The following is a 56,330-nucleotide window of genomic DNA, read 5'->3' as shown; positions in this document are numbered from 1 at the left end:
CGGCCACAGGCTGTTCACCGACGCCGTCCACCCCTACGCGCGGGCGCTTGCCGCCGCGTTCCCCACGATCGGTGACCCGGCCTCGCGGCTTGCCCCACACGGGCTGCCCGGCGACCCGCCGGACCCCCGCGGGCTTCCGACCGGCTGCCCGTTCCACCCGCGCTGCGCCGCCGCCGTGGAGCGCTGCCGCACCGAGGACGTGCTGCTGCGCCCCGCCGCCCCGGACCGCTCGGCGGCGTGCGTCCACATAGGAACGGAGGCGGTTGCACCTTGAGTGAGGTTCTCGCGGCGGTGGATCTGCACGTCGGGTTCGGCGGCCGGCGCCGGCGCGGCGCGCCCCCGATCCGCGCCGTGGACGGTGTGGACCTGTCCGTGGCGAAGGGCGAGATCGTCGCGCTGGCCGGCGAGTCGGGCTGCGGCAAGACCACGCTCGCCCGCGCCCTGCTCGGGCTGGAGCGGCCGTGGCGCGGCGAGGTCCGCCACCAGGGGGTGCCGCTCGGGTACTCGTCCCGCGCGCTCAAGGCGTACCGCCGGCGGGTCCAGCTGGTCCTCCAGGACCCGACGGGCGCGCTGAATCCCCGGCACACCGTCTACGAGGCGGTCGCCGAGGGGTTGCGCATCCACCGGGTGCCGGGGGAGGAGAAGGAGCAGGTCGCCCGGGCGCTGTCGCTGGCGGGGCTGCGCCCGGCCGAGCGGTTCTTCCGCCGGTACCCGCACGAGCTGTCCGGCGGGCAGCGCCAGCGCGTGGTCATCGCGGGCGCCCTGGTGCTGAACCCGGACGTCATCGTCGCCGACGAGCCGGTGTCCTCATTGGACGCGTCGGTGCGCGGCGAGATCCTGGCGCTGCTGCTGTCGCTGCGCGCCGAGTTGGGCCTGTCGGTCCTGGTGGTCACCCATGACCTGGGCCTGGCCTGGAACATCGCCGATCGGCTGGCCGTCATGTACCTCGGCCGCATCGTGGAGGCGGGCCCGACCGAGAAGGTGCTCGGCGCGCCCCGGCACCCGTACACCGAGGCGTTGCTGTCGGTGCTGCCCGAGGCGCCGAACCGGGCGCCGGTCATCCTCGCGGGGGAGACGCCGGACCCGTCCCGCATCCCCGGCGGCTGCCGCTTCCACCCGCGCTGCCCGGCTCTCGCGATGGGCATCGCGGACCGCGCCGGCGTCGCGGGCAGGTGTGTCGGCGAGCCGCTGCCGGTCGTGGCCGCCGGACCGCAGACCTGGTCGGCGGCCTGCCACCTGCGCCCCGACGCGGGTGTTCCGGCGACCCGGGTGGAAGTTTCCGGTGTTGCCGCGCGGGAGCCTCAGAAGGGCTGAGCCGCCCGCAGCAGGCGCACGACCTCGTCCACCGGCAGGGCGTGTGACACGTTGCCGTCCCGGCCGGTGACCGTGGTCGCCTGGAGCAGGCTGTTGAGCACCGACTCCTCGGTGGCCTCCACCACGGCCGCGAACGCCGGGTCCAGGTCGCGCCCGACCAGCGGGCGACCGGCGGGGGCCCGCCCGCGCGGCGCGCGCAGCCCGGTCGCCAGGGCCAGGAAGATTTCGCCGCTGCCGTGGTGCGCGGTCGACCCGGTGCGGGCCAGTCCCAGCCCCGCACGGCGGGCCAGGCGCTCGCAGCCGGCGGCGTCGACCGGCGCGTCCGTGATGACGGTGACGATGCACGACCCGGCGCGCGGCGGCACCGGTTCGGCGGGCGGCGGCGGTGGCAGCAGCCGTCCCACCGGCACACCGGCGACCGTCAGCCGCTCCCGTTCCCCGAAGTTCGTCATCGCCAGCACGCCGAGCGTGTGACCGGTCGGCAGCGCGCGGCTCGCCGTACCGATGCCGCCCTTGAAGCCCAGGCAGCTCATCCCCGTACCCGACCCGACGGCGCCTTCGGCCGGCGGCGCGGCGGAGCCGGCGCTGGCCCGCGCGGCGGCGAGGGCGGCGGCCACGTCCTCGCGGGTCACCTGCATGCGCCGCGGGTCGCTGAGGAAGCTGTCGTCGCACTCGGCGACCAGCGGCAGCAGCACGTCGTCGACGCCGATCGCCGGCTCCTGCGCCATCAGCAGTTCGCAGGCCGCGTCGAACACCCGGCCGACCTGCATCGTGGCGGTCAGGAAGACGGGCGACTCGGCCTGCCCCCACTCCCGCACCGAGAGGAAGCCGGTGCACTCGCCGGCGCCGTTCAGCACCGCGCCGCCGGCCGGAACGGGGTTCAGGAACGGGTTGCCGCCGGGGTCGATGACGGTGACGCCGGTGCGGGCCACGCCGCGCCCGGCCGGGGGTAGTGCCTCGTCCCGGACGACCGTGGCGTGCCCGACGCCCACGCCGGGCACGTCCAGAATCGAGTTGGTGGGGCCGGGCGGCAGCAGCCCTATGCTGATTCCCAGTTCGGCGGCGCGCGGCATCGGCGCAGCGTAGCAGCGCGGGGTAGGGAGGGAGCGGGCGTGTTGGAGCTACCCGCCGTGTGGTCGCCCGAGTGCCTCACGCACGCACCGGAGGCCGAGATCTGGGTGGGCGTACGCACTCCCGGCACCGAGGTGCCGCAGCGCGCCACCGTGCTCCGCGACGCCGTCGCGGCGGCCGGCGCGCGGCTTGTCGCGGCCACGCGCCACCCGGACGACGCCCTCCGCGCGGTCCACGACGCCGGCCTGCTCGGCCACCTCGCGAGCGTCCACGACGACTGGGTGGCCGCGGGCTTCGACAAGGACCCGGGGCAGGACCGCGTCGTCCCGTATGTGTTCCCCACGCCGGCGATGCTCGACGGGCTTCCCGCCCGCGATCCCGCCGCCGTACACGCCCGCGCCGGCCGCTACTGCTACGACACGATGACGCTGGTCGGCCCCGGCACCTGGACCGCCGCCCGCGCCGCCGTGGACGCCGCCCTCACCGCCGCCGACCTGGTCGCCGCGGGCGGGCGGGCCGCCTACGCCATCTGCCGCCCGCCCGGCCACCACGCCACCCCGGCCGGCTACGGCGGCTCCTGCTACCTGAACAACGCCGCGGTCGCCGCCCAGGCGTTGCGTTTCTCCGGCGCAGCCCGGGTCGCCGTCATCGACATCGACGCCCATCACGGCAACGGCACCCAGGCCATCTTCTACGAGCGCGGCGACGTTACCTACGGCTCCGTCCACGTCGACCCGGGTGCCGGCTGGTTCCCCCACTACGCCGGCTTCGCCGACGAAACCGGCCGCGGCGCCGGGGCCGGCGCCAACCGCAACGTTCCCATCCCGCCGGGTACCGGCGACGCCGGCTGGCTGGAGGCGGTCACCGAGGTCTGCGTCGCCGCGGCGGCCCACCGCCCGGAGGCCGTGGTCCTCTCCCTGGGCGTGGACGCGGCGGCCGGCGACCCGGAGAGCCCGCTGCTCGTCACCAGGGAGGGGTACGCGGCGACCGGCGCGCTGATCCGGGACCTGGGCGTGCCGGTCGTGGCGGTGCACGAGGGCGGCTACCACCTGCCGACCCTCGGCGACCTGACGGTGGCCGTCCTCTCCGCCCTGTGACCGCCGATCTTTGCTGGCGGCCACCGGGTGGGAAATCTTGGTACCGGTCTGGCCAGAAAAGAGGCCAGAAAAGCGGTCGTGTCGTACCGGGATCTCGCCCCGTTCCGGCGGGCGCGGGGGCGGAGTTCCCAGGGGGTGCGTGGGGCGTTGACAAGGGTCGCCGGTGTCGCCTTGACTGAGTGGTCAGTCAGTCAAAGGGGAGCGACGGATGCGTCCGGAGGAACTGACCGCCGAGCAGCGGGCCGTGCTCAACCTGTGCCGCGAGTTCGGCCGGAAGCGGATCCGGCCGGTGGCGCGGGCGGTGGACGAGGCGGACGTCCGGACGCCCTGGGAGCTGTGGCGGGCGGCGGCCGAGGTGGGCATCACCGGATCTTCGCCACTGTGGACCCGGCCCTGCGGGCGCGCGCCGTGGATGGTGGCGGAGTTGCGGTGGCGCGGCTGCTGGCGGGGTACCGGGGCCGGCCGCCGCTCGCCGTGGGCGAACCGGTGGACCTGGTGGTGACCGTCTCGCGGCTGGCGGCGGCACACCCCCGAATCCTTGCGCTGGACCTGAATCCGGTGCTGGTGACCGCCGATGGCGTGCTGGCCCTCGATGCGCACTGGGAACCGTGATGGGAGCTGATCCGATGGGAGCTGGTGTGACGGGAGCTGGCGTGGCGGGAACCGGTGTGCCGGGGGCCGGCGCGGGCGGCCGGACCGCGGGTGAGCTGCTGGTCGCGGGGCTCGCGGTGCACGGCGTCGACCTGGTGTTCGGCATCCCCGGTACGCACAACCTGGAGATCTACCGGCACCTGGCCGCGTACGGGATCCGGCACGTCACGCCCCGGCACGAGCAGGGCGCGGGGTACGCGGCGGACGGCTATGCGCGGGCCACGGGGCGCCCCGGCGTGGCGTTGGTGACGACCGGCCCGGCGCTGCTCAACATCGCGGCGGCGGTGGGTCAGGCGTACTCCGACTCGGTGCCCGTGCTGGTGGTCTCGCCCGGGATGCCCTTGCGGCACCCGCAGCGCGGCACCGGCATGCTGCACGAGATGCGGGACCAACGCGCCGCGATGTCGGCGGTCGCGCGTCTCTCGCACCGGGTGACCACGCACGAGGAGTTGGCGGCGGCGGTGGCGCAGGCGTTCGCGGAGTTCGCCGTGGAGCGGCCGCGGCCCGTCCACCTGGAAATCCCCCTCGACCTGCTCGGCGAGACCGGAAAGGTTGAGCCGATCGGACCGATCGGCATACGTCGGCGGGTCGCCGCACCGGCAACGGTCACCGAGGCCGCCAGGGCGCTGGCCGCGGCCGAACGCCCCGGGATCCTCGCCGGTGGTGGCGCCCGGGCGGCGGCGGAGCCGCTGCGGACGCTCGCCGAACGGCTCGGCGCCGGCGTCCTCACCACGGCGAACGGGAAGGGGACGCTGCCCGAGGAGCACCCGCTGGCGGTCACCTCGGCGCTGCACCTGCCCGGCGCGGCCGAGTTCGTGGCGGACCGGGACGTGCTGCTCGCGGTCGGTACCGAAGTGGCGCCCACGGACTGGTGGTACGCGCCGATGCCGCGACCGCGGAAGCTCATCCGGATCGACCTGGAACCGGCGCAGCTGGCCGTCAACGCCCGCCCCGACATCGCGCTCGCCGGGGATGCCGCGGCGACGCTGTGGTCCATTTTGGAGGGTGTACCGGGGGCGGCACCGAGTGACGCCGCGCCGTGGCGGGCGAGGCTCCGGGCGCAGGCCCGGGTCGAAGCGGCGCGATGGCTGCCCTGGCTGGACGCGCTGGCCGCGAGCCTCGACCGCGATGCCACCGTCGTGGCGGACACCGCGATGGCCAGCTACTACGGCGCGCTCGGCGCGCTGCCGGCGCACGTACCGGGCGGGTTCCTGTACCCGACGGGCTTCGGCACGCTCGGGTACGCGGTGCCGGCCGCCATCGGCGTGAAGCTGGCCCGGCCCGAGCGCCAGGTGCTGGCGCTCAGCGGCGACGGCGGACTCATGTTCTCCGTCGCGGAACTGGCCACCGCCGCGGCCGAACGCGTCCCGCTGCCGGTGCTGGTCTTCGTCAACGGCGGCTACGGCGAGATCCGCGCCGAGATGCGGGATGCCGGGATCGCGCCGTTCGCCGTCGACCTGCCCGTGCCGGACCTGGCGGGCCTCGCCGCCGCGCTGGGCGGCCGGGGCGTGCCGCTCGCCGACCCGGCGGACCTGCCGGGCGCGCTCGCCGCGGCACTGGTCCACCCGGGCCCCACCCTGCTGATCGCGCCCGAGGAGGACTGATGCCGTACCTGGAGATCGTCTGGACCGACGAGGTGACCGGGCGCCGCGGCTTCCTGGTCATCGACCGCCTGGTCCGCGGCGCGGCCAGCGGCGGCCTGCGGATGCGTGCCGGCTGCACCCTCGACGAGGTGCGCGACCTGGCGCGCGGGATGACGCTGAAGGAGGCGGTCGTCTACTCGCCGGGCGACGCATACGTGCCGTTCGGCGGCGGCAAGGGCGGTATCGACTGCCCGCCGCAGGACCCGGACGCGCCCGGCGTGATGGCCCGCTACCTGACCGCGATGAAGCCGCTGCTGGAGACCTACTGGTCGACCGGGGAGGATTTCGGCGTCCGCCAGGAGACGCTGGACCGGGCCGCCGCCGACGTGGGGCTGCGCTCCACGATCGAGGCGGCGCTGCGCCTGCTGCCCGACCCCGAGCACGCCCTCGGTCTGGTCAAGGCCGGCTTCGCGGTGGACGTGGACGGGGTCGGCCTGGCCGACCTGGTCGGCGGGTACGGCGTGGCCGAGGCGGCGCTGGCGGCGGCGGCGCGGGCCGGCCTGCCGCTGCCCGGTGCGCGCGCCGCGATCCAGGGCTTCGGGTCGATGGGCGGCGCCACGGCCCGGTACCTGGCCCGCGCCGGGGTGCCGGTGGTCGCCATCTGCGACGTGGACGGCGTGGTCCACAACCCCGACGGCCTCGACGTGGAGGCGTTGCTGCTGACCCGGGACGGCTTCGGCCGGGTGGACCGCGCCGCGCTGCGCCCCGCCGACCGCGAACTGCCCCGCGACCGGTGGCTCGCGGTGCAGGCCGAGATCCTGGTGCCGGCCGCGATGTCGTACGTGCTGACGGCGTCCACGGTGGACCTCGTGCGGGCCCGGCTGGTCGTCGAGGCGGCGAACGTGCCGACCACGCCCGGGGCGGAGGCGGCGCTCGCCGCCCGGGGCGTCCCGGTGGTGCCCGACTTCGTGGCGAACGTCGCCACCAACGCCTGGTGGTGGTGGACCCTGTTCGGGGACATCGAGCCGACCGCGCCCGCCGCCTTCGGCAAGATCTCCACGGTGCTGCGCGGCCTGGTGGACGAGGTCTTCGACCGCCGGGAGCGGGACGGCGGCACGCCCCGGGACGCGGCGCTGGCGATGGCCAGCGAGCGCGCGGAGGCGATCGCCACCCGCTTCCGCTAGTCTGTGACCCGATAGGGAAGCGCTTTCCCAACGCGCGGCTCGCGGGCGGACCGGCGGGCGAGCCGTTGACGGAGCGCCAGCGAGGAGGGCATGTGGCAGTCACGCTGTCGGTCGGCGGCCGGGTCGTCGCCGAGTACGTCGTGGAGCCGGACCTGGACGCCAGGCACGGCCCCCGGCCGTACCTGCACCCGGTCCGCACGCTCGCCGGTACCCCGGTCACCGACGCGCTGCCCGAGGACCACGTCTGGCATCTGGGGGCCTCGCTGGCGGTGCAGGACGTCTCCGGTACCAACCTGTGGGGCGGCCGCACGTACGTCCGCGACGCCGGCTACACCTGGCTGGACGACCACGGCCGCATCGCCCACGTCGAGTGGCTCCACCGGGAACCGGACCGGCTCGTCCACCGCCTGCACTGGCTGGACCGCACCGGTGCCGTGCTGCTGACCGAGGTGCGGGAGGTCGGCGCCAGCGAGTCCGAGGTGGGCTGGGTGCTGGACTTCGCGTACACGCTGACGGGCCCCGCCGACCGGGAGATCGTGCTCGGCAGCCCCGCCACGAACGGGCGCCCGGGCGGTGCCGGCTACGGCGGGTTCTTCTGGCGCGCGGTCGCCGACGAACCGCCGGCGGTGCGCACCGCCGGCGCCGAGGGCGAGGAGTGCGTCAACGGGAGCACCGAGCCGTGGGTGCTGATGGCCGGCGCGGCCGGCGGGCGCCCGTACACGCTGATTTTCAGCGGCTTGGGGGAGGACGACCACTGGTTCGTCCGCTCGGGCATGTACCCCGGCGTCTGCGCGGCGTTCGCCTTCGAGAGGGTCCGCCGGGTGCCGCCGGGTGGGACCCTGGCCGGGCGGCACGCCGTCCTCGTCGCGGACGGGGTCATCGACCCATCACATTGACTTCTGTAATAATGACGCCCGTCTTTGTCGCGGATGGCGGGAGGCTTGGCATGCGGTGGATGTCCTTATCGGTGGTGGCGCTGATCCTGTTCGGCGGCGCGGCGTCCGCGGCCGCGCCCGCGACGGGGAAGGGCGGCCCGGGCAGTTGCCGCGACAGCAAGTTGCTGTTCTGCGAGGACTTCGAGCGCCAGCCCCTCGGCGGCGCCAGTAGCCTCGCGTGGGGCATCGACACCCGGCACGGTACGCTGACCATCGACCACGAGCCGCACCAGGGCCGGGTGCTGCGGGTGCACACCGAGGGCAACGGCTACGCCTTCCTGAAGGTGCAGGACTTCGCCGCGCCGGGGAACAGCTTCTACGGCCGGCTCCGGGTGCGGGTCAAGGCGTTCCCGACCGCGCCGGACTGGGCGCACTACACGCTCGTCGAGACCACCGGTAGCGGCTCCGCCGAGGTGGTGCGCCCGCTCGGCGGGCAGTACGTCCCGCCCCTGGGCAAGGACCTGTGGGGCGTCGGCGCCGACGGCGGGCCGACCGGCGACTGGACGAACTGGCGCGAGTCCGCGCCCAGCGTGGCGGGGCGCTGGCTCTGCGTCGAGTGGCGGCAGGAGGCGCCGAAGAACCGGATCAGCGTCTGGATCGACGGCGTGGCCAAGCCGGACCTGACCGTCAGCACCACCGACCACGGCGGCAACCCGGTCGACTTCGTGCTGCCCCGGGTGGACACCATCAAGATCGGCTGGCAGCTGTACCAGGGTGGCCCGAAGCCGGACCACTTCGACTTGACCTACGACGACATCGCCCTGTCGACCTCGCGCATCGGCTGCTGACGGCGCCGGCCGCCCTCAGGTGAGCTGGGCCGGTTCCAGGCCCAGTTCACGGGCGGTGGTCAGGCGCACCCACTCGGCCAGCTGGCGGCGCGTGATGACCCGCTCGTGCACCGCCACCTGCACCGCCAGCCCGTCCACCAGCGCGCTGATCCGCCATGCCGCGCCGCTCGGGTCGTCGCACCGGAAGGTGCCCTCCGCCACGCCGGCCGCGATCACCTCGGTGAACGCCTCCTTCCAGCGCAGGTCCAGCCGGCGGGAGACCTTCTCCAGTTCGGGCGTGCGCAGCGACTCGGACCACCCGTCGATCCACATTGCCCACGACTTGGAGCGGCCGGTCGGCGCGTACAGCTTGAGAATCTTCCTGAGCTTCTCCAGCGGCGCCACGGTCGAGGTGAGCACGCCGTCGAGGCGGCTCAGATCCTGCTCCGCCGCGTACGCGAACGCCTGCGCGAGCAGCCGCTCCTTCGTGGTGAAGTGGTAGAAGACGAGCGCCTGGCTGACCCCGGCGGCCTGCGCCACGTCCGCCGTTCGGGTGTTCGCCAGGCCCCGCCGAACGATCACGTCGCAGGCGGTGCGCAGCAGCGCGTCCAGCCGCACCTCGGCAGAGCGTCTCGTCACGCGGCATACGGTAACCGATCCGGGCGAGCCGCCCAGTCGGCTTAGCGGCACAGTTGACTGTGGGAACAGTCAAGAACCGCTCGGCCGGGTGGCCGGGTGGCAGCGGTTCAGGCGAGGTTGCGGCGGAGGCGCTGGTGCCAGGTGCGGGAGCCGACCAACGCGCCGTCCTCGGTCGCGGCGACCGTCACCGTGGTGTCGAACCCGTCCGCGTCCGCCCGGAACTCCACCGTGGCCTCGGCGCGGACGACCGGGTGGCCCGGCCACGCGATCTCGAACACCGCGCCGGACGTGGCGGTCTGCCCCCAGGTGCGGCGGTCGACGGTCACCGTGCCGGTGTACCGGTCGGTGCACGAACCCGGCCCGACGACCGGGTACGTCGACCCGTGGTCCACCGTGCATGAGGTGACCCGGGCGAGCACGTCGTCGCTGATCCGCCAGGTGATGGCCGCGGTCTCCGGCACCGGCGGTGGCGGCAGGTGCGGTAGCGCGGCGGGTGCCGGCTCCGCCTCATCGGCGGCGACCGGAAGGTGGAGCGTGCTCGCACCCGCGTCCAGGGTCAGCGTGACCGGCCGGGGCGGGGCGATGCTGTTCGGCCAGTCCACTCCGGTCACCGCGAGCCGTAGCCGGTGCCCGGGCCGGACCCGCCACGAGGTCGCCTCCAACTCGACCGTCGCGTCCACGAACTCGCCGGGAGTGAGCGGCACCGGCTCCTCGTGCCCCTCGCGGTGGGTCAGGTTGAGCAGCCCGCGAGTGATGAGCACCGAGGTGCCGTCCGGCGCCACGTCGCACAGGCGGGCCGCCAGGCTGGCGACGGGACGGTCGGCGGCGACCCGTGCCGCGAGCCGGGCGTGGCCGAGCAGTTCCAGTCCGTCCCCGTCGGCCGGCCACTCCCAGGTGAGGCAGGCCGCGTCCGCGTACCGCTGATCCGTGGGCTGGCCGTAGGGAAGTTGCCCGGCGCAACTGTTCCAGGCGGCGGTGCCGACATCCGGCCGTACACGGTGGACGATCGGGCTCGGCCGCTCCGCGCCGCCCGGCCCGCCGTCCAGCGGCCGTGCCCACTCGGCCACCCGCGGCGACGGCCACGCCCGCTCGGCCTGCCAGCGGCCGTTGACGACCACGGCGTCCGGCTCCGGCGCGGTGAACTCCCGTGCGAAGTAGACGATGGCCGGTTCGCCGCCCGGCTCGTCGGTACTGGCGCCGATGCCCGTGTCCCGCCCGCGCAGCCACCGGTCCCACCAGCGGACCATCTCCGCGGTCAGGTCGATGTGCGGACCGGGCAGCGCGGTCGCCGTCGACATGTGACTCCACGGCCCGGCCAGCAGGCGCACCGGAGTACCGGCCGCCGTCAGCGCCTGGTACGTGCGGAAGGTGTTGTTGCGGTACCCGTCCGCCCAGCCCGCCACGATCATCGTGGGGACCCGGACCGCCGCGTACTCCGGCCGCAGCGAGCCGTGCCGCCAGTACCCGCCGCCGGTCTGCTCCTCGGTCCAGCGCAGCAGCCACGGCGGGTTCTCGTCGATCCGGCGTTTCCACTCCTCGCGCCACCCGGCGCCGAACACCTCCGGCACGGGCGGCAGCGCGTTCATCGCCACCATGTACGTGGGGTAGTCGACCAGGTCCAGCAGCCGGCGGGCGCCGCCGAGGTAGTGCACGTCGTCGGTGTACCGGTCGTCCGTCGCGTAGACCGGCACGATGGCCTTCAGCGCGGGTGGCCGCCGCGCCGCCACCTGGATCGAGTTGAACCCGGAGTACGAGGTGCCGAACATGCCCACCCCGCCGTCGCACCACGGCTGGGCGGCCAGCCAGGCAATGACCGCGCAGAGGTCGTCCTGCTCGCGGGCCGGGTACTCGTCGGTGGCGGCACCCTCGCTGGAACCCGTGCCGCGCAGGTCCACCCGGCACACCGCGTACCCGTACTCGTCCCGCAGCCGCTCGTAGTCGGCCACGTAGGAGGCGGTCACGTCGTCCTTGCGGTAGGGGAGGGTCTCGAGCAGGCAGGGGACCGGCGCCCCGCCCGCCGGCAGGTACAGCGTGGCGGCCAGCCGCACGCCGTCATCCATCGGGATCCACATTGGTACGCCGCTCACCGGGCCGAGCCTACGACACTCCTTACTGAGTCACCAGTCAGCAAGCCGCGACCGTCACAGCGCCTTGAGAATGGCCTCGACCTGCTCCCGGGCGTCGCCGAACAGCATCCGGGTGTTCTCGCGGAAGAACAGCGGGTTCTGGACGCCGGCGTACCCGGTGCTCATCGACCGCTTGAACACGATCACCTTCTCCGCCTCCCACACCGCCAGCACCGGCATGCCGGCGATCGGGCTGCCGGGATCCTCCAGCGCGGCCGGGTTCACCGTGTCGTTGGCCCCGATGACCAGGACGACCGAGGTGTTCGCGAAGTCGTCGTTGATCTCGTCCATCTCCAGGACGATGTCGTAGGGGACCTTCGCCTCGGCGAGCAACACGTTCATGTGCCCCGGCAGGCGCCCGGCGACCGGGTGGATGCCGAAACGGACCTCCACCCCCTGATCGGTCAGCTTCCGGGTCAGCTCGGCGACGGCGCCCTGCGCGTGCGCCACGGCCATCCCGTACCCGGGCGTGATGATCACCGACTTGGCGGTGCGCAGCAGATCGGCGGCCTCCTCGGCGACGATCGGCGTGTGCTCGCCCTCCACCGCCGCGGCGACCACGGCGCCCTCGTTGCCGAAGCCCCCGGCGATGACGGAGATGAAGGACCGGTTCATCGCCCGGCACATGATGTACGACAGGTACGCACCGGAGGAGCCGACCAGGGCGCCGGTGAGGATCAGCAGGTTGTTGTCGAGCAGGAAGCCCGACGCCGCGGCGGCCCAGCCCGAGTAGCTGTTGAGCATCGACACCACGACCGGCATGTCGCCGCCACCGATCGAGGCGACCAGATGCCAGCCGAGGGCCAGCGCGAGCACCGTGACGGCGGCGAGCACACCCGGGCCCGGGCTCGCCACGAAGGCGACGGTCAGGCCGACGAACGCGGCCAGCGCCCCGACGTTGAGCCAGTTGCGGCCCGGCAGCGTCAGCGGGTTGCTGTTGATCCGGGCGGACAGCTTGAGGAACGCCACGATCGAACCGGTGAACGTCACCGCCCCGATGAAGACGCCGATGACCACCTCGGCCGAGTGGATGCCCAGCAACTCGGGTGCGACCTCGGTCTGCGCGGCGCCGCCGCGCTCGACCGACAGGTATCCGTTCCAGCCGACCAGCACCGCGGCCAGACCGACGAAGCTGTGCAGCAGCGCGATCAACTCGGGCATGCCGGTCATCTCGACCTTGGCGGCGCGCCAGAGGCCGATGCCGGCGCCGAGCGCCATCGCGACGACGATCAGCGCGATCGCGGACGCCTCGACGCTGCGGGAGGCCAGGCCGACGGTCGCCACGAGCGCGAGCGTCATGCCGGCGATGCCGTAGACGATGCCGGACCTGGCGGTCTCATGCTTGGACAGGCCGGCCAGGCTCAGGACGAACAGCAGGCCGGCGACGATGTAGGCCGCCGAGGCGGCGGAGACGGCGGTCATGGTCAGCCCCTCGTGAACATGCGGAGCATGCGGCGGGTCACGGCGAAGCCGCCGAAAACGTTGATGGAGGCCATCAGGATCGCGACGAACGCGAGGACCGTGACCAGCGCGCTGGTGTGGCCCAGCTGCAACAGGGCGCCGACCACGATGATTCCGGAGATCGCGTTGGTCACCGACATCAGCGGGGTGTGCAGCGCGTGGTGCACGTGCCCGATCACGTAGAACCCGACCACGATCGCCAGCGCGAACACGGTGAAGTTCTCGATCAGGCGATCCGGCGCGAAGGCGGTGACCAGAAAGAGCAGCGCCGCTGCGAGGCCCACGACGGCGAACGTCCGGGCGGGCGAGGCCGCCGGCTTCGCGGCCGGCGCCGGGGTGGCGGGGCGGGGCGCGGGAGCGGCGACCGGAGCCGCCGAGACCTGCACCGGCGGCGGGGGCCAGAGCTTCTCGCCGTTGCGGACGACGGTCATCGACCGCTGCACGACGTCGTCGAGGTCGAGCACGACCTGCCCGTCCTTGCCGGGGGTCAGCAGCTTCATGACGTTGACGAGGTTGGTGCCGAACAGCTGCGAGGCCTGAGCCGGCAGCCGCCCGGGCAGGTCGGTGTAGCCAATGATCGACACACCGTTGGCGGTGGTGACGACCCGGTCGGGCACCGAACCGGCCACGTTGCCGCCCTGGGCGGCGGCCATGTCGACGATCACGCTGCCCGGCCGCATGCTGGCGACCATCTCCTCGGTGATCAACCTCGGTGCGGTCCGGCCGGGGATCAACGCGGTGGTGATGATGATGTCGACGTCGCGGGCCTGCTCGGCGTAGAGCTCGGCGGCCCGGTGGTTGTAGTCCTCGGACATCTCCCGGGCGTAGCCGTCCGTGCTGACCTGCTGCTCGGCGGCCCGCACGGCGACGTACTCGCCCCCCAGCGAATGCACCTGCTCGGCGACCTCGGGCCGGACGTCGGTGGCCCGCACGATCGCGCCGAGGCTGCTCGCCGTGCCGATCGCGGCCAGCCCCGCCACGCCGGCGCCGACCACCAGCACCTTGGCCGGGGGCACCTTCCCGGCGGCGGTCACCTGGCCGGTGAAGAAGCGGCCGAACGCGTGCGCGGCCTCGACGACCGCGCGGTACCCGGCGATGTTGGCCATGGAGCTGAGCACGTCCAGCGACTGGGCCCGCGAGATCCTGGGGACGGCGTCCATCGCCAGCGCGGTGACCGGCCGGGCGGCGAGCGCCTCGACCAACTCCGGGTCCAGCGCCGGGCTCAGCAGGCTGACCAGCAGGGCACCGTCGCGCAGCCGGGCAACCTCCTCGGCGGTCGGCTTGGCCACGTGCAGCACCACATCGGCCGACCACGCCTCGGAAGCCGACCCGATCCGGGCGCCCGACTCGGCGTAGGACTCGTCCGGAAAGCTGCTGACCAGCCCGGCGCCGCTCTCGACGACCACCGCGTAACCGAGCCCGGTGAGTTGACGCACCGTCGCCGGCGTCGCCGCCACCCGCGTCTCCCCCGGTCGGCCCTCCCTGGGCACCCCGATCAGCACGTCTCCTCCAACTCTGGTTCCGGCTCGCGGCTGCGGTGATCCCTGCCGCTCGCTCTCGCCCGCCCGGCCGGCCGAACCCTTTCGCTGGCGGCGCCGCGGTCGCAGCCAGATGATCAAGTACTGACAGCCCGAACTGTATGGGAGACGACCCGTCCGCAGCTAGGCCGTTCGGCCCATGCTTTCGGCGCGGCGCGGCCTCAACTCCCACAAAAGCCAAGGTACGCGACCTCGGTGAGCAGGCCAGCCACCGAAATCCGCCGTGTGGGATACGACACGCCGGTGCGCGGCCCGCCGTCGCCGCCTTCCGCAGGGTGCGGGACGCGAGGCGCTCCCTGGGGGCGGGCCGGGCACTTCCGGTCTCCTCCGCGGCCCGGCGCGGAACGGTCCGCGCGGTCACGACGGGACCGGCCGGCAACCGAACGGGCGACTGCCAGCCGTGGACGCCTCCGGCAACAGCAGGGGCCGGGTCATCGGGCGGAACCGGGGGAGCTCTCGCCCGGCCACCCCAACCCGGGTTCGAGCGGGCCGAACCGTCCACGGTAGACCCGTCGGCCGCTCGGTAGACTCCGTAAGCGTGTCGATCGGCCCGCCTGATCCGGTGGGGGTGGACAGCCCCCTGGCGTTCGTGGCCCGGCTCCGGGCGGTCAAGGCGTGGGCCGGGAATCCATCGTTCGACCGGCTGGCCCGGCTGTCCGGGGTGCCGCGCAGCACGCTGGCGGACGCGCTGAGCGCGCACCGGTCCCGGCTGCTGGCGCTGGATGTGGTGCGGCGGTTCGTCGCCGCCTGCGGTGCGGACGCCGCGGCCGTCCAGCGGTGGGCGGACGCGTGCCGGCGCGTCCAGCAGGCCGATCTCGGCGATCCGCCCGGCGTGGCATCGACGGTTCACGCTTTCGCCCGACCGGTGCCGGCGCTGCTGCCCGCCGACGTCGCCGACTTCGTCGGGCGGGAGAAGGCGGTGGCGCAGCTGATCGAGCTGCTGACGCCCGGTGGCGACGCGACGGCGCCGGTGGTGTCGGCGACCTGTGGTTGTCGCGGGGTATCGCGCTGACGCACCAGGGGCGCGCCGGCGAGGCGGAGGCGTCCTACCTGCGGGCGCTGGAACTCACCGGCCGGTACGGGCTGCGGGTGCGGGAGGCGGTCACCCTACGGGCGCTCGCCGCGCTGTACCGAAAACAGGGCGCCCTGGACGCGGCGCAGGTACGCCTGCGGCAGGCTCTGTCCATTCTGGATGATGGTGAGCACGCCAGCGCGCTGGCGGCGACGCTGCTGACGCTCGGCCAGGTCCTCGCGGACCAGAGCCACCCGGAGGCGCGGCGGACGCTCGAATCCGCGCTGGTGGCCTGCCGCCGGCTCGGCGTCGGCTTCGGTCAGGCGCTGGCCCTCAAGGCCCTCGGCGACCTGTGCCTGAGGCAGGGGAGCCCCGAGCAGGCGGTGGCGCTGTGCACCGAGGTGCTGGCGATCGCGGAGGGGTTGGAGGGTCCGCCCCTGCGCGGACGGATCCTGCGCTCCCTCGGCGATGCCCACCACGCGGCCGGCACGCGGGCCGCCGCTCGGGATGCCTGGTCCCGTGCCCGGGCCGTGCACGCCGGTCTGGGCAATCGGGCGGAGGTCGAGGACCTTGACCGGCTGCTGTCGATGACGGGCGGCTGACCCCGGGAGCCGTCCTGCCGGCCATCCGGATTCATCCGGATCCGTCCGAGCCCGTTGTCCGCGCCGCCGGGCGGGGCCAGGCTCGTGACGAGCAGGCAGGTCGTCAGCGGAGGAGAGGTCTTGGGCTCGAACAAGGGTCACACCGGCGGCCGGCGGACCGGTCGGGCCCACGCCGCTGGACGCTGGACGGCGCGCGTGGCCGTCGCGATCGCCGCCGCGGTGGCCGCGCCCGCGCTGCCGGCGCCCGCGTCCGCCGACGCGGGGCCGAAGCCGCATCCGGGCCAGTGGTACCTGTCGGCGTGGAAGGTCCGCACCGACGTCTGGCCGATCTCGCAGGGCGCCGGCGTCACGGTGGCCATCGTGGACACCGGAGTGGACGAGGGGCGGCGCCTGCCCGAGATCCGCGGTGACGCCGTCCTGCCGGGCGTCGACCTGGGCGCCGACGAGGACGAGCGGGACGACAGCGACGGGCGCGGGGACTTCAACGGCCACGGCACGGCGATGGCCCTGCTGGTGGCGGCCCGGGGCAGCGACGGCGGCATGGTCGGCCTGGCGCCGAAGGCGACGATCCTGCCGGTCAGGGCCAGCACCGGCAACCAGCTCCACGCCGGCATCAGGTGGGCGGCCGACCATGGCGCGAAGGTCATCAACGTGTCGATGTCCGGGATCCAGATCCTCGACGCCTGCTCACCCCGGATGCAATCGGCGATCGACTACGCGATCGAGCGCGACGCCGTGATCGTGGCGGCCGCCGGCAACGACGGCAACGGGGAGAACCACACCGAGGAGCCGGCCAGTTGCCCGGGCGTGCTGGCCGTCGGGGGAGTCGATCGCTTCGACCGCGCGTGGCAGAAGACCCAACGCAAGCCGTACGTGGCCGTGGCCGCACCGGGCAAGGGCGTGACGAGCAAGAACATCGACGGCGAGATCGTCGACTCCAACGGCACGAGCGACTCCGCCGCGCTGGTGTCCGGCCTGGCGGCACTGGTCCGGGCCAGGTACCCGGACGCCTCGGCCCGCGAGGTGGTCCAGCGCATCATCGCCACGGCGCGCGACGTGGGCCCGCCGGGCCGCGACGACACCACCGGCTACGGGGTCATCGACCCGGCTCGGGCGCTGACCGCCCAGGTGCCCGCCGACGCGCCGAACCCGGTGTTCGCGGCGTACGACACCCAGCGCGGCGAACAGCGCAGCGCGCAGCGGCGCCACGACTTGGTCGGACTGTTGCCGTGGGCCGCCGGAGCACTGTGCCTCCTGGTGGCTGTCGCGATCGTCGTCCTGCTCCTTGTCTGGAGCATCCGGCGGGACCGGCCGGCACGCCCCACGGGCGGATGGAGCCGGACGTGACCGGGTACCCGCCGCCCCCGGCGTCCCGGTACGCGGCCAGCCGCACCGGTCCTACACCCGACTGATCCTCCTGCTCGACACCGGCGCGCTCGTCGCCTTTCGCACCGACCTTGGAACAGATGGCGGAGGTCATGGACCGGATGGTCGGAGTGCCTCCCCGGGGCGTCGGGGCGGCATAGACACCCTAGACGGAGCAAGGGCCGCTTCCGGTGCTCGGAAGCGGCCCTTGACCTGCGTGTGGGCGATACTGGGATCGAACCAGTGACCTCTTCCGTGTCAAGGAAGTGCGCTCCCGCTGCGCCAATCGCCCGAGTCTATGTAGTTGAGGTGGGGACGGGATTTGAACCCGCGTACACGGCTTTGCAGGCCGTTGCCTCGCCTCTCGGCCACCCCACCGAGGCTGAGGCCGGGGAGAATAGCCCGATGGCCTCTCCGAGCGGACGACGGGACTCGAACCCGCGACCCTCACCTTGGCAAGGTGATGCGCTACCAACTGCGCTACGTCCGCGTGTCTCCGGGCGTTCCCGGCGACGGATGTGAACTTTAGCCGAGTACGCGGCGTACTGCCAACTCGGGGGGCCCTGGGCGCGCCCCCGGCCGGCTCACCAGGCACTTGGGCTACTCCTGCCCCACCCGGGAACGGCCCCTACCGCAGGCCGCCGCAGGGCGCCGCCGTGGCCACGACCCGTTCGACCCGTGCTCGATCGGCGCCGTGTCGGTGGCCTTCCAGTGTCGCGGAGAGGGCGTCTCCGCTGCGGTCGGGTGCGGCGGGCCGGGCCCGCCATCGGGGGCGTGATTCTCGCCGGGTCTGGGTATGGCGCGTCTGCGCGACGTGATCAGGGAGGTCGGGATGGTGCTGGCGAGGCTGCCGTGGTCGGTCTCCGTTGCCGGGGTGCTGGTGTTGCTGGCCGCCGGCATGAGCGCCGTCGTGGACATGTCCGACCCGCCGGCCCGGCATTACGGGCTGCCGGCGGCCGTCGTCGTCGGCCTCGTCGGGTTCGGTCTGCTCGTCCGGTGGCGGTGGGCGCTGTGGGATGGGCTCGCCCTGATTCCCCTCAGCGTGCCGTTCACCGTCGCCGCGTTCAAGGTGGACGCTCGGACGCGTGACGGCCGGCTGGGCGTGATGATGGTGTGGGCTGCGGCCTTCCTGCTTCTCCTGCTGCTGCCGGCCGTGCCCGCGCTGCGCCGCGACCGGGCCCGGGCCGCGTTGCCGGTCGGTGGCGGCCGGGCCCCGGGGGTTCCGCAGGCCGCGGCGGGGGAGCCGACGCTCGGTCAACGCCTGCTGTTCGTGGTGTTCGCCGCGGCGTCGATCATCGTCGGGATGCTCACCGTCCTGGCGCTCCTGCTGTTCGCGACTTCCGCCCCTCGTCGGCGGCTGGCAACTGGTCAAATCGGACCTCTCGCCGGCGGTCTGGCTTCCCGCGGCGGGTCTCACCGCGCTCGCCGCCGTCTGGGCGTTGGTGTTACCGGCCACCGGATGGCGGTCCTATGTGGCGCTCACCCCGGCCGGCCTGTACGTACCCGGCCCGTTCCGGCCGACCGCCGTACCGTGGTGGGCGGTCGAGCGCGGCCACGTGACCCGCGATCTGAACGGCGGAGCGTACGTCACCGTCGCGGTGTCGGAGCGGGCCGCGGTCGCCTCGTCGATCGCCGGCCGGATCGTCCGGCTGGTCAACCGCCGGTTCGGCGGAGACCTGCACTTCTCCGCCCAGTTGCTCACCACCAAGCCGGAGTTTCTGGCCTACGCCATCGACACGTATCGCCGCGATCCCGGCCGGCGGCGGATCATCGGTACGGTCGACGAACTGGACCGGCTGTACACCGAATGGATCCGCGACCGCCACCGCCCGGCTAGCTAGGGAGATCTTGATACCGACCTGGCCGGAAGCGGCGTGTCTTACCGAGACCTCGCGGGAGATCATCCGGAATCTTTCCGGTAATTGGTCTGGCCAGACGCATCGACATAGATGTATACCTACAGGTGGCACAGTTGTCCGTCCCGGACGTCGCGCACCGGATCGCCTCGCGAGCGAGGGCTCACGCTCGCCTGCCCCCGGGTAGGCCGGCGTGGTCTGCCCGTCCGCGAGGGGGCACGCCGCGTCAACCCCCACCGCCCTCGTCTGGAGGATCAGCCCATGCGTACCCATCGTTACCGGTCCCGGCTGTGGTCGAGGGCGGTCGTGGCGACCCTGATGGTCGCCAGCGGGGCGGCGGTCGCGGTCGCCGCGAACGCCGCCGCCGCCGGATGCGGCGTCACGTACACGGTCGCCTCGCAGTGGCAGGGCGGCTTCACCGGGGACGTGAGCGTCACCAACCTCGGCGACCCGGTCAGCTCGTGGACGCTGACCTGGAGCTACTCGGCGGGCCAGCAGGTCACCCAGGCGTGGAACGCCACGGTGACGCAGAGCGGCAGCCAGGTCACCGCTCGCAATGCCAGCTACAACGGCGGCCTCGCCACCGGGGCGAGCACCTCGTTCGGCTTCAACGGGTCCTGGACCGGCAGCAACCCCGCGCCCACCGCCTTCGCCCTCAACGGCACCACCTGCACGGGCGCGCCCGGCGGTCCGTCCACCACGCCGCCGCAGCAGCCGCCCACGACGCGGCCGCCGACCACGCCGCCGACGTCGGGGCCGACCACGCCACCGTCGGGCAATCCGGACTGGGGCCGGTCGTTGCCGCCCGCCGGAGCGCAGACCAGCCACGCGTACGACCTGATCGTCATGAACGACCCGAAGGGCTACGCGCCGGCCGCCGGCGAGTGCTCGAAGGAGATCCATGCGCGCTACTGGACGTACGGGCCGGACGGCAAGGTCTACCCCACCTGGCACCCGGCCAGGGACCCCAGCGGCTGTAGCTTCGGCCACGAGCACGGTGACGACCCGCGCACGTCGAACCTGTTCGCCACCGTGGGCTGGCCGGCCTTCGGGTACACCAGCGAAGTGATGATGTCGACGAACCCGGACAGCGGGCAGCGGCACGAGGACCACGTCGGGCACAAGGTGCTGGCGGTCAACCGGGTCAACGTGATCCAGGGCGACAACGGCACGAGCTTCTTCCCGCCCAGCGGCACCACGGTCGCCGTCTGCGACGTGCTGCTGAAGTTCCACCAGGGCACGCACTCGGCGGACGCGTTCACCAACAACGTCCACGAACTGCTCTACAACAACCGCTGCACGCACAACGACAACGGGCAGGTCAGCGAGGCCCGGTTCAGTGCCATGATCCCGCTGGGCCGGCCGGGCGGCTTCGGCAACACCGACTGCCCCGGCCCCAACCTCGGCGGCCAGTTCACGAACGTCGGCCCCGCGGTCCCGGCGGACTCGCCGTCGGACACCCGGTCACTCGGCCGGCTCATCACCGACCAGAACTGCGTCCAGGCGATCCGGGACGGCAAGACGCACTTCGAGGTGACCACCAACTCGAACGTCCCGTTCGACACCAACGACCTGCACGAGTTCTGGTTCTCCGACGTGACCGTGAGCAGTTCGCAACTGACCTTCAATATCGCCCCGCTGTTCTACGTGCTCAACCCGAGCCGGTACTACGACGCGTCCCTGTCGAACCACCTCGCGCACCAGGTCGACCTCTGCTACAGCGGCATCCGCGGGCAGTACTGCGACCAGGTCCGGCAGATCACGCAGCAGACCGGCCAGCAGGTCGCGTGGGACGATCCGCGCTCACCGTTCAAGGGCACGCTGCGCGAGTACCGGCCGGGCACGTTCACCGTGCGCAACACCGGCCCGACCACCGTCTACACCGACGTGTACGGCCGCAACGTCTCGACCTCGCCCTTCCCGGGCTCCATCCGGCAGTACTTCTCCGGTAACCACGCACCGGTCCAGACCTACGTGCGCGGCGCCACCCGGGACTACGCGGCCAACACCGCGGACAAGATCCACGCTCCCAACTGACGGTTCCACGGTGAGGGCCCGTACCGGACGTCCGGTACGGGCCCCCGGCTGCCGTGGGTATCCGTCAGTGTTGGGAACCGGCCGCCGGTTGCCGGACGCGTAGCGAGAGGCACGGCACCGGCTCCGGTGTGACGGCGAGCTGCTCCAGCCGTACCTGGGCGCCGCCGGGCCGGTGGAACAGCCGCACGCCGTCGCCCAGCAGCACCGGCGCGATGAACACCACGATCTCGTCGAGCTGGCCGGCCGCGAGGCACTGCGCCGCGACGTCGGCGCCGATGATGTTCACGCACCGGTCGCCGGCGGCGGCCCTGGCCGCGGCCAGGCCGCTGTCCAGGTCGGTGACGAAGGTGACGCCGGGCACGGGGGTCGCCGGCGGCCGGTGGGTGAGCACGAAGCTCGGCCCGGTCCACGCGCCGCCGAACGCGCCCTCCCGGTCGGTGCCGCGGTTCGGGTCGTCGCCGTGGAAGCTGCGGGCGCCGACGAGCAGCGCACCGATCCGCCCCATCAGGTCCTCGGCGACCGGGTTGGGCCCGCCGAGGTGCTCGGCCAGCCAGGACATGTCACCGCCCGGGCCGGCGATGTAACCGTCGAGGGACATGGTCGCGGAGTACAGGATTCTGGTCATGCGTATGCAGACGGTGCCGGCGCGGAAAGTTCATCGGTCAGCTGGGGCGGCAGGGCGAACGCGGGGAACAGCGCGGGTTCGTGGAAGGCGGTGATCTCCATGATCCGCCCCCGCGCCACGGACACGATCCCGATGGCGAACGGCTGGTACGTGTCACGCCCGGGCCGCCGCACGTAGGCCGCCGCCGCCGGGCGGCCGTTTGCGCCGGTCGGCAGCATCCGGAACGCCCCCACGTACTCCGGTGAGCCGGGATCCCAGCTCGTGGCCAGCGCCGCGAGCACCGCCGCCCGGCCGGCGAACCACACCGGGTACGGCGGCATCGTCGTGCGGACGTCCTCGGCCAGCAGGTCGGCGACCCCGGCCAGGTCGCCGCGCTCGACGGCCGCCATGTACCGGCGCAGCACCGCCCGCTCCTCGTCGGTGGGCGGCGCCGCGGGCGCCCATTCCGCGCGGCGCGGCGGCAGGTGCTCCCGCAGCGTCGCGCGCGCCCGTTGCAGGGCACTGTTGACCGATGCCGCGCTGCCCTCCACCACCGCGGCGACCTGGGGAGCCGGCCAGCCGAGCGCGTCGTGCAGGATGACGGCCGCCCGTTGCCGGGGCGGTAGGTGCTGGATCGCGGCCAGGAAGGCCAGTTCCATGGTTTCCCGGGCGACGGCCGCCGCCTCCGGCTCGTCCGAGCGCGGCGCGACGGGTTCCCACAGCCGGTCGGGGAACGGCTGCAACCAGGCGACCTCGACCCGGCCCGGCTCCGGCCGCGCGGGGTCGGCGGGCGGCGCGAGGTGGTGCGGCAGCACCCGGCGCTGCCGGCCGTCGAGGGCGTCGAGGCAGGCGTTGGTCGCGGTCCGGTACAGCCAGGTGCGCATCGACGACCTGCCGTGGAAGCCGTCGAGCCCCTTCCACGCGCGCAGCAGCGTCTCCTGGACCAGATCCTCCGCCTCGTCGAACGAGCCGAGCATGCGGTAGCAGTGCACCCGCAGTTCGCCCCGGTACCGCTCGACCAGCTCGGCGAAGCTCACCTCGTCGGTCACCCGTACGACGCTACCGGCCGGATCGCGTGCCCGCCGGGAGAGCGGCCGGATCGCCGCCACGGCGCGACGGCCCGGTGGCGGCTACACGGAGGCCGGCTCGTCCACCGTCAGCAGCGCGGCGAGCTGGCGGAGCAGCCCGGGCCGCGCCCGGTAGTACACCCAGGTACCCCGGCGGTCGGCTTCGACCAGGCCGGCCTCGCGGAGGGTCTTGAGGTGGTGCGAGATCGTCGGCCCGGACAGGTCGAACCCGGGGGTGAGGTCGCACACGCAGATCTCGCCGCCGGACGCCGAGGCGATCATCGACATCAGCCGCAGCCGCACCGGATCGCCGAGCGCCTTGAACGCGGGCGCCAGCGCGGCCGCCGCCTCCGTGGACAGGTTCCCCTGCCAGATCGGCGGGCAGCAGGCGGCGCCGGCGGCCGTGGGCTCGGTGCGGACGGGTGGCGGCTGTTTTGACATGGCTCTAGCTTGACAGCTCTCAAATCAGCGTGCAACTCCTGATTCGAACATTGTCTAGTTCACACATCATCGAGACAGGGTGCGTGCGGGTACCCGTTGACGGATCGGAGGAGTGCCGCGATGACCGAAACCAACACCGAGAGCGGGACCCAGGGTGAGTACACCGGGGATCAGACGGCCGGCTCGGATGGCTGTTGCGGGAGCCCGCCGGAGCCCGCCACCGGCCCCTGCTGCGACACCGCGGGAGGTCAGCCGGCCATGACCCGCTGGTGCAGCGCGGTGACCGTGGCCCGCACGGACAGGAACGCGCCGTGCTGCCAGGCGACCGAGTGGCTGAGCCAGTCCCCGGCGAAGTAGACCCGGCCGGCGGGCTGCTGCAGCAACCGGTACCCCGGGCTGGTGTAGGGCGGGGAGGTCCAGCCGCCCTCGAGGTACGGGGTGCGGTGCCAGGCGATGGAGAAGGAGTTCGCCAGTTCGGTGCGGTACTTCTCGCCATGGATCTTCACGCCCTGCGCCACCGCGCGGGCCTCCCGCTCGGCCGGGGACAGTGCACTGTAGACGTTCGCGGCGTTGCCCGTGTTGTAGCACCCGATGACGAGACCGCGCTCGCCGGAGCACCCGTCGGACACCGGCCGGGCGGGCCGGCCATCGCTGGTCGTGCGGCCGCAGTCCCACCGGGTGTACGTGCTGGCGTTCGACGTCGCCGTGGACCGGTTGGTCGCCGCCCGGGTGGGGTTGGGCGGGGCCATCCTCGACCGCAGGGCGGTGGACCGCCCCCGGGCCGGCCCCGACCTGGAGCGTGTGGTGGACGTGCTCGCCCGGTTCGGCCGCCAGTTGCACGACGCGGCACCGGCGGACTCGGTCTGTGCCGGGGTGGGCGCGTCGTACTGCGGGATGATCCGGCCCGGCGACGGCATGGTGCGCTACGGCCCCCACCTGGGCTGGGTGGACCAGGCGTTCGGCGCCGAACTCGGCCGCCGGCTCGGGCTCGGCCTGCCGGTCGCCGTGGGGAACGAGGCGCACCTCGGCGCGCAGGCCGAGCAGCGGCGCGGGGCGGCCGTCGGCTTCCAGAACCTGATCTACCTGCACGGCGACGTGGGCGTGGGCGGCGGCATCATCGTCGGCGGCAAGTTGCTCGGCGGCGACGGCGGGTACGGCTGCGAACTCGGGCACATGATCGTGAACCCGCACGGCGGGCGGCCCTGCGGGTGCGGGTCGCGTGGCTGCCTGGAGGCGGAGGTCGGGGAGCGGGCCCTGCTCGACGCCGCCGACCTGATCGGCCGCGACGCCGTGCGCGCCGTGGTCGACGACGCCGACCGCGGCGACCCCGCGGCCCGCGACGCGCTGCGCACCATCGGGGATTGGCTCGGCATCGGGGTGGCGAACCTCATCAACCTGTTCAACCCCGGCATGGTCATCTTCGGCGGGATGCTGCGGGACATGTACCCGGGCGCCGCCGCCCAGGTACGCGCCCGCATCGCGGCCAACGTGCTGCCGGTCGCCCGTGAGCAGGTCCGGCTGCGCACCTCGGCGCTCGGCGACGACGCCACCCTGGTCGGCGCCGCCGAACTCGGCTTCGCCCCGCTGCTGGCCGACCCGCTCGGCGTCCTGACCCGCACGGCGCTCCGGCCGACGGCCTGATGAAAGGCGTCGATAACGAATCAAACCGGCTGGTATCGTTCCGGGGTGTCGGCCAGCCCCCACCCGGCCACCCCCGGGCACGGAGATCCTGAACTGCCGGTTCGCGGCACCGTCGAGGGGTTCTACGGACCCCCCTGGTCGCACGCGGAGCGCCTGGCGCACCTGGAGTTCTCCGCGCGGGTCGGCCTGAACACCTACGTCTACGCCCCGAAGGACGACCCGCACCATCGCGCGCGGTGGCGGCAGCCGTACCCGGAGCCGGAGCTTGCCCGGCTCGCCGAGCTGGCGGCGGCTTCGCGCGCGCTCGGCATCCGCTTCGTGTACGCGATCAGCCCGGGGCTCAGCATGCGCTTCGCGGACGACGCCGACCACCGGGCACTCGCCGCGAAGGCCGGTCAGGTGTTCGACGCGGGGATCGGGCACTTCGCGCTGTTCTTCGACGACGTGCCCGCCGAGCTGACCCGGCCCGAGGAACTGAACCGCTGGCCCGGCGCGGGTGCCGCCGGCGCGGCGCACGGCGAGGCGGCCGCCACCTTCGTCGCCGGGTTCCTCCGCCCGCGAGGCATCCGGGAGCCGCTTCTGGTCTGCCCGACCGACTACGCCGGGTGCGACGCCACCCCCTACCGCGAGCGGTTCGCCCGGACGGCCCCGCCGGACGCCATCGTGGCGTGGACCGGCTGCGACATCGTGACCGGCGCGGTGACCCGCGACGACGTCGCCCGGGCGGCGGCCAGCTACCGGCGTCGCGTCCTGCTGTGGGACAACTTCCCGGTCAACGACTACGAACCGTCCCGGCTGTTCCTCGGCCCGCTGACCGGCCGGGCCGGCGAGCTGGGCGGCGGCGCCCTGGCGGGCGTCCTGGCCAACCCGATGGTGCAGGCCGTACCGTCCCGGATCCCGCTGGCCTGCGTCGCGGATTGGGCGCGCGACCCGCGCGGTTACGATCCCGCCGCCTCGGCGCGGCGGGCGCTGGCCGCCGTGGCCGGCGCCGGAGCGGCCGACCTGGCGCCGTTGGTCGAGGCGTGCACCGCCTGGCCACCCGAGGCCGAGCAGGAGGCGGCACTGGCCCGCGCGGTGGGCGACGCGCTCGCCGGGCGGCCCGGCGGTCTCGACGTGCTCACCGGCCGGTTGACCGACCTGGCTCGCGGCTGCCGGGCGGCACGCGAGCCGGAACCGCTCGTCACGGCCCTGCGCCCGTGGCTGGACGCGGCGATCGCTATGGCGGACGCCGGCCTGGCCGCCGCGCGCCTGCTTCAGACCGCGACCGTGCCACAACCCCCTGCCGCGACCGTGCCACAACCCCGGGCCGTGGCCGAGTCGCAACCCCGGGCTGCGGCCGAGTCGCAACCCCAGGCCGCGATCGTGCCGCAGCCCCGGGCCGGGGCGTCGGGGGAGGTGGAGGCGCTGCGGGAGGAGGTCCGGCGCGCCCTCGGTGAAGCTGAGCGCCATTACGCCAACGTGCTGCGTTCAGTGATCCCGCCCTTTGTCCGGGAGGTGCTGGACCGGACGGCGCCGGCCGAGTCCATGCCCGCCGAGGGGCGCCCGGCGGCCCTGCTGGTGACCGGCGACCGGCGCACCGCCGGGGACGAGGCCGTCGCCGACCTGCTGGCGCGGCGGGGGTTCGCGGTGCGCCGGCGCGCGCTGCCGGGGCCGGAGGAGATCCGGGAGGCGGCGGCCGTGGTCGTGACCCGGGGCGCCGGTGACGCGGCGATCGCCGCCGTCGCCCGCGTCGACGTACCGCTGTTGGCGTGGCACGGGTTCGTCCCGCTCGGCCTGGCAACCAGCGGCGTGGTCCTGCTGGCCCGCGACCGGGTGCGCATAGCGGAGCCGGCGGACCCGCTCGCCGCCGGGCTGGCCGGCGCGGTGCCCGTCTACCGCGGGCCGGGCAAGCTCACCGTGGCGGAGGTCGGCCCGGATGCGCGTGTGGTGGCGCGGGTGGTCGACGAGGACCGGCCCGCCCTGTTCCACTACCCGGCCGGGGCCACCCTGGCCGACGGCACGGTCGCGCCCGCGCCGCGGATCGGCCTGTTCCTCGGCGCCGACGGGCCGGCGCCGTGGCTGATGGGTCCCGCCGGGCGGGTCATCGTCGAGGCCGCCTTCGACCGCCTGGCGACGGGCAGCGCGGTAGCGGCGATCCCGCGCCCGTCCCCGGCGGGGGATCTGGCCGCGGCCCCGAAGGCGCCGCGGTAGCCGCGACGCACCGCCGCCGCGACCTTGGCCGTCCGATCCCGGAGCGGCCAAGGTCGCAGCGAGCGGGCGTCAGTTCTGGGTCAGCCGGCCGATCGCGGTGAAGGCGACGTCCGCCGGGGCCAGCAGCAGCGCCACGTCGCCCTGCCGGAGTACCAGGCCGGGCGGCGGGTTGAGGACGGTGTCGTCCTGGCGGGCCACCCCCACGACGCTCGCGCCGGGGCCGGCGCGCCGGTTGACCTCCTCCACCGTGCGGCCGGCCCACGGCGAGCCCGGGCCGAGGAGGAGGTGGACCGAGGCCAGGTGGGAGCGGTGCCGTTCCATGCTGACGACGTGGACGGCGGGCCCCTGGCAGCCGAGCAGGGCGGCGAGCGCGTCCGCCTCGGCCGGGGTGAGGACGACGTCCACCGCCACCCGGTCGGGGTCGTCGACGTCGTACACGACGAGTTCCCGGCGGTCGTGGTGGCGGACGACGCCGACGTGCCGGCCGTCCTCGGTGGTGAGAGTGAATCGCGGCCCGATCGCGGGCAAGGCGGTGTGGTCGATGGTCACGGTGTCCTCCCTCACGGGTCAGGCGAAGTAGCGGAGCCAGACATAGGCCCACGCGACGGCGGTGGTGACGGCGGTGGTGACGATGCCGTACCGGGTGAACTGCCAGAAGCTGATCGGCTCGCCGTTGCGGGCGGCGATCCCCAGGACCACCACGTTGGCGCTGGCGGCCACCGCGGTGCCGTTGCCGCCGAAGTCGGCGCCGAGCGCGAAGGCCCACCACAGCGGCTGGGCGAGGGCGGGATCGGCGCTGTGCGCCACGAGATCCTCGACGATCGGCGCCGTGGTGGCCGCGTACGGGATGTTGTCCAGGAACGCGCCGAGGATGGCCGAGCCGAACAGCAGCGAGGTGGCGGCGCTCAGGTAGTTGTGGCCGATCGCGCCCACCGCCCAACTGCCGACGGCGCCGATCACGCCGGTCTCGACCAGCCCGCCGACCATGACGAACAGGCCCATGAAGAACACCAGCGTGGACCACTCCACCTCGGCCAGGTAGTCCTCGGGGGCGGAGCGGGTGACCAGCACCATCGCGCCGGCACCGAGCAGGGCCACGATGGCCGGCTCCAGGTGCAGGACCGAGTGCAGCGAGAACGCGATGATGACCAGGGCGAGGATGGCCAGGCAGCGGACCAGCAGCCCGGTGTCCCGGATCGCCTTGCGCTCATCGAGGGCCATGACCTGCGCCACCCGCTCCGGGTGGTATTCGAACCAGCGCCGGAACAGCAGGCGGCACAGGACCACGAACACGACGAACGCCACCGTGACCACCGGCGCCATGTGCACCACGAAGTCGTTGAACGTCAGGCCGGCGCGGCTGGCGATGATGATGTTCGGCGGGTCGCCGATCAGCGTGGCGGCGCCGCCGATGTTCGACGCCAGCGCCTCGGCGATCAGGTAGGGCACGGGGGAGATGCCCAGCTTGCCGCAGACCAGCAGGGTGACCGGCGCCACCAGCATGATGGTGGTGACGTTGTCCAGGAACGGCGACGCGACCGCGGTGATGAGCATGAGCATCACCATCAGGCGGTACGGGCGCCCCCGGGCGCGCTTGGCCGCCCAGATCGCGAGGTACTCGAACAGGCCGGTCCGCTTGACGATGCCGACGATGACCATCATGCCGAGCAGCAGGAAGATGACGTTCCAGTCGATGCCGGCGTGCTCGGAGAAGAAGACGTCCTTGCCGGGGACCAGGCCGAGCAGCGCCATCAGCCCGGCGGCGGTCAGCACGACGGCGACCCGGTGGATCTTTTCGGTCGCGATGAAGAAGAACGCCACCGAGAAGATGGCGATGGCGAGGTACGCGGTCATGGCCGGCCCCCCGGCGGCCCGTCGGCCATCGTGTGACCGGTCGAGTGCGAGAGGGGGTTCGTTGTCGAGGAACGGGCGGATGGCGGTACGGGCAGCGTGACCCGTACCGCGAACGGGCGGTACACAATGGCCTCCGGAAAACGCGCTGGTCCGCCGCCGGTCGTCCGGCGGCGGTGAACGGTGAGGTGATCGTTAGTGCGCGGTGGAGGCGGGGGGACCCCGGCAGCCGGGGGTGAGCGGTGCGTGCGAGGACGGCGTGCGGGTCACCGCGGCGGGAAGGGCGACGACGTAGCCCGCCGGCTCCGGGTGGACCCGGGGCGGTAGCACCGCGGACGCGACGGTGGGGGCGTCATCGCCGCTGCCGAGCGGTGGGTCGCAGGTGCCCGCCTGTGCCCACGCGCCGGGGCTACCGGACGAGGTCGCGGTCGACGTCGCGCCCGCCACGGAGCGGGGCTTGACCTGGAGCGTGTCGCCCGGACTCAGCTCCGGTGCGACGCTCATGCCGATCAGCAGCGCCGCGACGCCGGTGACCACGCCCAGCACGAGCGCCGACAGCCATGCGGCGGACCCGTGGCGGCCACGACCAAGGTGGACCTTTATCGCGGCACCTCCCACGTCTGGTCGCTGCGCACGGCACAGGCAAGGGTTCGGCAGGCCAGTCTACCTGGTCAACGACGGTCGTCCCGATCGATGCGCAGGTCCCGCTCCAGGTCCGAGATCATCTTGCGCAGCGCGTCCAGCCGCTGGCTGATGACGATCCGGTCGATCTCGTCGGGCACGCCGTCGCCGTCCTCGTCGTAGTCCGCGGCCAGTCCCCGGGTCATCTCCAGGTGGCGTGCCTCCTCCATCGAGTTGACGATGACCGCGATGAGGATGTTCAGGAGCAGGTTCGCGGTGATGAGCACGTAGCTGATGTAGTAGACGAGGGTCCACGGCGAGAGATCCATGCCCTGCTCGATCAGGTCCGGCAGGGTCTCCAGCGAGAGCAGCACGAACAGGGTCAGCGCGGCCCGCCCGATGGTCCCGTACTCCTCCGGGTACCGCTCACCGAAGAGCAGCCAGCCGGCCATCCCGTACACGTACAGCGTGACCATCGCGAGGGCGAGGAAGCCGCCGACGCCGGGGATGCTGCGCAGCAGGGCGGTCACGATCGTGCGCAATCCGGGTGAGAACCGGACCAATCGCACCACCCGGGCGATGCGGATCAACCGGAGGGCGGCGGAGTCCCCGTGCAGGCCGGGGATGAACGCGGCGGCGATCACGACGAAGTCGAAGATGTTCCAGCCGTGGCGGAAGAAGTCCTGCGGCCGGCGGCCGTGCGCCAGGATCCGGATGGCGATCTCGGTGACGAAGATGGTCCGGAAGACCCACTCCAGGGCCCGCAGCAGGAGCCCGGCCGACCCCGGTGGCCGGTAGGTCTCGAAGCCCAGGACCAGCGCGTTCGCGCCGACCGCGACCACGATCGCCACCTCGAAGGCGTGCGACTGGGCGATCGCCGCGGACCATCTCACCACTCTGGACGGCGGGGCGGCGGGGACCGCGGCGGGGACGGTCCGCTGGGCCGGCGCGGACGCCTGCGTTGACGGTGGGCTCACGGGGCGCGCATTCCGGCTGACGGCCGACGGCGAGTCTCCTGAAACACACCGGTAGCTTACGAGGCACGGGGAGTGGCCGGGGCGGGCCGGGAGGGCGCGGGTGCGGCGCACTGCACCTCGGGCACGGTCGGCGCCACGCTGGTGACCTTCGACTCGGTCATCGCCGAGCAGCCGCCGATCCCGTTCCCGGCCGCGGCCGACCCGGCCGCCGGGTACACGCTGCTGCGCCGCAACAGTACCAGCGGGTTGAGATCCCGGTGGTTGCCGCCTGGCTGGCCACCCAGCTCTAGCCACCCCGCTGGATCAGGCGGCTTGGTGCGCGAGGCGGCGCATGCGCAGTTCGAAGGCGAGCCGCTCGAGCCTGGCCGCGCTCTCCTGCTTCTCGACGAGGTTGCTGTGCAGCGTCCGCGAGCACTCGTGCTGGCCGCTGAGCACGGTCCAGCCGATCAGGGGCCTTAAGGCCGCGATGCCGAGATACAGCAGCCGGACCAGGGTGTCGACGGCGAACTGGTCCACCATCTCGTGCGTGGCCCCGCCGGCGACGAACCGTTTGAACCTCAGGTAGACGGCGTCGACCGTCTCGGACGGCGCCTGCATCGACGGCGCTTCGAGCGACTGGAGGCACGAGTCGAGCCGGTCCTGCCGGCATGTGCACTGCCGCTGCTCGCTCCGGATCACCTCGCCGAGATCCTCCCGGCTCACCCGCTGCGACACGAGGTCGAGCATGCGGATGCTGGATGTCTCGATGTCGCGCAGGATCCCCAACTCGTAGACGAACAGGTCCTTGTCGTTGTCCACGGGCATTGACGCCTCCTCAGCGCGCTTGCTCCGTGCCGGCTACCCGCATCCAGGCGCTCCGAACGCTCCGTCGCGCAGCCGTCAATCGCCGGTCACAGGTAGCTCCGCTGGCCCCGCTTCGCCTTCTCGTACGCCGCGCGGGCCGCGTCCACACCCGGGGTCTCCGCGACCTCGGCGACCGGGACGTCCCACCACGAGCGCGAGTCGGGCGCGGGGACCAGCGGGTCGGTCTCGATCTGGATGACCGTGGTGCGCTCGGCACGCTTGGCGGCGGCCAGCGCGGCGCGCAGCCCGTCGATGCCGGTGACGGTGACCGCGTCGGCGCCCAGGCTCGCCGCGTTCGCCGCGAGGTCGGTGGGGAGCCGGCCGCCGTCGCGGTCGCGGTACCGGGTGCCGAACCGGTTGACGCCGACGGTCTCGGAGAGCGCGCCGATCGAGGCGAACCCGTGGTTCACGACGAGCACGACGATGAGCTTGACGCCCTCGGCGGCGGCGGTCACCAGTTCGCCGGACATCATGAGGTACGAGCCGTCGCCGACGAGCACGAACACCTCGCGGTCCGGGGCGGCGAGCTTGACGCCGAGGCCCCCGGCGATCTCGTAGCCCATGCAGGAGTACCCGTACTCGACGTGGTACTGCTTCGGGTCCCGGGGCCGCCAGAGCTTGTGCAGGTCACCCGGCAGGGACCCGGCGGCGCACACCACCACGCCCCGCTCGCCGGCCGCCTCGTTCACCGCGCCGATCACCTCGCTCTGGGCCGGCAGCGGTGCGTGGGCGAGGGCGACGGCCCGGTCGACGGTGGCGTTCCAGCCGGCGGCCAGCCGGATCGTCTCCGCGCGGTACCCGTCGTCCACGCTCCAGCCGGCCAGCGCGGCGTCCAGCGCCTCGATGCCGGCCCGGGCGTCCGCCACGAGGGGGAGCCCGGCGTGCTTGGCCGCGTCCGGCGCGGCGACGTTGAGGTTGACGAAGCGCACGCCCGGCCCCGCGAACAGCGTCCGGGACGCGGTGGTGAAGTCGGAATACCGGGTGCCGACGCCGATGACCAGGTCGGCCCGGGCGGCCAGGTGGTTGGCGGCGGTGGTACCGGTGGCGCCGATCGCGCCGGCCGCGCACGGGTGTTCGTGGTGCAGCGCGCCCTTGCCCGCCTGGGTCTCGCCGACCGGGATGCCGGTGCGCCCGGCGAACCGTGCGAGCGCCCCGGTCGCCTCGGCGTAGATGACGCCGCCGCCGGCGACGATGAGGGGCCGGCGGGCGCCGCGGATCGCCCCGACCGCGCGGGCCAGGGTGGCCGGCTCCGGCACCGGGCGGGGCACGTACCAGACCCGCGGGGCGAAGAACTCCGCCGGCCAGTCGTACGCCTCGACCTGGACGTCCTGGGGCAGGGCCAGCGTCACGGCCCCGGTCTGGACCGGGTCGGTGAGCACCCGGACCGCGCGCAGCGCCGCCTCGACGAGTTGCTCCGGCCGGCTGACCCGGTCGAAGTACCGGGAAACCGGGCGCAGGCAGTCGTTGACGGACACATCGCCGGCGTACGGCGCCTCCAACTGCTGGAGCACCGGGTCGGCGGGCCGGGTGGCGAACGTGTCGCCGGGCAGCAGGAGCACGGGCAGCCGGTTGATGGTCGCCCCGGCGGCGCCGGTGACCAGGTTGGTCGCCCCGGGGCCGATCGAGGTGGTGCAGGCCAGCGTCGACAGGCGGTTGGTCGTGCGGGCGTAGGCCGCGGCGGTGTGCACCATCGCTTGCTCGTTGCGGCACAGCCGGTACGGCATCGTCCCGGCGTTCTCCAGCAACGCCTGCCCGACGCCCGCGAGGTTGCCATGGCCGAAGATGCCGAAGCAGCCGGCGATGAGGCGCCGGCGCGTCCCGTCGCGCTCGGTGTGCTGCGCGCCGAGGAACCGGACCAGGGCCTGGGCCACCGTGAGTCGGGTCATGCGTGCCTCCCGTAGAACGGGACGCGCGGGTCGGCCGGCTGGTCCGCCCACGTGTCGCGGATCCAGGCGTGCGCCGGGTCGTCGCGGAACCGCCAGGCGCGCTCGCCCGGCCCGGCCATCACGTTGAGGTAGTAGAGGTCGTACCCCGGCGCCGCCATCGACGGCCCGTGCCAGCCGTGCGGCACGAGGACCACGTCGCCGCTGCGCACCTCGGCCAGCACGTCGATCGGGCGCTCCGGCGCGCTGGCGTACACCCGCTGGTAGCCGACGCCGCCGCCGGCTACCTCGAAGTAGTAGATCTCCTCCAGTTCCGTCTCGTCCGGGCGGTGCTCGTCGTGCTTGTGCGGCGGGTAGCTCGACCAGTTCCCGCCCGGGGTGAGCACCTCCACCACGATGAGGCGGCGGCAGGCGAACGTCTCCGCGTCGGCGAGGTTGTTGACCTGGCGGGTGGCGTGGCCGGCGCCCCGTACCTCGACGGGCACCTCCGAGGCCGGGCGGTAGCGCGGCGGCAGGCCCGGTCCGGCCACGGCGGAGGCGACGGCGAACCGGCCGCCCGCCGGGCTGGTGAGGCTCACCTCGGCGCCGGGTGGCAGGTAGCACAGGTCGGTGGCGGCGGTGAAGACGTCCGGCCGGCCGTGCAGGCTCAGCGTGGTGCCGTCGCAGGTGACCTCGGCCGCGCCGGCCAGCGGCACGATCACCTGCTCGGTGCCGCGGGTGTGCCAGGACGCGGGCTCGCCGGGGCCCAGGGTGACGAGCTGCAGCCCGGCGTGCCGCCACTCCCGGCCGTCCGGCTCGACGATTGTGCACTGTGGACGAAACCAGGTCATAGCAGCCCCACCGCCGTGTCGACCGCCGCCGCGACGTCATCGTCCGGCGGGTAGAGCAGCGCCCGGCCGATCACCAGCCCGCGGACGGTCGGCAGCCGCAGCGCCTGCTGCCAGGCCGCGTAGGTCTCATCCGGCGCGGTGCCCGGATCGCCGCCGAGCAGCACCGCGGGCAGCGTGCCGGCCGCCATCACCCGCTCCATCTCGGTGACGACCGGCACCTTCAGCCAGGTGTACGCGGAGGTGGTGCCGAGGCCCTGGGCGACGGCGATCGCCCGGATCACGGCGTCGGGGGAGAGGTCGTTGACCGCCCGGCCGGCCCGGTCCCGGCGTACCCAGAACGGCTCCACCATGGCCATCAGCCCGTGCGCGGCCAGCGCGCTCACCGCGTGGCCGCACGCCTCCAGCGTGGCGGCGGTGGCCACGTCGCCCGGGTCGATCCGCAGCAGCATCTTGCCGCCGTCGAGGTTCCCGGCGGCCAGCGCGGCCGCGGTGTACGCGGTGAACCGGTCGTCGATCTCGAACGCGGTGCCCGCAATGCCGCCCCGGTTCATCGAGCCGACCACCACCTTGCCGTCGAGCGCGCCGAGCAGGAGCAGGTCGTCGACGACGTCCGGGGCGGCGAGCACCCCGTCCACGCCCGGCCGGGCGAGCGCGACGAGCAACCGGTCGAGCAGGTCGGTCCGGTCCGCCATGGCCATGCCCCGGCCACCGACCGCGAAGGCGCCGCGCGCCGGGTGGTCGGCGGCGACGAGCATCAGCCGACCCCGCGGACCGAGCAGCGGGCGCCGCCGCCGGGCCGCCCCCGCGGCGGCGAACCGCTCCGGGTGCTCCGCGCGGGCGTCGACCAGGTCGCGCAGGGCCTCGTCACGCATCGGTCGTCAGCGCCGTCACCAACTCCTCCACCTCGCCCGTCGTCGGCATGTCCGGCGCGCAGGCGCGGCGGCCGGCCACGATCGCGCCGGCGGCGTTGGCGAACGCCAGCACCCGGCGCAGCGGCCAGCCCGCGAGCAGCCCGTGGCAGAGGGCGCCGCCGAACGCGTCGCCCGCGCCGAGCCCGTTGACCACCTCGACCCGTACGGGCGGCATGCGGACCGCCTCCGCGGCGGTGACGCCGAGGACGCCGTCGCCGCCGAGCTTGACCACGGCGAGGTCGACGCCCCGGGCGAGCAGCACGGCGGCGGCCCGCTCCGGGTCGTCCTCCCCGGTGGCCACCGCGCACTCCTCGGCGTTGCCGACCGCCACGGTGGCCAGCGGCAGGACGGCCTCCAGCGCGGCGCGCGCGTCAGCCGGAGCGGCCCAGAACTGGGGCCGGTAGTCGAGGTCCACAATGGTCAGCGGCGCCCGGTCGCGGGCGCGCAGCGCGGCGACGTGCGCACCCCGGCTCGGCTCGGCGGACAGGCCCGTGCCGGTCAGCCACAGCACGCGCGCCGCGCGCAGCGCGTCCAGGTCGAGTTCCGCCTCGGTGACGCACAGGTCGGGCGCCAGGGGATACCGGTAGAAGTAGATGGGAAAGCGGTCCGGCGGGAAGATCTCGCAGAACGTCACCGGCGTGGGGAACCGCTCGACCGGCGTCACCCAGCGACCGTCCACCCCGTACCGCGCCAGTTCGCCGCGCAGGTACCGGCCGAACGGGTCGGCGCCGGTGTGGCTGACGAGCGCGACCCGGCGCCCGTGCCGGGCCGCCGCGACCGATACGTTGGCCGCGGTGCCGCCGAGCGACTTGCCGAACGTGCTGACCGCCTCCAGCGGCACCCCGACCTGCTCGGGGTAGAGGTCCACGCCGAGCCGGCCGATCGCCACGACGTCGAACGGGTTCACGGCGCCACCGCCCGCAGGTACTCCAGGCTCTCGCGCACCTCGGCGACCGGGCCTTCGCCGGGCGGGGGCGCGGCGGCCAGCATCGTGTCCTGCTCCAGGACGTACCAGCCGGCGTAGCCGCTCGCGCCTAGCGTCGCGACAATCCCCGCCACATCCACGTCACCGCCGCCGAGGGGCCGGTACATCCCGGCGCGCACCGCGTCGGTGTAGGCCACCTCGCCGGCGCGCACCCGCTCCGCCCACCCCGCGTCAACGTCCTTCAGGTGGACGTGCGCCACCCGCCCGGGCACCTCCCGGGCGAGCGCGGCGGGATCGGTGCCGCCGGCCAGCAGGTGCCCGGTGTCCAGGCACAGGGGAATCCGGGAGTCCTCGGCCACCCGGTACACCTCGGCGGGGGTCTCGACCATCGTGCCCACGTGCGGGTGCAGCACGGCCGTGATGCCCCGGTCCGCCGCCGCGGCCAGCAACCGGTCGAGGTTCGTGAGCAGCGTCCGCCAGCCGGTCCCGTCCAGCTCCGGGCGCGCGTCGTAGCCGTCGCCACCGGTGGCGGCGGCCAGAACCAGCACGCCGGACCAGCCCGCCAGCGTCGCCACGACACCCGGCACCGGGTCGTGGGCCGGATCGTGCAGCACGGCCGGCACGAAACCGCCGGCCACCTCCAGGCCGTGCCGCCCCGTCACGTCGGCCCGCTCGGCCGGATCCGCGGGTAGGTAGCCGTCGGGGCCGACCTCCGTCGCGGTCAGCCCAAGCGCGGCCATCTCCGCCAGCACCCGTCCGGCCGGCAGGCGGTACCCCCAGCCGGGAACCTCGCACACCCCCCACGAGATGGGGGCGCCAGCTATCCGGATCACTGCGGCACCTCCTCGATCCGCACCGGCCCGTGGCAGCGAGTGTTCCGAGTCCATCGATCGAAGTCAAGGCTTTGTTATGACATACTGACGTTTCCGCCCGACGTCCAGGAGGCCGACGTGGCCGGCATCGCCCGCCTCATCACCATCGACCGGTTCAGCCCCGTGCCGCTGTACTTCCAGGTCGCGACCGGTCTCGAGCGTCTGATCGAGTCGGGGCGGCTGCCGCCGGGCTCCCGCCTGGACACCGAGGTGACACTGGCGGACGGGCTCGGCCTGTCCCGGCCGACCCTGCGCCAGGCGATCCAACACCTGGTCGACAAGGGACTGGTGGTGCGCAAGCGGGGCGTGGGCACCCAGGTCGTGCGCAGTGCCGTGCGCCGCCGGGTCGACCTCACCAGCCTCCACGACGACCTGCGCCGGGCGCACCGCAAGCCGCGCACGGAGGTGCTCGCGTTCGACGTGGCCGAGGTGCCCGACGACGTGGCGCCCGCACTCCACCTCGGACCGCGGGCGGAGGTTCTCTCCATCCGGCGGCTGCGCTACGCCGAGGACGAACCGCTCGCCCTGATGCACAACTACGTCCCCGCCGACGTCGCCCCGATCACCGCCGAGCGGCTGCGGGCCGCCGGCCTCTACCAGGTACTGCGGGAGAGCGGCGTGCAGTTGCGCATCGCCGACCAGGCGATCGGGGCGCGCAAGGCCACCGCCGCCGAGGCGCGACTACTCGGCACGGCCCGGGGCGCGCCGCTGCTCACCATGCAGCGCACGGCGTACGACCACGCCGGCCGCGCCGTCGAGTACGGCTCGCACCTATACCGCAGCGACCGGTACTCCTTCGAGGTCACCCTCGTCGCCCGCTGACGGCCACGGGCCGGGCGGCAGGTGGCGGCGGGTCAGCCGGCCCGCCCGTCCGCCCGCACCACGCCGTGCGGGCGGTGCGGTGCTCTCGCTTATGCGGTGGTGCTTTCACTTGTACGGCGCCGCCCTTGTGTGGCGCCGCCCTCGCTCATACGGCGGTGTCCTCGCGCGGCGCTGCCCTGCTTGCGTTGCAGTGTCCCGCTTGCGGTGCCTCGCTTGCGGGGCGTGCCCCGCTCGCGTGGGGTACGGAGATCTTGGTGCGGATCAGCCCAGAAATCGGCGTGTCTGTAACAAGATCTTGCTGTGCTGGCCGGGGCCGCGCGGGTAAGGGGCGGTGTTTCCTATCGGGCGCAGAGCATGCCCGCGTCGAACTCGGCTATTGAGCCCGGCACCGGCTGCGTCGCCGCCGTCGACATCGGCACCCAGACGACCCGGGCGGCGCTGGTCTCGCCCGGGGGCCGGGTGCTGGACGTTGCCACCACGCCGGTGCCGCCGTTCTCGCCCGCGACCGGCTGGGCGGAGCAGCGGCCCGCGGACTGGTGAACGTCACCGTCGCCAACCTGTCCACCGTGCTCGCCCGCAGCCCGGGCCGCCGGGTGCGGGCGGTCGCGGTGGGCGCGGCTGGACCTGGCGGTCCGGCTCGGCGCCATCGACGAGGCGTCCTGGCCGGCGCCGAGGCGCTGCCGGCCCTGCTGGCGCTCACCGACGGCGGCTTCGAGGCCACCATGGACTGCTCGGGCAGCGTCGCGGGGCGTGCCCTGGCGGTCCGCGCGGCCCGCCGGTACGGCCGGTGCGTGCTGGTCGGCGAGGGTGGCCGGCTGGAACTCGACGCCAGCCCCGACGTGATCCACCAGCAGTTGCGGATCGAGGGTTCGTGGGTCACCAGCACCTGGCGGCTTCGGGAACTGGTCGACAACCTGGCCCGGTGGCAACTGCACCCCGAGGTCATCGTGACGGGACGATACGGTCTGGGTGACGCGGCGGCGGCGGACGAGGAGGCCGACGCCGGCGTGTCCGGCAAGGTCGGCATCGTCTCCTGACGCGGGGCAGCGGGCGGTGGCGGGGGTGCGTGCGGTTCGCTAACCGGGAAGGGAACGGTCAACGGTGTCCAGGGGCATCCTCGTCGTCGGCGAGGCGTTGGTCGACGTCGTCCGCGCGCCGGACGGATCGGTGCGGGAACATCCGGGCGGCAGCCCGGCGAACGTGGCCCTCGGCCTAGCCCGCCTCGGCCGCCGGGTGCACCTGCTCACCCGCACCGGCGACGACCCGTACGGCGCACTGCTGCGCGAGCATCTGCGCTCCGCCGGGGTGGCCCTGGTCGGTGCGGCGATCGACGACGCGCCGACCGCCACAGCCACCGCCGTGCTCGACGCGGCGGGCGCCGCGCGGTACGAGTTCGAACTCGTCTGGCGGCTGCCGTCGCCGGGCGTTCCGGGCGGCGTCTCCGCCGGCACGGTCGCCGTGCACACCGGCTCCATCGCGGCCTATCTGGAACCGGGCGCCGGGGCCGTCGAGGCCATCCTGCGGGAACTGCGCGGGCGCAGCACCATCAGCTACGACCCGAACGTGCGGCCCGCTCTGGTCGCCGATCCGCCCGCCACCCGGGCCCGGATCGACGGCCTGGTCGCGGCCAGCGACGTGGTGAAGGTGAGCGACGAGGATCTGGCGTGGCTGGTCCCGGGCCGGGCGCCCGAGCGGGTCGCCGCGGAGTGGCTCGCGCGCGGGCCGAGCCTCGTCGTGGTGACCAGGGGTGGCGCCGGCGCCTTCGCGGTGAGCAGGTCCGGCGCGGTGACCGTCCCCGGGTGGGCGGTCACGGTCGTCGACACCGTCGGGGCCGGCGACGCGTTCACCTCCGGTCTGCTCGACGCCCTGGCAGCGGCCGACCTGCTCGGCCGCGACCGGGAGGCGGCCCTGCGCGGCATCGACCCGGAGACCCTGCGACGGGTGATCGAGCACGCCGTGCGGGTGTCCGCCTTCGTGTGTGCCCGGGCCGGCGCGCAGCCCCCGAACCGGGCGGAACTCGCCGCCTTCGACCCGCGCTAATCCAGGTCCGCGGCGCGCGCCTCGAACAGCGCCGGCACGCGAGGGTTGTGCGCGCGGTAAGGGGCGAGCTATCTTGTCGGATACATTGACTAATACCTATGTGTGCGTGCGGTTGCCCACCTGCCCGCCACCATCGACCCGTTCAAGGCTGCTGTCGTACGAGCCAGTGGAGTAAACCGTGAAGAAGTCTCGGATGGGGTTGGTGGCCGCGGCCGTGCTGGCCACCGTGGCGGGCGGCGTTCTGGTCGCCCCGCCCGCGCAGGCCGCGACGCCCGACATAACCGTCAATACCGGCACGTCGTACCAGACGATCGACGGGTTCGGGGGCGCGACCCCGATCTTCAACGGCTCCGGCAGCCCGTGGACGGACGCGGAAACCCAGACCCTGGTCGGTATGGGTCAGGGGCAGCTCGGTCTGTCGATCATTCGGACCGTGGTGTCGCCGGTGTCGAGCGAGTGGAGCCTGTACGCGAGCAGCCTGCGGACGGCGAAGTCGTACGGCTCCAATGTCAAGATCCTTGCCTCGCCCTGGACGGCCCCCGCGAACTTCAAGACGAACAACAGCAGGACCAACGGCGGCAAACTCAAGACCGACTACTACGACGACTATGCCGCGCACCTGGACGGCTACGTTCAGTACATGAAGAGCCAGGGCGTCACGATCGACGTGACCTCGGTCCAGAACGAGCCGGACTGGCACCCGGACTACGATTCGATGGACTGGACCGGCACCGAGATGCGTAACTGGGTCCGCGACCAGGGCGCCAAGGTCAGGGACACCAGGCTCCTGGTTGGCGAATCCCTGAGATTCGACCGCGCGTACTCCGACCCGACCCTGCAGGACGCCACCGCGCGCAACAACATCGGCTATGTCGGCGGCCACCTGTACGACGCGGAGAACAGTGGAAACCTGTCCGCCTACCCGCTCGCCGCCCAGTACGGCAAGAACCAGTGGATGACCGAGTGGAACCTGCACGCGGCCGACGGCAACGGCTCGAACATCTGGGGGAATCCCAGCAACGCGGCGGCCTGGAACGAAACCCTGGACGACATCATGCGGACCGTACACAGGTCGATGGAGGCCAACTGGAGCGCGTACATCTGGTGGTACGCCCGCCGCTTCTACTCCTTCATCGGTGACGGCGACGCCCAGTACGGGACCACGAAGGGCGCGGTCCTGCGGCGCGGCCAGGCGTTCGCGCAGTACGCCAAGTACGTCCGGCCCGGCGACAAGCGCGTCGCGCTCTCGAAGAGCTCGAGAACCGCCGGTCTGGAGGTCACCGCCTACCAGGGTAGAGGCAAGATCACGCTGGTGATCCTCAACCGTTCGACGAGCGCGATCAACAATGCCGTCATCCAGACGCCGCAGAGCATCTCGAACGCCGAGTACACCGTCACCGCGCAAAGCCTCGGCGCCGCGGCACAGCCGGTGACTCTCGGCGGCGGACAGGCGACCGTCACCATCCCGGCGCGGAGCATCTCCACCATCACCGTCAGCGAGGGCGCCGCCCCGACCACTCCGCCGGTGACTCCACCCGTCACCACCCCGCCGGTCACGCCGCCCGCGACGACCCCGCCCGTGACGACCCCGCCGGCGACCACCCCGCCCGTGACCACCCCGCCCCCCGGCACCGGTGCCTGCCGGGTCACCAACACGGTCAACGCCTGGAACAACGGCCTGACCAACGACATCACCATCACCAACACCGGCTCGTCCGCGATCAGCGGCGGGTGGTCGCTGCGGTTCACCCTCGGGTCCGGGCAGACCATCACCTCCGGTTGGAACGCGACGTACTCGCCCTCCAGCGGTCAGGTCACCGCGACCAGCATGAGTTACAACGGCTCGATCCCGGCGGGCGGTTCGACGACCATCGGCTACCAGGCCACCCACAGCGGCAACAACGCCGCGCCGACCGGGTACACCCTCAACGGCGCCACCTGTACCTGAGCACCCCGTTCGGGCCGGGCCCGGCGAATGCCGCACCCGGCCTTGCCCGCGATGCGGGAGAACCAGGCCAGCCCGGCCCACCTCGACCGGCCGAAGTACCGGCCCAGCAGCGGGCGGGCCGCGCGGGGGTCCGCCATCGTGCCGACGAGAGTCATCATTCGTCCCCTTCTTCCGAGGTCTCTACCTGGACCTCGAACGGCGCGGACCGGATCCGACAGCACCCACCAAGATCTTTCTGGTGCTCCGCCGGTTGCTCGCGGGCGGCGGGTTCCCCGCGGCGGCACGCCACCCCTGTCGGGTTGTGCTGGCCGGTTACCCGCCTCCGGCGGCGCGCGGGCGCGGATGCTGGGCGTGATGAGCACGTGGACGCCCAACGAACTGGCCGCCATCGGCGCCGCCGAGGAACTCCAGATCGCCCCGGTGCGCCAGGACGGCAACCTGCGCCGGCCCACCACGATCTGGGTCGTCCCCTGCCGTGACAGCCTGTACGTACGCGCCGCCAACGGCCCCGGCTCCGCCTGGTACCGCTCCACCCGCGCCCGCCACGAGGGCCACATCCGCGCCAACGGCATCGACAAGGCCGTCACGCTCACCGACGTGATCGCGGACGACCCGGTGAACGAGGATGTCGACGCGGCGTACCGCAACAAGTACGGGGTCTCCGAGTACGTCGACATGATTCTCGCGCCCCCGGCCCGCGCCGCCACCCTGAGGCTCACGCCCCGCTGACGGGCCGGCGCCCACCGGGCTACCCGGCCCGGTCTGATGCCGTGGCGCGGCCCCGGTTACGGGCGTTCGGTGCGGGTGGGGTTGCCGCGGACGAGTTGGTCGTGGATCTGCCAGCGGGCGGTGGTGGCGGCGCGGCCGGCGGCCTCGTCGCCGTCCTCGACGCGCTGCCGGAGCAGGTCCACGGCGATCCGGCGGTTGAGGCTGAGGTGCCGCTCGGTGTCGACCACGACCACGATGCCGGTGGGGCGGTGGGTCGCCCGCACCGCGGTGCTGGCCTTGTTCCGGTGTTGCCCGCCCGGGCCGCCGGTGCGGCAGGGCACCAGGTCGATGTCCGACTCCTCGAACGCCGTCCAGGCAGTGTCCACCTGGCACGGTCGGGCGATGATGTACCAGTTCTTCCGGCCCGTGCCGGCACGGTAGGGGCTGGGGGCCTGCCAGCACAGGGTGCCGGTCCACGAGGCTGTGAACGCCTCCTCGCCGGCTCCCGAGATGTGCACCAGCACGGACCGGTAGGTGCCTTGCCGGTCGCCGGGGACGGTCCGGGACCGCTGGGTCGCCAGGTTCCGGCGGGCGGCCTCGGCTTCCAGGCGGCGCAGCAGGTGGGCCAGCGCCCAGGCGCACTCCTGCGGGCCGCGCCCGGCGGACATGAGCAGGTGGACGGTCACGGGCGGCCCCGCTTGCGGCGGTGGTCGCGGCGGTCCCGCCGGGGCGCGGAGCCGAGGTCGGCGGTTTTGTAGGTGACCAGCGGGACCGTGCTGGCCACCGGCGTCGCCAGGCCGTGGGCGACCAGGTCGGCGATCACCTGCTCGATGCGCTTGTAGGCGGCCGGCGCCTCCTCGAACAGCAGTTGCCGGTCGCCGCAGACCACCAGCGACCCGACCGGCGTGCGGCGCAGTTCCTCCACCGTGTGCTTGACCCGCCCCCGGCGCAGCGCGTCGGCGCGTGACATCTTGCGGCCCGCGCCGTGCGCGACCGAATGGTTGGCCTCCGGCCCGGCGTGGGTCGCCACCAGGTACGAGTGGGTGCCGCGGGTACCGGCGACGAGCACGTCGCCGCCGTCCCCCGGCGCGGCGCCCTTGCGGTGCAGGTACGCGCCGTCGCGAACCTCCACCAGGTTGTGGCACTGGTCGACGACCGGTTCGGTGGGCTCGGCGCCGAGGGCGTGGGCGACCCGGGCGGCCATCAGCCGCCGGTTGAGCGATCCCCAGCGGACCGCCGCGTCGTGGGCGGCCAGGTAGGCGGCGGGATCGGGGGCGGGGCCCGCGCCGTGCACCTCCGTGTGCGCCCGGAGGATCCGCTCGCCCAGCCCTCGTGAGCCACTGTGGACGATCAGCACCAGGTCGCCGCCGGCCAGCCCGAGGCGGCTCGCGTGCCCCGGCTCGAACACGGTGTCGATCCGCGCCAGCTCGACGAAGTGATTGCCCCGGCCGACCGTCCCCAGGCCGTCCGGGTGACCGGCCGGAATGTCGCCCGCCACGACGGACCAGGCCGGGTCGTCGGCGTCCCGTTCCGGGTCCAGCGGGCGGTCCAGGTCGGGGAAGCGGGCGGCCAGCCTCGCGGGTACGGGGCGCTTGAGATCGATGGGGAACACCGCGATGCCGCAGCCGATGTCGGAGCCGACCAGGAAGGGGTACAACACGCTCGACGCCATGGCGGCGCCGATGGGTGCGCCCTTGCCGGGGTGCAGGTCCGGCATGGCGGCGACGTGGATCATGCCGTCGAGGGCGGCCATCCGGTCGCATTGTGCGAGCGCGTCCGACTCGATCCAACTCGTGGGCGAGGCGAATACGGTGACCGTCGCGGCTGATGCCACAGTGGACTCCGGAGGGGACTCCTGTCGGGAGGATGGTAGAGACAAGGACGCTCTCTTCAACAGAGGGGAACGGGCGGACGGCGCGGATCGGCGCATGGGCCTCGTAGCAACGGGAGACTGCTGTCCGTCAGAACGTCATGGAGACACGATCCCGAAGCCGGCCGCGTCCAACAACCGATATAGGGCGCCGGGGCCAGCACCTGCGCCTAAGCGGGCGGCGCGCCGGCGCAGGCCCGGGAACCGCGACGGCGCGCGCTGCCTCGGCGTAGCAGCACGCGCCATCGACGGTGAATGCTAGCGGGCGCCTACGCGCTGGCCCCGGCGGGCGGGATGGTGTGGCCGGGGCGGAACAGGCACTCCGGGTCGTAGGCCACTTTCACCAGGCGCAGGCGGGTGCCGGATTGCCGGGTTCAGCGCACCCCGCCGCGCGTCGTACCCCTCGTCGCCCGGCCGGTACACCGGTCCGGCGAAGCGGTGCGCCTGCTGCACCAGCATGTCGTTCCCCCTGGCTCGTGATCGTCGCCGGGTCAGACTCGCGGGGGGAGCCGGACTCATCGGTCGCGCTCCGATGAGTTCGCGGCGGCCGTCCGGTCCTACCAGGAGGGCCACAACTGGACGGGAGTCGCCGTGGGCGGAGGAGCAGGGCAGCGGGCTCTCGGCCCACCCGTTCTGGTCATCGGCGCCGCCCTCGGGCGCGCCGACATCCCCGCGCTGTGCGCCCGCCTCGCCGACCTGCTCGCGCCGTTCCCGGCGGTGGGTGCCGTGGTCGTGTGCGACGTGAGCGCGGTGGTCGAACCGAGCGTGGTCACGCTGGACGCCCTCGCCCGGCTGCGGCTGACCGCGCGGCGGCTCGGCGCGGACATCCGCGTGTACCCGGCGCACGCGCGCCTGGGTCAGCTGCTCGCCCTCACCGGCCTCGGCGCGGTCCTCCCGCTAGCCCGGCAACGGCAGGCCGAACAGCGGGAACAGCCGCTCGACGTCGAGGAAGTTGGTGATCCCGCGGATCCGCCCGGCTGATACGTCCAGGACGATGAGCGCCCACGGCCCGGTCGTGCGGTACTGGCCGAACGCCGGCATCCCGTTCGCCACCGTCGGCACCAGGCGCGAGCCCCGGCACCCGCTGCCGGTGCCCAGCATCCAGTCGCGGAGGTCGGCGTGCCCGCGCAGCCACAGCGGCAGCGGCGGCATGTTGAGCGTCACGTCCTCGTGCAGCAGCGCGGTGAGCGCGGCCATGTCGTAGCCCTCGAACGCCCGGACGTAACGCTCCAGCAGGTCGGACTGCTCCCGGTCCAGCGGGCGGAGGGCCTCCCCGCCGAGGTCGGCGCCGGCCAGCGCGGTGCGGGCCCGCTGGAGCGCGCTGGTGACGGAGGCCACCGAGGTGTCGAGCAGTTCGGCGACCTCGGCGGCCGACCAGGCGAGCACCTCGCGCAGGATCAGCACCGCGCGCTGCCGGGGCGGCAGGTGCTGCAGGGCCGCCACGAACGCCAGGCGGATCGACTCCCGGGCGACGGCGACGTCGGCGGGGTCGCCCGCGATGATCCGGGCCTCGGGGACCGGGCCGACCCACACCTCCTCCGGCAGCGGCTCGCCCGGTGCCGACCGCGCGGTACCCGCCGGGCCCAGCTCCATCGGCCGGGCGCGCCGCTGCGCGCTGCCCAGCATGGTGAGGCAGACGTTCGTCGCGATCCGGTACAGCCAGGACCGCAGCGCCGCCCGGCCCTCGAACCGGTCGAGGCCGCGCCAGGCCCGGATCATCGTGTCCTGTACGGCGTCCTCGGCCTCGAACGCGGAGCCGAGCATGCGGTAGCAGTAGCCGGTCAGCTCGCCCCGGAACGCCTCCAGGCGCAGCTCAGCCGGCTCGTCGATGGTGGCAGCGTCGCTCACCGGCCCAACGTACCCGACCCGGCGCGATCGCTCCCGGCGAGCGGTTCCGGGGCTCGCGGCGGTATTTCCGCCCGCACCGATGAGTTCCGGACCGACGCCGGGTCTGACGGTACGACAGCCATGGACGACGAAGGTGGGAAACACCATGACCAGCACGGAATGGACGAGCGGGACGCCGGGCGCCGGCCGGTACGCCGAGGTCAATGGCCTCAACCTGTACTACGAGACGCACGGGACCGGGCGGCCGCTGATCCTGCTGCACGGCGGGCTCGGCTCGGGTGAGATGTTCGGCCCGCTCCTGCCGCTGCTGGCCGAGCGGCGCCGGGTCATCGTCCCGGACCTACAGGGGCACGGCCGGACCGCCGACATCGACCGGCCGCTCGACGCGTGGTCCATGGCCGACGACATCGCCGCGCTCGTCGACCACCTCGGCCTGGACCGGCCGGACGTCGTCGGCTACTCCCTCGGCGGCGGGGTGGGGCTGCGGGTGGCGTCCCGGTACCCGAACAGGGTGGGCAAGCTGGTCGCGGCCTCGGCGTACATCCGTGCGGACGCGGTGTACCCGGAGATCCGCGGGCAGCAGGGCCAGGTGGGCGCCGCCGCCGCCGAGTTCATGAAGGAAACCCCGATGTACGAGCTGTACCAGCGGGTCGCGCCGCGCCCGGAGGACTTCCCCCGGCTGCTGGACAAGATCGGGGCGGCGATGGCGGAGGACTTCGACCTGACCGAGCAGGTGCGCGGCCTCCAGGTGCCCACGATGATCGTCGCCGGCGACGCGGACATGGCCCCGCCCAGCCACTTCGCCGAGGTCTTCGCGCTGCTCGACGGCGGCCTGCGGGACGGCGGCTGGATGGGCGAGGGTCGGCCGAAGGGCGGGCACGCGCTAGCCATCCTGCCCGGCCTCACCCACTACAACGTCTTCGCCTCGCCGCTGTTCGCCACGGCCGCGCTGGCCTTCCTGGACGAGCAGCAGGGCTGAACCCCCGCCGGCCGGGGCGCCCCGCGCGGGTCATCTGTTCGGGTGACGGATGAGCCCTCCCGCGCGGGGCATCGGCCCCGGTGCGGTGGTTCTTCGGCATTCTCGGCGCGGTCGTGGTGACCGGCACGCTCGCCAGCATCCTGCGCAACCTCGTGGTGCCGCGCGGGTTGCGGTCGGCGCTGGTGCGGGTGCTGTGGCTGTCGGCGCGCTGGCTGCTGCGCCGGGTGTCGGTCCCGGTGCGCGGCTACCAACGGCGGGACGCGATCCTCGCCTGGCTCGGCCCGATCGTGCTGCTCGGCATGCTGTGGTCCTGGCTGCTCGCGCTGCTCATCGGGTACAGCCTGCTGATGCAGGCGGTGTCCGGGCTGCCGCTGCTGGTCGCGTACCGCGAGGCCGGCTCCAGCCTGTTCACGCTGGGTTACGCGTCCGGCGTCCGGAGCCAGCTCACCACGCTGGACTTCTTCGCCGCGGCGAGCGGGCCGGGCGTCACCGCGCTGCTGATCGCCTACCTGCCGGCGCTGTACAACGCCTACAACCAGCGGGAGGTGGAGGTGGCCCTGCTCCAGTCCCGGGTCTCCGAGCCCGCCTGGGGCCCCGAGCTGCTGGCCCGGCAGGCGCTCGTCGGCACCCTGGACGAACTGCGCGGGCTCTACGAGCGGTGGGAGCGGCTGGCCGCCGAGATCGGTGAGACCCACACCACCTACCCGATCCTGCTGTCGTTCCGCTCGTCCTACCCGAACCGCGACTGGCTGATCGCCCTACTGGCCATGATGGACGCCGCCGCGATGCACATCTCCCTCGCGCCGAGCGCGGCGCCGGTCGCCGCCGCGCGGCTGATGCTGCGCGCCGGGTACTCCGCGCTGCGCCAGATCGCGGCGGTCATCCGCGTCCCGTTCAACCCCGACCCGCGCCCCGACGACCCGATCCGGCTCACCTTCGAGGAGTACGCGGAGGCGGTGGACCGGGTGCGGCGGGCCGGCATGCCGCTGGAGCGTTCGGCGGAGGAGTCCTGGCCGCATTTCCGGGGCTGGCGCGTCAACTACGAGGGCATCGCGTACGCCCTGGCCCGGGCCATCGACTCGGTACCGGCGCTGTGGAGCGGCGGTCGCGACTTCCCGGCTACGCCGATCCCGCCCCAGCGTCCGGAGGACCGGAAACCGGGCACGCCGGACTGAGCTGTGGTGTGCGACACTCCCCGGGCCATCGAGGAGGAGATGTCATGCAACTTCAGCAGCTTCAGGCCCAGCAGCAGTTAATCGTCCGGCAGCGGGTGCGGCTGATGGTCAACCAGTACGAGGTGCACACCGTCCGGTCGGACGGGTCGGAGGGCGACCTGCTGGCGTTCGCCCAGCAGAAGCGCCTCGCCTTCAAGGAGCAGGTGACCCTGTACTCGGACGACACCAAGACCACGCCGGTGCTGGGGTTCCGGGCCCGCCAGGTGATCGACCTCGGCGCCACGTACGACGTGACCGACGCGGCCGGTGCCCCGATCGGCCTGTTCCGCAAGGACTTCGCGCGGTCGCTGCTGCGCTCCACCTGGCACCTGGAGCAGCCCGGGCTGGGTGCGGCGACGGGCCAGGAGCGCAGCACGGTCGTGGCGCTGCTGCGCCGCTTCGTGGAGAGCCTGTCCTGGCTGCCCTACCACTTCGACTTCACTATGGACGGCCAGCCGGCGTTCTCGGTCGTGAAGAAGTGGGGCCTGCGCGACCGGTACGTCGTGGAGATCCAGGACCAGCGCCTGGACCGGCGCCTGGTGGTCGCGATGGCGGTCGGACTGGACGCGCTGCAGGGCCGCTGACCCCGTCAGGGAACGCCGGCGGCTGCGGGCACCGCACCCGGGCCGCCGGCCGCTCGACGGGCGCACGAGCGGCGACCGGCAGCGGCGCGGTTCGTTAGCGGTACCGCTGGCCGGCCCCGGGGGTCTCTGCTGGCGGTCAACCGGCCGGACTGCTGGATCAGGCACGGCAACGGTCCGGGCGCCCGTGGCCCAGGCCGGTGGTGGCCGGCGGGGTCCTCACCGCCGGGCGGGTGGCGGCGCGTGACCTGCTGCGCGACCTGCTCGCCGCGGCGTTCCGGCACCCGCCGGAGATCGAGTTCCGCGGCCCCGTTGCCGGCGCGGCGCCGTCCGGCGCGGCGCGGCTGGCCCGGGAAGCGGCCGCCGCGGATCGGTGGACACGAATAGGTGGCTCGGGTCTAGGCTGTGGGCCGGCTGCATGAACCTCCATAGTCCACTCCCCGGAAGGGGCGCCGGATGGGCAGGCACAGCAGTGTGCACCACCGACATCGGTACCGGCCCCGACACCGGCCGGCGCCGGGGGACGCGCACACCCCCCTCGGCCGACCGCCCGGGCTGCCGGTGATCCTGGTCGCGATCGCCGCCGTCCTCATCGCGACCAACCCGGCCGCGTACGCGGCGGGCCGGCGGTCGCAGGCCGAGGCCAACACGCGGCTGGAGCGGAACGTCGCGAGCCTGGAGGCCGACCTCGAGGGCGTGCGCGCGGCGCAGGCCGGCATGCGGCAGGCGAACGAGGTGACCCTGACCCAGGTGCGCCGGGACATGTGCGCCGTCGCCGGCCGTGGCGCCGCGCGCGACACCGTCGTGCGGGACGTCGGTGGCCGCTACGGCTGCACCGTCACCGTGCCGGTCGCGGGACCCACCCGGCCACCGTCCCTTGTGGGTGGGGCTGGGGCGGGCGGTACCACCCAGCCGGCGGGGCGTCAGGCGGCGGGTCCGGGGGCCGGCGGCTCGCCGGCCCGGCAGCCGGAGCCGGAACTGATCGCCCCGCAGCAGCACGCCCCGCAGCCGGCGACCCCGGCGGCTCCGCCACCCGCACCCGAACCCGCACCGGCACCCGCCACCCCGGAAACCACGGCACCCTCGCACAGCGGCCTGCTCTGCCTCCCGCTACTCGGCTGCGTCCTCTGACCGCGGGGCGGCCAGCGATGCCCGGCGGTGCAGCGCGTACCCGGGGCGGTTGGTGATCAGCACGTCCACGCGGTCGTCGCGCAGGTACCGGTCGATCAGGCGGTCCTCGTCGACGGTCCACACCATGGCGCCGACGCCGTGGCGCGCGCACTGGCGCAGCACCGGCCCGGCGATCCGGTAGTTGACCGCCACCCAGTGCGCGCCGCAGGCCCGGGCGCGTCGCAGGGGGAGCAGTTCGCTGATCCGGACGGCCGGCAGCTTCCGGCGGGGGATCTCCCGGTTGTCCCGCCCCAGGGAGAGCGCGGTGCGGACGTTCGGGAACTCGCGGGCGATGGCGGCGATCGACTCGTCCTCCAGCGTGGTGGCCACGAACCCGTCCGCGCCGAGGGCCGCGACGGCCAACCGGACCACCTCGGCCTCGTACCCGATCTCCTTCAGGTCCAGGTGCGCCCGGGCCCGGCCGGCGAGCAGCGCCATGACGTCGGGGACGGTCGGCACGGCGAACCCGACCAGGCCGCAGAACCTCTCGTACGACAGGGTCGCCAGGGGCGGTCCGGTGTGCCCGACGCGCCCGTCGTGGAAGCAGACAAGGGTGCCGTCGGCGAGGCGCCGGATGTCGAACTCGACGTACTCGGCGCCGGTGGCCAGCGCGTTCTCGTACGTCTCCATGCTGGCGGGGGGTCGGTGGCCACGAACGCCCCAGTGCGCGGAGATGGCCGGCCGGGCGCTCACCCGCCCGAGGGTAGCCCGGGAGCGAGGTAAGACACGCCGCCTTTCCGGCCAGATCGGTACCAGGATCTCCCACGGCCGGTAGTGGTGGCCTCGGGAGTGATTAGGTCGCCCGCGGGCGGAAAACCCATTGCGTGTACCACGACAACCGGGCGGGGGACCCACGGTGGGGTGGGCCGCGGGCGGCGATGCGGCCGCGGAGCTGGTGGCCGGACGCCGCCGCGGCGGCGGGCTTCATCGCGCTCACGCTCGCCCTGATCTGGGTGCCATCGCTGCTCCGGCTCGACCTCGCCGTACGGGACTGGGTGGACTCGCACCGCCCGCCCCCGGTGAAGTGGCTGGTCCTGGGCATGGACATCCTCGGCCAGGGCGGACCGATCATGATCCTCACGCTGATCGTGGGCTTCGTGCTGGCCTGGCGGGACCGCAGCGCCCGACCGATCGGGCCGGCGGGGCTGGCCCCGATCCTCACCACCGCCTCGATCGTGCCGCTGAAGATGCTCACCCAGCGGGGCAGCCCGCACGAGGGTCCGGTGACGATGTTCGCCGGCTCGCACTACACCGAGTACCCCTCGGGCCACGTCAACAACGGGCTGGTCTACTACGGCGCGCTCGCCCTGTTGCTGGCGCCGTACCTGAGCGGCTGGGCGCGGGAGGTCCTGCGCTGGGCGCCGGGCGTGCTGGTGGCGTTCGGCACCACGTACATCGCCTACCACTGGCTCACCGACTCGATCGCCGGGTACCTGCTCGGCTTCGTGATGGTCCGGCTGCTCCTGCGGGTCCCGTGGGCGCGCCTGCCGCTGCCGCGGGCGCTGGACCGCCGGCGCGGCCCACCCGATCGCCGCGCCTGAGCGCGCTCACCGCGCCGACCGGGAGGATCCCCGGCAAGCTCCCCGCGCGAGGGGCGGCATGAAGCGGCCCCTTCCGGGTAGTCCACATCGACGCGTACCGGTGGGAAGGAGGAGCGATGAGCGGCAACGAGACGCCCAACACGCCGGGCATCAGCGAGTCCGAACTGCGCGGCCTGAAGCTGGACGAGCTGCGGGACCGGGCCAGGGCCAAGGGGGTCAAGGGCGCGACCTCGATGCGGAAGCAGGAGCTCGTGGAGGCGGTCAGCAAGGCGTACAAACGCGGCGCCCCGAAGGGCCACGGCGGTGGGGAGACGCACCGGCAGGCCCCCGGGGGAGCCGGTGGACCCGGGGACGCCGGACCGGCGGGCGGACACCTGCGTACGGGCGAGTCGTCCTCGAAGTCGATCCGTAACTCGCAGGAGATCGCCGGCGCCGGGGACCGGCCCGAGCGGCCGGGTCGCAGCCTGGCGACGACGAACCACGAGGTCATCCGGCGGTGGGCCGAGTCGCGCGACGGCACCCCGGCGACGGTGGAGGGCAGCGAGCACGACGGCCACGTGGGCGTGCTGCGCTTCGACTTCGGCCGTGGCGGCGCGGGGCGGCTGCGCCACATCAGCTGGGAGGAGTGGTTCGAGGCGTTCGACGTCCGCGAGCTCAACTTCGTGTACCAGGAGCAGCTCAAGGACGGGCGGCCGAGCAACTTCTTCGTGCTGGAGAACCCGCACCGCGAGGACGCCTGACTACCCCCGACCGGGCGAGCCGCCGTCACCCGGCCCGCACGCAGGCTGGTTCCAAGCGAGCAGGAGAGTGGGGACGGATGGACGAGGCAGAGTTCCTTGACCGGGTGGCGGCGCGCGCCGGCATTTCCCGGGGCCAGGCCGAGGCGCTGGCCCGCGCGACGCTGCGGACCCTCGCGGAGCGGGTCAGCGGGGGCGAGGTCCGGGACCTGGCCGGCGAGTTGCCGCCGGGCGTGGGCCGGTGGCTGATGTCCGAGCGGCAGCCCCCGCGCCGCTTCGGCCCGGACGAGTTCGCGCAGCGCGTCGGCCGGCGGGCGGGCATCCCGGCGGACCGGGTCGAGGAGCGGGTCCGCGCCGTCTTCCTCACCCTGGACGAGGCGATCAGCGGCCGGCGGTTCCGGCAGATCGTGGCGAGGTTGCCCAAGGAGTTCTGGCTTCTGGCCCCGCCCGTAGCCGGGTAGCCGCGCGCCCGCCTGGCGCGCCCGCCTGTCGCGCGGGCTTCGCGGGCGTGCGCGTCGGCGCGATCCGGGCGCCGGCGCGGTTGGGGTCCGATGTGGCCCAGCCTGGCCGGTGTCGGCCCGCGCCGGGGTGAGCCGGCTTCAGCAGCAGTTTCAACCTAGCGGTTGACGGATCCGATCGCGGCGGTCTACCCTGACTTTCAACTCGGGAGTTGAAAGGAGGGGGCGATGGCCGCGGACACCCTGTCCCAGGTCTTCTCCGCCCTCGCCGACCCGACCCGCCGCGACATCGTGGCCCGGCTCGCCGAGGGCGACGCCACGGTGAACCAGTTGGCCGTGCCGTACCGGATGTCGCTACAGGCGGTCTACAAGCACCTGCGGGTGCTGGAGGAGGCCGGGCTGGTCAGCCGCCCGCCCGGGCCGCAGCCCCGGTCGGTCCGGCTGGAGACCAAGGTCTTCGACGCGATGGACGAATGGATCGAGCGCTACCGGCGCCGGGCCGAGCGGCGCTACCGCCGGCTGGACGCCGTTCTGGCGGCGATGAACGACACCGACGAGCAGGAGGGAACCGATCGTGACCGAGGCGACGCAGACCAGGATTGAGGCGGACCCGAGGGTCCCGGTGATCCGCCTGACCCGCGACTTCGCGGCGACGCCCGCGCAACTGTTCCGGGCGCACACCGACCCCGATCTGTTCGCCCGGTGGGTCGGCCCGGACGCCACGGGCACCCGGATCGAGCACTGGGACGCCCGCACGGGCGGCAGTTGGCGGTACGTCGCGGCGCACGGCGACGCCGAGTACGGCTTCCACGGCTGCTTCCACGAGGTCCGCCCGGAGCGCATCGTGCAGACCTTCACCTTCGACGGCCAGCCGGAGGGTGTGGCGCTGGAGACGCTGTGGTTCGAGGATCTGGGTGACGGTCGCACCCGGCTGCACGCCCAGTCGCTGGTGGACAGCTTCGAGGACCGTGACGCCTGGTTGGCCAGCGGCATGGAGACCGGCGTCAACGAGGGATACGCCAAGCTGGACAAGATGCTGGCCGATGGGGCCGTCTGAGCGGCCCGTCCAGCGGCATCGGCAGGTCGGTGAGCTGTTCACCGGCCGCGTCCTCGGCACGCGTCATCGGTGGGTGCGGGACAGGCGGGCGAAGGTCGCCTGTACCGGTGGACGGCGGATGACCGTGACGTGGTCGCCCCGGGTGCGGACGGAGGTGCGGCCGTGACGCCGGCGGCGAACCGTGAGATCGAAGGTGGCCCTGCCGACCTGGACGCCCTCCAGGGTGAGCTCGGGCAGCCAGTCGGGCAGGTGCGGGTCCACGACGATGGTGCGCAACGGCGCGGCCGGACGGAACGCGAGCAACGCCTGGACGAGGGCGACGATCGCGCTCGCGGACCACGCCTGCGGGGAGCACGCCTGCGGGTAGACGCCGGGGTGCGGGTGGGCCGGGTCGCGCGGGAGGCCGCTGAGCACCTCGGGTAGCCGGTGCCCCTCGAACAGGGCCGCGGCCGCGAACGTGGCCTCGGCGAGCCGGTGCAACTGGTCCCAGCAGCCGTAGCGGGCCAGGCCGAGGCCGATGGTGCCCGCCTCGACGGGCCAGACGCTGCCGCGGTGGTAGCTGAACGGGTTGTACGCGGGGTGGTCGGCGGAGAGGGTGCGGATGCCCCAGCCGCTGAACATGTCGGGGGCGAACAGCCGCCGCGCGACCGTGCGGGCGACCCGGGCCGGGACGATCCCGGTGCACAGCAGGTGACCGTCGTTGGAGTTGACGGAGCGCACCTGGCGCTTGTCCGGGCCGAGCGCCATGGCGTAGTTGCCGTGCTCCGGGATCCAGTACGCGCGCTGGAAGCGTCGACGCAGTCGCGTGGCGCCGGCGAGGAGCCGGGCCGCCCGCACGGGGTCGCCCGTGGCGGCGAAGACGGCGGCCCCGTGGCGCAGAGCGGCGTACCAGTACGCCTGGAGTTCGCTTGTCGCGATCGGGTTCTCCACCACCCGGCCGTGCTCGTCGACGATGGCGGTGTCGGAGTCCTTCCAGCCCTGGTTCTTCAACCCCGACGCGGAGCGCCGCCGGTACTCGAGAAAGCCGTCACGGTCGAGGTCGGCGTGCTCCTCGATCCACGCCAGCACGCGGCGCGCGGTGGGCAGCAGGTCGCGTACCGTCCGCAGGTCCCCGGTCCAGGCGAAGTACTGGCCCAGGAAGACGAGGAAGTCGGGGGCGGTGGCCCAGTCCCCGTAGTAGTCGTTGAACGGGTCGAGGCCGAGCGCGGAAACGGGGCCGCGCCGGGCCTCGTGCAGCGGCTTGCCCGGCTCCTCGTCCCGCCACGGGTCGAAGCGGCGGCCCACGTGCTCCGCGTTCAGCCGCAGGCTGTCCCGCAGCATCGTGGGGCCTGCGAGCAGCGCCTGCCACGAGGCGGTCAGCGTGTCCCGACCAAAGACCTCCTGGTACGCGGGGAGCCCGGCGATCGGCGCGGCGGGGCCGGGTGGCTCGCCGAGCGGCAGGACGGCCAGATCGTCCACCGCGCGTCGCCAGGCGGCCGCGACGTCGAGGGCGGAACTGCGCAGCCGGGTGAACTCGCGGACCAGATCGGCGCGGGCGCGCGAGGCGGCGTCGCCGGGCTCGGCGAACGTGGCCGGTGGGGCGTGCAGGTGTTGCCCGTCGATGACCGGTTCGACGAGCAGGTCCACCCGGATCTGGCCGCGTGGCGGGACGGTGAGGTCCATGGTGAGCGTGCCGTCGGCGTGCTGGACGGGCACCGGGGCGACCACCCGCAGCACGACGGCGCGGTCGAGTCCGGGGTGCCGGTAGGTGAGGCGCAGTTCCCGGGCACCGGCGTCCCAGGCGGTGTCCACCCCGGCGAACTGCCTGCGCTGCCCCGAATCCGTGGTCTCGCTGGTGTCCGCGAAGTCGGCCGCCAGGCGCACGGTCATCCGGGTGCTCACCGGATCCGGTGCGTAGCTGATGAGTGTCCACTGTGTTCGCAGGCCCTCGCCGACGAAGTGCTGCGTGCGCAGGTACGCCGCCCGGGCGGGGAGCACCTCGCCGTCGCCGATGTCGGCGTACGACAGTTGGGCGTGGCCCCGCACGTTCGCCGTGCTGAACGCCAGCGGCTCCCGCCCGTCGAGGCGGACCTCCTCCACGGCCAGGACCCGGGTGTTGCGGGCGAAGAAGCCCTGCGGTCCGGAGCCAGCCAACCGGCCCCGCACGTCCGTCACGAGCGTGCTCCACCCGCTGGCCACGTAGAGCAGATCCGGACGCACCCGCAGGTTCTGCACCATGCCCACGGTGTTTCCTGCGCGGTCGCCGGTCCTTCGGCCCGGCGCGCTCCGGGCGCTCCTCGCGCTCACGGTGCCTGTCTTTCGTTCGCGACTGCGGTGTTTCCTGCGCGGTCGCCGGTCCTTCGGCCCGGCGCGCTCCGGGCGCTCCTCGCGCTCACGGTGCCTGTCTTTCGTTCGCGACTGCGGTGCTTCCTGCGCGGTCGCCGGTCCTTCGGCCCGGCGCGCTCCGGGCGCTCCTCGCGCTCA

General features: G+C 73.6%; 58 protein-coding genes and 3 tRNA genes (1 of these 61 running past the window's edge). 33 read left to right on the top strand and 28 right to left on the bottom strand.

The window, feature by feature from the left end:
- Together KJS59_RS10260 and KJS59_RS10255 are read left to right on the top strand one after the other, a co-directional pair.
- Positions 1 to 274: the end of an ABC transporter ATP-binding protein gene (locus tag KJS59_RS10260; protein WP_213452437.1), read on the top strand. Its footprint begins 713 nt before the window's first position; the window shows 274 of its 987 coding nt (coding positions 714-987); its start codon lies off the left edge, out of view; its stop codon occupies positions 272 to 274.
- A complete protein-coding gene (locus tag KJS59_RS10255) occupies positions 271 to 1,314 on the top strand; it encodes an ABC transporter ATP-binding protein (protein ID WP_213452436.1) in 1,044 nt (347 codons plus the stop codon). Before KJS59_RS10260 ends, KJS59_RS10255 begins: the two co-directional genes overlap by 4 nt.
- Here the strand turns inward: KJS59_RS10255 and KJS59_RS10250 are convergent.
- On the bottom strand, positions 1,302 to 2,387 hold the full coding sequence (locus KJS59_RS10250) for a P1 family peptidase (RefSeq protein WP_213452434.1): 1,086 nt from the start codon (positions 2,385 to 2,387) through the stop codon (positions 1,302 to 1,304). The two genes, KJS59_RS10255 and KJS59_RS10250, sit on opposite strands and share 13 nt — an antisense overlap.
- A gap of 39 nt (positions 2,388 to 2,426) precedes the next feature.
- Here KJS59_RS10250 and KJS59_RS10245 point away from each other — a divergent pair, with 39 nt between their 5' ends.
- The 7 genes from KJS59_RS10245 (at position 2,427) to KJS59_RS10215 (ending at position 8,623) form a co-directional block, all read left to right on the top strand.
- Positions 2,427 to 3,482, top strand: a complete 1,056-nt coding sequence (locus KJS59_RS10245; RefSeq protein WP_213452432.1) for a histone deacetylase family protein — start codon at positions 2,427 to 2,429, stop codon at positions 3,480 to 3,482.
- 208 nt (positions 3,483 to 3,690) lie between these two features.
- A complete protein-coding gene (locus KJS59_RS10240) occupies positions 3,691 to 3,984 on the top strand; it encodes an acyl-CoA dehydrogenase family protein (protein WP_213452431.1) in 294 nt (97 codons plus the stop codon).
- On the top strand, positions 3,891 to 4,094 hold the full coding sequence (locus tag KJS59_RS32165) for an acetate--CoA ligase family protein (RefSeq protein ID WP_376771147.1): 204 nt from the start codon (positions 3,891 to 3,893) through the stop codon (positions 4,092 to 4,094). The genes KJS59_RS10240 and KJS59_RS32165 overlap by 94 nt, the downstream gene beginning before the upstream one ends.
- Before the next feature lie 41 nt (positions 4,095 to 4,135).
- Complete coding sequence (locus tag KJS59_RS10230; protein WP_213452427.1) at positions 4,136 to 5,737, top strand: 5-guanidino-2-oxopentanoate decarboxylase; 1,602 nt, start codon at positions 4,136 to 4,138, stop codon at positions 5,735 to 5,737.
- Positions 5,737 to 6,900, top strand: a complete 1,164-nt coding sequence (locus tag KJS59_RS10225; RefSeq protein WP_213452425.1) for a Glu/Leu/Phe/Val family dehydrogenase — start codon at positions 5,737 to 5,739, stop codon at positions 6,898 to 6,900. Before KJS59_RS10230 ends, KJS59_RS10225 begins: the two co-directional genes overlap by 1 nt.
- 92 nt (positions 6,901 to 6,992) lie before the next feature.
- Positions 6,993 to 7,796, top strand: coding sequence for a DUF6807 domain-containing protein (locus KJS59_RS10220; RefSeq protein WP_213452422.1), 804 nt, complete (start codon positions 6,993 to 6,995; stop codon positions 7,794 to 7,796).
- A gap of 59 nt (positions 7,797 to 7,855) precedes the next feature.
- The gene (locus tag KJS59_RS10215; protein WP_249714024.1) at positions 7,856 to 8,623 is read left to right on the top strand and encodes a hypothetical protein; all 768 of its coding nucleotides are present in this window, start codon (positions 7,856 to 7,858) and stop codon (positions 8,621 to 8,623) included.
- 15 nt (positions 8,624 to 8,638) lie between these two features.
- Here KJS59_RS10215 and KJS59_RS10210 read toward each other — a convergent pair whose 3' ends face one another.
- The 4 genes from KJS59_RS10210 to KJS59_RS10195 form a co-directional block, all read right to left on the bottom strand.
- Positions 8,639 to 9,241 carry a TetR/AcrR family transcriptional regulator gene (locus KJS59_RS10210; RefSeq protein WP_213452418.1) on the bottom strand — a complete coding sequence of 201 codons (603 nt, stop codon included), beginning with the start codon at positions 9,239 to 9,241 and terminating at the stop codon, positions 8,639 to 8,641.
- Between the two features lie 107 nt (positions 9,242 to 9,348).
- Complete coding sequence (locus KJS59_RS10205) at positions 9,349 to 11,328, bottom strand: CocE/NonD family hydrolase (RefSeq protein ID WP_213452416.1); 1,980 nt, start codon at positions 11,326 to 11,328, stop codon at positions 9,349 to 9,351.
- A gap of 54 nt (positions 11,329 to 11,382) precedes the next feature.
- On the bottom strand, positions 11,383 to 12,789 hold the full coding sequence (gene pntB, locus KJS59_RS10200; protein WP_213452414.1) for a Re/Si-specific NAD(P)(+) transhydrogenase subunit beta: 1,407 nt from the start codon (positions 12,787 to 12,789) through the stop codon (positions 11,383 to 11,385).
- 2 nt (positions 12,790 to 12,791) lie between these two features.
- Entirely contained in the window at positions 12,792 to 14,330 is a 1,539-nt protein-coding gene (locus KJS59_RS10195; RefSeq protein WP_213452412.1) for a Re/Si-specific NAD(P)(+) transhydrogenase subunit alpha, read from the bottom strand.
- A 574-nt stretch (positions 14,331 to 14,904) separates the two neighbouring features.
- Between KJS59_RS10195 and KJS59_RS10190 the strand changes: the two genes are divergently transcribed.
- The 3 genes from KJS59_RS10190 (at position 14,905) to KJS59_RS10180 (ending at position 17,327) form a co-directional block, all read left to right on the top strand.
- On the top strand, positions 14,905 to 15,378 hold the full coding sequence (locus KJS59_RS10190; RefSeq protein WP_213452410.1) for a hypothetical protein: 474 nt from the start codon (positions 14,905 to 14,907) through the stop codon (positions 15,376 to 15,378).
- Positions 15,357 to 15,980, top strand: a complete 624-nt coding sequence (locus KJS59_RS10185; RefSeq protein WP_213452407.1) for a tetratricopeptide repeat protein — start codon at positions 15,357 to 15,359, stop codon at positions 15,978 to 15,980. Before KJS59_RS10190 ends, KJS59_RS10185 begins: the two co-directional genes overlap by 22 nt.
- 195 nt (positions 15,981 to 16,175) lie before the next feature.
- Positions 16,176 to 17,327 (top strand): S8 family serine peptidase, encoded by a 1,152-nt coding sequence (locus tag KJS59_RS10180; protein WP_213452405.1) that lies wholly within the window; start codon positions 16,176 to 16,178, stop codon positions 17,325 to 17,327.
- A 238-nt stretch (positions 17,328 to 17,565) separates the two neighbouring features.
- Here the strand turns inward: KJS59_RS10180 and KJS59_RS10175 are convergent.
- The 3 genes from KJS59_RS10175 to KJS59_RS10165 all read right to left on the bottom strand — a co-directional run bounded on the left by KJS59_RS10175 (position 17,566) and on the right by KJS59_RS10165 (position 17,835).
- A tRNA-Val gene (locus KJS59_RS10175) sits at positions 17,566 to 17,637 on the bottom strand.
- Positions 17,638 to 17,652: 15 nt separating this feature from the next.
- A tRNA-Cys gene (locus KJS59_RS10170) sits at positions 17,653 to 17,723 on the bottom strand.
- Positions 17,724 to 17,762: 39 nt separating this feature from the next.
- A tRNA-Gly gene (locus tag KJS59_RS10165) sits at positions 17,763 to 17,835 on the bottom strand.
- 982 nt (positions 17,836 to 18,817) lie between these two features.
- On the opposite strand from KJS59_RS10165, the gene KJS59_RS10160 reads away from it, so the two are divergent.
- Complete coding sequence (locus KJS59_RS10160; RefSeq protein WP_213452403.1) at positions 18,818 to 19,186, top strand: hypothetical protein; 369 nt, start codon at positions 18,818 to 18,820, stop codon at positions 19,184 to 19,186.
- Between the two features lie 276 nt (positions 19,187 to 19,462).
- Positions 19,463 to 21,238, top strand: coding sequence for a cellulose-binding domain-containing protein (locus KJS59_RS10155; protein ID WP_213452401.1), 1,776 nt, complete (start codon positions 19,463 to 19,465; stop codon positions 21,236 to 21,238).
- Positions 21,239 to 21,302: 64 nt separating this feature from the next.
- Here the strand turns inward: KJS59_RS10155 and KJS59_RS10150 are convergent, their stop codons facing one another.
- From KJS59_RS10150 to KJS59_RS10135, 4 genes are all read right to left on the bottom strand, one after another.
- Entirely contained in the window at positions 21,303 to 21,863 is a 561-nt protein-coding gene (locus KJS59_RS10150; RefSeq protein WP_213452399.1) for a dihydrofolate reductase family protein, read from the bottom strand.
- Positions 21,860 to 22,891: an RNA polymerase subunit sigma-70 gene (locus KJS59_RS10145; protein ID WP_213452397.1), complete on the bottom strand. Its 1,032-nt coding sequence runs from the start codon at positions 22,889 to 22,891 to the stop codon at positions 21,860 to 21,862. The genes KJS59_RS10150 and KJS59_RS10145 overlap by 4 nt, the downstream gene beginning before the upstream one ends.
- A gap of 81 nt (positions 22,892 to 22,972) precedes the next feature.
- On the bottom strand, positions 22,973 to 23,350 hold the full coding sequence (locus KJS59_RS10140) for an ArsR/SmtB family transcription factor (RefSeq protein WP_213452395.1): 378 nt from the start codon (positions 23,348 to 23,350) through the stop codon (positions 22,973 to 22,975).
- A 248-nt stretch (positions 23,351 to 23,598) separates the two neighbouring features.
- A complete protein-coding gene (locus KJS59_RS10135) occupies positions 23,599 to 23,979 on the bottom strand; it encodes an FAD-dependent oxidoreductase (RefSeq protein WP_213452393.1) in 381 nt (126 codons plus the stop codon).
- Here KJS59_RS10135 and KJS59_RS10130 point away from each other — a divergent pair.
- On the top strand, positions 23,942 to 24,991 hold the full coding sequence (locus KJS59_RS10130; protein WP_213452391.1) for an ROK family protein: 1,050 nt from the start codon (positions 23,942 to 23,944) through the stop codon (positions 24,989 to 24,991). The genes KJS59_RS10135 and KJS59_RS10130 overlap by 38 nt on opposite strands.
- 45 nt (positions 24,992 to 25,036) lie before the next feature.
- Complete coding sequence (locus KJS59_RS10125) at positions 25,037 to 27,181, top strand: beta-N-acetylglucosaminidase domain-containing protein (RefSeq protein ID WP_213452389.1); 2,145 nt, start codon at positions 25,037 to 25,039, stop codon at positions 27,179 to 27,181.
- Positions 27,182 to 27,250: 69 nt separating this feature from the next.
- Here KJS59_RS10125 and KJS59_RS10120 read toward each other — a convergent pair whose 3' ends face one another.
- From KJS59_RS10120 to KJS59_RS10070, 11 genes are all read right to left on the bottom strand, one after another.
- Positions 27,251 to 27,730: a cation:proton antiporter regulatory subunit gene (locus KJS59_RS10120; RefSeq protein WP_213452387.1), complete on the bottom strand. Its 480-nt coding sequence runs from the start codon at positions 27,728 to 27,730 to the stop codon at positions 27,251 to 27,253.
- 18 nt (positions 27,731 to 27,748) lie between these two features.
- The gene (locus KJS59_RS10115) at positions 27,749 to 29,035 is read right to left on the bottom strand and encodes an ArsB/NhaD family transporter (RefSeq protein ID WP_213452385.1); all 1,287 of its coding nucleotides are present in this window, start codon (positions 29,033 to 29,035) and stop codon (positions 27,749 to 27,751) included.
- Positions 29,036 to 29,227: 192 nt separating this feature from the next.
- Complete coding sequence (locus tag KJS59_RS10110) at positions 29,228 to 29,578, bottom strand: hypothetical protein (RefSeq protein ID WP_213452383.1); 351 nt, start codon at positions 29,576 to 29,578, stop codon at positions 29,228 to 29,230.
- 125 nt (positions 29,579 to 29,703) lie between these two features.
- The gene (locus KJS59_RS10105; RefSeq protein ID WP_249714023.1) at positions 29,704 to 30,549 is read right to left on the bottom strand and encodes an ion transporter; all 846 of its coding nucleotides are present in this window, start codon (positions 30,547 to 30,549) and stop codon (positions 29,704 to 29,706) included.
- Positions 30,550 to 30,686: 137 nt separating this feature from the next.
- Positions 30,687 to 30,863, bottom strand: a complete 177-nt coding sequence (locus tag KJS59_RS10100) for a hypothetical protein (RefSeq protein ID WP_213452379.1) — start codon at positions 30,861 to 30,863, stop codon at positions 30,687 to 30,689.
- 70 nt (positions 30,864 to 30,933) lie between these two features.
- The gene (locus KJS59_RS10095) at positions 30,934 to 31,434 is read right to left on the bottom strand and encodes a DUF892 family protein (RefSeq protein WP_213452377.1); all 501 of its coding nucleotides are present in this window, start codon (positions 31,432 to 31,434) and stop codon (positions 30,934 to 30,936) included.
- Between the two features lie 86 nt (positions 31,435 to 31,520).
- Positions 31,521 to 33,359 carry a 3D-(3,5/4)-trihydroxycyclohexane-1,2-dione acylhydrolase (decyclizing) gene (gene iolD / locus KJS59_RS10090; protein ID WP_213452375.1) on the bottom strand — a complete coding sequence of 613 codons (1,839 nt, stop codon included), beginning with the start codon at positions 33,357 to 33,359 and terminating at the stop codon, positions 31,521 to 31,523.
- Entirely contained in the window at positions 33,356 to 34,186 is an 831-nt protein-coding gene (gene iolB / locus KJS59_RS10085; protein WP_213452373.1) for a 5-deoxy-glucuronate isomerase, read from the bottom strand. The genes iolD and iolB overlap by 4 nt, the downstream gene beginning before the upstream one ends.
- Positions 34,183 to 35,058, bottom strand: a complete 876-nt coding sequence (locus KJS59_RS10080) for a Cgl0159 family (beta/alpha)8-fold protein (protein ID WP_213452371.1) — start codon at positions 35,056 to 35,058, stop codon at positions 34,183 to 34,185. Before KJS59_RS10080 ends, iolB begins: the two co-directional genes overlap by 4 nt.
- Complete coding sequence (iolC, locus tag KJS59_RS10075) at positions 35,051 to 36,004, bottom strand: 5-dehydro-2-deoxygluconokinase (RefSeq protein ID WP_213452369.1); 954 nt, start codon at positions 36,002 to 36,004, stop codon at positions 35,051 to 35,053. Before iolC ends, KJS59_RS10080 begins: the two co-directional genes overlap by 8 nt.
- Positions 36,001 to 36,855: a TIM barrel protein gene (locus KJS59_RS10070; RefSeq protein WP_249714022.1), complete on the bottom strand. Its 855-nt coding sequence runs from the start codon at positions 36,853 to 36,855 to the stop codon at positions 36,001 to 36,003. The genes iolC and KJS59_RS10070 overlap by 4 nt, the downstream gene beginning before the upstream one ends.
- A gap of 117 nt (positions 36,856 to 36,972) precedes the next feature.
- On the opposite strand from KJS59_RS10070, the gene KJS59_RS10065 reads away from it, so the two are divergent.
- The 6 genes from KJS59_RS10065 to KJS59_RS10040 all read left to right on the top strand — a co-directional run bounded on the left by KJS59_RS10065 (position 36,973) and on the right by KJS59_RS10040 (position 42,433).
- Positions 36,973 to 37,716, top strand: a complete 744-nt coding sequence (locus KJS59_RS10065) for a GntR family transcriptional regulator (protein WP_283775759.1) — start codon at positions 36,973 to 36,975, stop codon at positions 37,714 to 37,716.
- A 354-nt stretch (positions 37,717 to 38,070) separates the two neighbouring features.
- On the top strand, positions 38,071 to 38,256 hold the full coding sequence (locus KJS59_RS10060) for a hypothetical protein (protein ID WP_213452367.1): 186 nt from the start codon (positions 38,071 to 38,073) through the stop codon (positions 38,254 to 38,256).
- The gene (locus tag KJS59_RS10055) at positions 38,253 to 38,753 is read left to right on the top strand and encodes a zinc-binding dehydrogenase (RefSeq protein ID WP_213452365.1); all 501 of its coding nucleotides are present in this window, start codon (positions 38,253 to 38,255) and stop codon (positions 38,751 to 38,753) included. Before KJS59_RS10060 ends, KJS59_RS10055 begins: the two co-directional genes overlap by 4 nt.
- A gap of 64 nt (positions 38,754 to 38,817) precedes the next feature.
- Positions 38,818 to 39,756, top strand: coding sequence for a carbohydrate kinase family protein (locus tag KJS59_RS10050; protein WP_213452363.1), 939 nt, complete (start codon positions 38,818 to 38,820; stop codon positions 39,754 to 39,756).
- 178 nt (positions 39,757 to 39,934) lie between these two features.
- Positions 39,935 to 41,704: a cellulose binding domain-containing protein gene (locus KJS59_RS32010; protein ID WP_249714021.1), complete on the top strand. Its 1,770-nt coding sequence runs from the start codon at positions 39,935 to 39,937 to the stop codon at positions 41,702 to 41,704.
- A 354-nt stretch (positions 41,705 to 42,058) separates the two neighbouring features.
- Entirely contained in the window at positions 42,059 to 42,433 is a 375-nt protein-coding gene (locus KJS59_RS10040; RefSeq protein ID WP_213452361.1) for a DUF2255 family protein, read from the top strand.
- Positions 42,434 to 42,489: 56 nt separating this feature from the next.
- On the opposite strand, the gene prfH is transcribed toward KJS59_RS10040, so the two are convergent.
- Both prfH and KJS59_RS10030 read right to left on the bottom strand, forming a co-directional pair.
- Positions 42,490 to 43,098 carry a peptide chain release factor H gene (gene prfH / locus KJS59_RS10035; protein ID WP_213452358.1) on the bottom strand — a complete coding sequence of 203 codons (609 nt, stop codon included), beginning with the start codon at positions 43,096 to 43,098 and terminating at the stop codon, positions 42,490 to 42,492.
- On the bottom strand, positions 43,095 to 44,291 hold the full coding sequence (locus tag KJS59_RS10030) for an RNA ligase RtcB family protein (RefSeq protein ID WP_249714020.1): 1,197 nt from the start codon (positions 44,289 to 44,291) through the stop codon (positions 43,095 to 43,097). The genes prfH and KJS59_RS10030 overlap by 4 nt, the downstream gene beginning before the upstream one ends.
- A gap of 582 nt (positions 44,292 to 44,873) precedes the next feature.
- Between KJS59_RS10030 and KJS59_RS10025 the strand changes: the two genes are divergently transcribed.
- Complete coding sequence (locus KJS59_RS10025; RefSeq protein ID WP_213452354.1) at positions 44,874 to 45,263, top strand: STAS domain-containing protein; 390 nt, start codon at positions 44,874 to 44,876, stop codon at positions 45,261 to 45,263.
- Here KJS59_RS10025 and KJS59_RS10020 read toward each other — a convergent pair.
- A complete protein-coding gene (locus KJS59_RS10020) occupies positions 45,180 to 46,130 on the bottom strand; it encodes a sigma-70 family RNA polymerase sigma factor (protein ID WP_249714019.1) in 951 nt (316 codons plus the stop codon). The two genes, KJS59_RS10025 and KJS59_RS10020, sit on opposite strands and share 84 nt — an antisense overlap.
- Positions 46,131 to 46,275: 145 nt before the next feature.
- On the opposite strand from KJS59_RS10020, the gene KJS59_RS10015 reads away from it, so the two are divergent.
- From KJS59_RS10015 to KJS59_RS09995, 5 genes are all read left to right on the top strand, one after another.
- Complete coding sequence (locus KJS59_RS10015; protein ID WP_213452350.1) at positions 46,276 to 47,109, top strand: alpha/beta fold hydrolase; 834 nt, start codon at positions 46,276 to 46,278, stop codon at positions 47,107 to 47,109.
- Between the two features lie 80 nt (positions 47,110 to 47,189).
- Entirely contained in the window at positions 47,190 to 48,284 is a 1,095-nt protein-coding gene (locus tag KJS59_RS10010) for a hypothetical protein (protein WP_213452347.1), read from the top strand.
- Between the two features lie 44 nt (positions 48,285 to 48,328).
- Positions 48,329 to 48,907, top strand: a complete 579-nt coding sequence (locus tag KJS59_RS10005) for an LURP-one-related/scramblase family protein (RefSeq protein ID WP_213452345.1) — start codon at positions 48,329 to 48,331, stop codon at positions 48,905 to 48,907.
- A 200-nt stretch (positions 48,908 to 49,107) separates the two neighbouring features.
- Entirely contained in the window at positions 49,108 to 49,326 is a 219-nt protein-coding gene (locus tag KJS59_RS10000) for a hypothetical protein (protein ID WP_213452343.1), read from the top strand.
- A 34-nt stretch (positions 49,327 to 49,360) separates the two neighbouring features.
- The gene (locus tag KJS59_RS09995) at positions 49,361 to 50,035 is read left to right on the top strand and encodes a hypothetical protein (protein WP_213452341.1); all 675 of its coding nucleotides are present in this window, start codon (positions 49,361 to 49,363) and stop codon (positions 50,033 to 50,035) included.
- On the opposite strand, the gene KJS59_RS09990 is transcribed toward KJS59_RS09995, so the two are convergent.
- Positions 50,015 to 50,767, bottom strand: a complete 753-nt coding sequence (locus KJS59_RS09990; RefSeq protein ID WP_213452339.1) for a glycerophosphodiester phosphodiesterase family protein — start codon at positions 50,765 to 50,767, stop codon at positions 50,015 to 50,017. The two genes, KJS59_RS09995 and KJS59_RS09990, sit on opposite strands and share 21 nt — an antisense overlap.
- A 185-nt stretch (positions 50,768 to 50,952) precedes the next feature.
- Between KJS59_RS09990 and KJS59_RS09985 the strand changes: the two genes are divergently transcribed.
- The 5 genes from KJS59_RS09985 (at position 50,953) to KJS59_RS09965 (ending at position 53,867) form a co-directional block, all read left to right on the top strand.
- Positions 50,953 to 51,615 carry a phosphatase PAP2 family protein gene (locus tag KJS59_RS09985; protein WP_213452337.1) on the top strand — a complete coding sequence of 221 codons (663 nt, stop codon included), beginning with the start codon at positions 50,953 to 50,955 and terminating at the stop codon, positions 51,613 to 51,615.
- A gap of 116 nt (positions 51,616 to 51,731) precedes the next feature.
- A complete protein-coding gene (locus tag KJS59_RS09980) occupies positions 51,732 to 52,355 on the top strand; it encodes a Rho termination factor N-terminal domain-containing protein (protein WP_213452335.1) in 624 nt (207 codons plus the stop codon).
- Between the two features lie 77 nt (positions 52,356 to 52,432).
- Entirely contained in the window at positions 52,433 to 52,813 is a 381-nt protein-coding gene (locus tag KJS59_RS09975; protein WP_213452333.1) for a DUF2267 domain-containing protein, read from the top strand.
- Between the two features lie 225 nt (positions 52,814 to 53,038).
- Entirely contained in the window at positions 53,039 to 53,413 is a 375-nt protein-coding gene (locus KJS59_RS09970; protein ID WP_213452331.1) for an ArsR/SmtB family transcription factor, read from the top strand.
- Positions 53,385 to 53,867, top strand: a complete 483-nt coding sequence (locus tag KJS59_RS09965) for an SRPBCC family protein (protein ID WP_213452329.1) — start codon at positions 53,385 to 53,387, stop codon at positions 53,865 to 53,867. The genes KJS59_RS09970 and KJS59_RS09965 overlap by 29 nt, the downstream gene beginning before the upstream one ends.
- A gap of 63 nt (positions 53,868 to 53,930) precedes the next feature.
- Here KJS59_RS09965 and KJS59_RS09960 read toward each other — a convergent pair whose 3' ends face one another.
- Positions 53,931 to 56,084, bottom strand: coding sequence for an amylo-alpha-1,6-glucosidase (locus tag KJS59_RS09960; RefSeq protein WP_249714030.1), 2,154 nt, complete (start codon positions 56,082 to 56,084; stop codon positions 53,931 to 53,933).
- Positions 56,085 to 56,330: the final 246 nt, after the last annotated feature.

It is taken from the genome of Rhizomonospora bruguierae (genome assembly GCF_018397995.1).
Taxonomy (GTDB): Bacteria; Actinomycetota; Actinomycetes; order Mycobacteriales; family Micromonosporaceae; genus Rhizomonospora; species Rhizomonospora bruguierae.
The sequence above is the reverse complement of the archived record's forward strand: the minus strand, read 5'-3'. Positions and strand labels throughout refer to the sequence as shown.

Bases quoted from the DNA above. Each gene is read 5' to 3' on its own strand.
- KJS59_RS10250 (WP_213452434.1), bottom strand. From the start codon at position 2,387: ATGCCGCGCGCCGCCGAACTGGGAATCAGCATAGGGCTGCTGCCGCCC.
- KJS59_RS10240 (WP_213452431.1), top strand. From the start codon at position 3,691: ATGCGTCCGGAGGAACTGACCGCCGAGCAGCGGGCCGTGCTCAACCTG.
- KJS59_RS10225 (WP_213452425.1), top strand. From the start codon at position 5,737: ATGCCGTACCTGGAGATCGTCTGGACCGACGAGGTGACCGGGCGCCGC.
- KJS59_RS10215 (WP_249714024.1), top strand. From the start codon at position 7,856: ATGTCCTTATCGGTGGTGGCGCTGATCCTGTTCGGCGGCGCGGCGTCC.
- pntB (WP_213452414.1), bottom strand. From the start codon at position 12,789: ATGACCGCCGTCTCCGCCGCCTCGGCGGCCTACATCGTCGCCGGCCTG.
- KJS59_RS10155 (WP_213452401.1), top strand. From the start codon at position 19,463: ATGCGTACCCATCGTTACCGGTCCCGGCTGTGGTCGAGGGCGGTCGTG.
- KJS59_RS10150 (WP_213452399.1), bottom strand. From the start codon at position 21,863: ATGACCAGAATCCTGTACTCCGCGACCATGTCCCTCGACGGTTACATC.
- KJS59_RS10140 (WP_213452395.1), bottom strand. From the start codon at position 23,350: ATGTCAAAACAGCCGCCACCCGTCCGCACCGAGCCCACGGCCGCCGGC.
- KJS59_RS10130 (WP_213452391.1), top strand. From the start codon at position 23,942: ATGACGAGACCGCGCTCGCCGGAGCACCCGTCGGACACCGGCCGGGCG.
- KJS59_RS10115 (WP_213452385.1), bottom strand. From the start codon at position 29,035: ATGACCGCGTACCTCGCCATCGCCATCTTCTCGGTGGCGTTCTTCTTC.
- KJS59_RS10095 (WP_213452377.1), bottom strand. From the start codon at position 31,434: ATGCCCGTGGACAACGACAAGGACCTGTTCGTCTACGAGTTGGGGATC.
- iolD (WP_213452375.1), bottom strand. From the start codon at position 33,359: ATGACCCGACTCACGGTGGCCCAGGCCCTGGTCCGGTTCCTCGGCGCG.
- iolB (WP_213452373.1), bottom strand. From the start codon at position 34,186: ATGACCTGGTTTCGTCCACAGTGCACAATCGTCGAGCCGGACGGCCGG.
- KJS59_RS10080 (WP_213452371.1), bottom strand. From the start codon at position 35,058: ATGCGTGACGAGGCCCTGCGCGACCTGGTCGACGCCCGCGCGGAGCAC.
- KJS59_RS10060 (WP_213452367.1), top strand. From the start codon at position 38,071: ATGCCCGCGTCGAACTCGGCTATTGAGCCCGGCACCGGCTGCGTCGCC.
- KJS59_RS10040 (WP_213452361.1), top strand. From the start codon at position 42,059: ATGAGCACGTGGACGCCCAACGAACTGGCCGCCATCGGCGCCGCCGAG.
- KJS59_RS10015 (WP_213452350.1), top strand. From the start codon at position 46,276: ATGACCAGCACGGAATGGACGAGCGGGACGCCGGGCGCCGGCCGGTAC.
- KJS59_RS10005 (WP_213452345.1), top strand. From the start codon at position 48,329: ATGCAACTTCAGCAGCTTCAGGCCCAGCAGCAGTTAATCGTCCGGCAG.
- KJS59_RS09995 (WP_213452341.1), top strand. From the start codon at position 49,361: ATGGGCAGGCACAGCAGTGTGCACCACCGACATCGGTACCGGCCCCGA.
- KJS59_RS09985 (WP_213452337.1), top strand. From the start codon at position 50,953: ATGCGGCCGCGGAGCTGGTGGCCGGACGCCGCCGCGGCGGCGGGCTTC.
- KJS59_RS09980 (WP_213452335.1), top strand. From the start codon at position 51,732: ATGAGCGGCAACGAGACGCCCAACACGCCGGGCATCAGCGAGTCCGAA.
- KJS59_RS09975 (WP_213452333.1), top strand. From the start codon at position 52,433: ATGGACGAGGCAGAGTTCCTTGACCGGGTGGCGGCGCGCGCCGGCATT.
- KJS59_RS09970 (WP_213452331.1), top strand. From the start codon at position 53,039: ATGGCCGCGGACACCCTGTCCCAGGTCTTCTCCGCCCTCGCCGACCCG.
- KJS59_RS09960 (WP_249714030.1), bottom strand. From the start codon at position 56,084: ATGGTGCAGAACCTGCGGGTGCGTCCGGATCTGCTCTACGTGGCCAGC.